The sequence below is a fragment of the Pseudomonas sp. SBB6 genome, assembly GCF_024213215.1.
In the GTDB taxonomy this organism is placed as follows: Bacteria; Pseudomonadota; Gammaproteobacteria; order Pseudomonadales; family Pseudomonadaceae; genus Aquipseudomonas; species Aquipseudomonas donghuensis.
Genome location: NZ_JANAVH010000003.1, coordinates 283,367 through 340,288, shown reverse-complemented (window position 1 = coordinate 340,288; position 56,922 = coordinate 283,367). Strand labels below are relative to the sequence as shown.

Here is a 56,922-nt window from a genome sequence, read left to right as displayed (position 1 = left end):
GCAGCATTGAATACGCCCCAGTAAGCGCCCACCGAGCCTTCGTCGCTGGCTTTCCACGGCTGGTCGTAGGCTTCGATGACAAAGTAGTTGTAGCCCTGGCGGTTGAGCTTGTTGACCAGGGTGCGCAGGTAGATGGCCTGGTCGGCCTGGGTCGCTTCGGCACCGCCACGCATGCGGCCGTTGCTTGGCCAGCCGACTTCAGACAGCAGCAGCGGTTTGCGTGGGAATTGTTGCTTGAGGTCGCGGGCACGGTCGAGGACGAACTGGCCGGCATCCTTCATCGGGATGAACTCCCAATACGGCAGTATGTGCGCGGCGACCAGGTCGGCATGCTTGGCCAGCTCCGGATGTTCCTTCCAGATGTGCCATTGTTCACTGGTGGTCACCGGTACCTTTACCGCCGCGCGCACCCGGTCCATGTACTGGATCAGCGCCTCCGGGGTGATCTCCTTGCGGAACAGCGCTTCGTTGCCGACCATGACCCGCACGACACTGCGCGAGCTGTTGGCCAGTTCGATGGCTTTCTCGATTTCCCGCTCGTTGCGCTCAAGGTCCGGGCTGATCCACACCCCCAGGGTCACGCGCAGGCCGAACTCTTCGGCCAGGCGCGGGATTTCCGCCTGGGTGCCTTCCACGGTATAGATCCGGATACTGTCGGTCAGCTTGCTGAGCTGCTCAAGGTCCTGGCGCAGCTCGTCCTCGCTCGGGTACTGGCCCTTTTGCGGGCTCTCGCCCTGGCGGAACGGCGAATAGGAAAAGCCGGAAATCTGCTCCGGCCAGTTGGGGGCGGAAACCGGGCGGTTGATCAGCGCCCAGAACCCGGTGAATAGCGCGGCGATTGCCATGACTATCACCAGGTTGATACCAAATTTACGCGATGACATAGATAGTTCGGGTTCCGAAAGGTGGAACGGGCGGGCGCCAGAGGGCGCGAATCCTGCGTACTTCCTGCCCAGGCAGTGTGGGAACAGGTCGGTGGCAGAAGATTGGATTAGCTTCAGGCGCTGAAGTTCTTAGCCCGTACTTTTGTCGTCCAAGTCTTTGGATTGCATAGGACATTAAAGCAGGATTACAACTACCTTTACCAATGCACGGCTCGGGCGGCAGGTACAGCAGGGTGCCATCGCGTCGCAAGAGGCCTATAATGCGCGCCGGTTTTTTCGGGGTTGGGCCATGAGTACAGAAGATCCACGCTTTGCCGGTGTCGCCCGGTTATACGGTGACAACGGCCTGCAGCGCCTGCGCGAGGCCCATGTGGCCGTCGTCGGTATCGGCGGGGTCGGCTCCTGGGCGGCCGAGGCCATGGCCCGTAGTGGCGTCGGCGAAATCTCCCTGTTCGACCTCGATGATGTCTGCGTCAGCAATACCAACCGCCAGTTGCATGCCCAGGAGGGCAATATCGGCCGCGCCAAGGCCGAGGTCATGGCTGAGCGCCTGCGAGCCATCAACCCGGCCTGCAAGGTGCATGCAGTGGTGGATTTCGTCACCAAGGAAACCCTGCCCGAGTACATCGGCGAGCACATCGATTGCGTGATCGACTGCATCGACAGCGTCATGGCCAAGGCCGCGCTGATTGGCTGGTGCAAGCGCCACAAGGTCACCATCATCAGCACCGGTGGTGCCGGCGGGCAAATCGACCCAACCCAGATCCGCGTTGCCGACCTGAACAAGACCTTCAATGACCCGCTGGCCTCGCGGGTGCGTTCGACGTTGCGCCGCGATTACGGTTTTTCCCGCACGGTGACCCGCAACTACAGCGTGCCCTGTGTGTTCTCCACCGAACAGCTGCGCTACCCCAAAGGCGACGGCAGCGTCTGCCTGCAGAAGAGTTTTGTTGGCGAGGGGGTGAAGCTGGACTGCTCCGGCGGTTTCGGCGCGGTGATGATGGTCACCGCGACCTTCGGCATGGTCGCCGCCAGCAAGGCGGTGGAAAAGCTTGTGGCCGGCGCTCGCCGCCCGTCCGAGCGCAGTAAGGCTCAGGCACCGGCGGCAAGCTGAGCCATGCGTTGCAGCACGGCGTTCAGGCCGTTGCTGCGTGAAGGCGAGAGCTGGCGGCCCAGGCCCAGTTGATTGAACCAGGCGGGCAGGTCCAGTTGCGTCAGCTCAGCGCTGGACAACCCTTCGACCCGCACCAGCAACAGTGCCAGCAAGCCGCGGATGATCCGCGCATCACTGGCCCCCTTGAAGCGCCACTGGCCGTCCTGCTGCTCGGCCACCAGCCAGACCTGGCTTTCGCAGCCGTGTACACGGTTGGTTTCGGACTGTTCCTCTGCGCTCAAGGGTGCCAGGCGCTCGCCCCATTGCATCAGCAAGCGTGCGCGCTGTTCCCAGCCGGTCGCTTGCTCGAAAACACTTAGCGCTTGCTGTGCAGCCAGGGGCAGGCTCATCGCAGCAACTCCAGGGCCTGATCCAGGGCTTCGAAGAAGCGTTGCAGGTCGTCGGAGTCGTTGTACAGGCCCAGGGACACGCGGATCGCGCCATCCAGGCCGAGGCTTTTCAGCAACGGCATGGCGCAGTGATGGCCGGCGCGCACGGCGATGCCTTGCTCGGTGAGCATATGGGCGAGATCGGCATTGTGCACCCCCTCGACCACGAAGCTGGCCAGGGCCAGTTGCGGCTGGCCGAGCAGGCGGATGCCTTCGCGGTCGTTGAGGCCGCGCAGCAGATGCCGGTGCAGGCCGGCTTCATGCTCGGCGACCGCATTGGCATCGAGACCTGCGAGGTAATCGAGGCTGGCACCGAGGCCGATCACACTGGCAATCGGCGGGGTACCGGCTTCGAAGCCCAGGGGCGCCGGGCGAAAGCTGGCGCTGTGGTAGTCGGCGATCTGCACCATCTCGCCGCCGAACTGCCAATGACGCAGGCGCGCCAATGCTTCGCTGCGGCCGTAGAGCACGCCGACGCCGTCAGGGCCGTAGAGCTTGTGGCTGGAGAATACATAAAAGTCGCAACCCAGCTGGCGTACGTCGTGACGGCCGTGGACCACGCCTTGGGCACCGTCGACCACGGTCACCGCACCCTGGGCCTGGGCGTGGGCCAGCAGGGGCTCCAGTGGCTGCCAGGCGCCGAGCACGTTGGACAGCTGGCTGACCGCCAGCACCCGGGTGCGTGGACCGATCAGTTGCAGGGCGATATTCAGATCGATCAGGCCGCGGCTGTCCAGTGGCAGGACCACCAGCTTCAGCCCGCGGCGCTGCGCCAGCTGTTGCCAGGGCAGCAGGTTGGCATGGTGTTCCAGGGCGCTGATGACGATTTCGTCGCCGGCCTCGAACAGCGGTTCAAGCCCATAGGCGAGCAGGTTCAAGGCCGAAGTGGCGCCATGGGTGAAGACGATCTGCTGGCTGTCGGCGACATTCAGCCAGCCGGCGACCTTTTCCCGGCTGCGTTCGAAGGCTTGGGTAGCCAGGGCGCCGGGCAGGTGTTGGGCACGGTGCACGTTGGCAGCACCATGACCGTAATAGTGGCTCAAGGCATCGAGCAGGATTTGCGGTTTTTGCGTGGTAGCGGCGCTGTCCAGGTAGGTCTGGTGTTGGCGTTGCAGGGCGTCGATGGCTGGAAAGTCAGCGCGCCAGGGGGAGGGCTGGAACATGATGATCGGACCTGAAAATCGGGCCTGGCGTTAGGCCAGACCCGATGGTACCACTTAGTTGTGGGCGTGCAGCGCTTCGTTCAGCTCGATGGCCGACTTGTGGGTCTTGCACTCCACGGCGCCGTTGAGCGAGTTGCGGCGGAACAGCAGGTCGGTCTGGCCGGCCAGGTCGCGGGCCTTGACCACCTTGACCAACTGGTTGTTCTCGTCCAGCAGGTTTACCTTGGTGCCGGCAGTGATGTACAGGCCGGCTTCGACGGTGTTGCGGTCGCCCAGCGGGATGCCGATACCGGCGTTGGCGCCGATCAGGCAGCCTTCGCCAACCTTGATGACGATGTTGCCGCCGCCGGACAGGGTGCCCATGGTCGAGCAGCCGCCGCCCAGGTCCGAACCCTTGCCGACGAAGACGCCCGCGGATACGCGGCCTTCGATCATGCCCGGGCCTTCGGTGCCGGCGTTAAAGTTGACGAAGCCCTCGTGCATGATGGTGGTGCCTTCGCCGATGTAGGCCCCCAGGCGCACACGGGCGCTGTCGGCGATGCGAACGCCGGCAGGGACCACGTAGTCGGTCATTTTCGGGAACTTGTCCACCGAGAACACTTCCAGCAGCTCGCCCTTCAGGCGCGCTTCCAGTTGCTGCTCGGCAAGTTCCGCCAGGTCGATGGCGCCCTGGCTGGTCCAGGCCACGTTCGGCAGCAGCGGGAAGATGCCGGCCAGGTTCAGGCCGTGCGGCTTGACCAGGCGGTGCGAGAGCAGGTGCAGCTTCAGGTAGGCTTCCGGGGTGGACGTCAGTGCGGCGTCTTCGGCCAGCAGGGTGGCGACCAGTGGCTTGTTGCTTTCGGCCAGGCGGGTCAGCAGTGCGGCCTGGGCGGTGTCGACGCTCTTGAGGGCTTCGGCAAGCTGCGCGGCCTGGCTGGTGCTGAAGGCGATCGCCTGGTTGCCGCCTTCATAGCCCAGGACCGGGGCGATGGCCGCAACCAGTTCGGCAGCCGGGTTGATCAACGGTTGTGCGTAGAAGACTTCCAGCCAGGCGCCTTGACGGTTCTGGGTGCCGACACCGAAGGCCAGGCTGAACAGGGTAGTGGACATGCAGTTACCTCTTGCGAATTGAATGAAAGCTCGGCGCCGGTTTACTGAAGGGCGGCCGCGTACAGATCAGGCTTGAAGCCGACCAGGGTGCGCTTACCGAGGTCGAGCACAGGGCGCTTGATCATCGACGGTTGGGCCAGCATCAGTTCGATGGCCTTGGCCTGGTCGAGATCGGCCTTCTGGGCGTCTTCGAGTTTGCGGAAGGTGGTGCCAGCACGGTTGAGTACTGTTTGCCAGCCATGTTCATCGCACCAGCGCTCAAGGCTCGCACGGTCGATGCCCTGGGTCTTGTAGTCGTGGAAATCGTAGCCCAGGCCTTGGTCTTCAAGCCAGGTACGGGCTTTCTTCATGGTGTCACAGGCCTTGATTCCATAAAGGTGCAATGGCGTGTCGCGTTTGGTCATGTCTTGCCCCTCCTGGGAAAAAATGGTGAAGGATTATGCCATGGTCGGCGGCTTTGGGTTGCCGTTGCCATGGCTCTTTGTAGCATTGTGTTACAGGTTCTGGGCGGTTCTGCGACTTTTGTGCAGCGGTGCGCCGGCAGCCTAAGCGGCTAATATGTCGTTTCAATGGCAATGCCGTGCCCAGGCCAGCATAAGTTGTTGAATGCGTTTGAATTGAACAGGACTCGCCGAATGCAATCAGCCTACACCGTTCTCATCCTGCTGATGCTGGTGAGTGTTTCCAAACTGGTCGGGCGGATGATCCCGCTGCCCTTGCCGCTGGTGCAGATTGCCGCCGGCGCCTTGCTGGCATGGCCTACCCTGGGCCTGCACGTGGCCCTGGACCCGGAATTGTTTCTGTTTTTGTTCCTGCCGCCGTTGCTGTTTTCCGATGGCTGGCGGATGCCTAAGCGTGACCTCTGGCGGTTGCGCGGCCCGATTCTGACCCTGGCGGTCGGCCTGGTGCTGTTTACCGTGGTCGGCGCCGGCTATTTCATTCACTGGATCCTGCCCGGCATCCCGCTGCCGGTGGCCTTTGCCCTGGCCGCGGTGCTGTCGCCGACCGACGCCGTAGCGGTCTCGGCCATCACCCAGGACCGCCTGCCGACGCCTTTGATGCACATGCTCCAGGGCGAGGCGCTGATGAATGATGCCTCGGGTCTGGTGACTTTCAAGTTCGCCCTGGCGGCGGCGATCACCGGGGTGTTCTCCCTCGCTGAGGCCAGCCTGACCTTTGTCCTGGTCGCCGTCGGTGGCCTGGCCATTGGTGTGGCCCTGAGCTGGCTGGTCGGGCGCCTGCGCGCCTGGATGATCGCCCGCGGCTGGGACGACCCGGCCACTCACGTGGTGTTCATGTTGCTGCTGCCGTTTGCCGCTTATGTGCTGGCCGAGCGCCTGGGTGCCTCCGGCATTCTTTCGGCGGTGGCGGCGGGGATGATGCAGAGCTGGCTCGACCTGTTGCCGCGCCAGACCAGCACGCGCCTGCTCAACCGCAGCGTCTGGTCGTTGCTGGAGTTCGCATTCAACGGTCTGATCTTTCTGCTGTTGGGCTTGCAGTTGCCCGACATCATCAAGGCGGTGACCAGCCACGAAGCCTCGCTGTGGCCGACCTTGCTGTGGCGCTGCCTGGATGTGGTGGCGATCTTCGCCGTGCTGCTGGCCTTGCGGTTTATCTGGGTGCAGAGCATCTGGCGCCTGATCGGGGTGATCCGCCGCTGGCGCGGCAAGGAAGACCTGGTGCTGGTGCCCAATGCCCGTTCCTGCTGGTTGTTGACGGTTGGTGGGGTGCGCGGGGCGGTGACCCTGGCCGGTGTCATGTCGGTGCCGCTGCTGATCAGCGCCGGCAAGGACTTCCCCGAGCGAGACTTGCTGATTTTCATCGCGGCCGGAGTCATTCTGCTGTCGCTGGTCGCGGCATGCATCGCCCTGCCGCTGTTGTTGCGCGGGGTCACCAAGAGCCCGGATGACACGCTGCGGCAGGAAGCCCAGGACGCCTGGCGACGCACCGCTGAAGCGGCGATTCACGCCCTTGAGGCAGAAGACCTGAGCGAGGCCGGCACCCCGCTGGATGCCTCCCAGGCGGCACTGGCGGCCGAGCTCAAGGCGCGGTTGATGGCCGAGTACCGGCATCAGCTCGATACCTTCAACGACAGCGCCGAAGCCCAGGCCCTGGCCGCACAGATGGACCACCTTGAGCGGCGCTTGCGCCTGCGCGCGCTGCGGGCCCAGCGCCTGGAGCTGTACAGCCTGCATCGTCAGCACCAGATCGGCGATGACGTGGTGCGTCAGGTGCTGGGGGAGCTGGACATGAGCGAGGCGAACCTGGGGCCGGTAAAATAAATGGCCGGGCCGGGCAAATGAAGAAGTGTGCAGTTTATGTAGTCATTGTCTGAAGACTGTATGGGGTGCATTGGTTGCCCGGCGTTGCCCCGATAGGCTTCTTTTCAACGCTGTTTCATTGAAAAGAAGGGGACTGTCTTTTGATATTTCGACTCCGCCACGGATTGGCACTTGCTCTGCTGTTGGTCGGCATTGGGCTGTTTTTCGCCAGCACCGATTTTCCCGTGTTCAAGGATGCCGAACGCATTGCGCGTTTCGGCGTGTACGACGCCTCCCCCGATTACCAGGCGGCAAGCGCGCTGTTCGGGCAAGCCGTGCGTGAAGAGCTCGGCGCAAAACTCAGGCTGGAGGGGGACGCTGCCTGCGCCGTGCTTCTGGCCTTGTGGCTGTGGCTGTTGCCTGTGACCCGTGCGGGCGGCACCTGGGTGCTGAAGGTGGCGAGTCGCAGGCGGATGTTTGCCTATGGGCTGGCCCTGGTGGCAGGTGCCCCGGTGCTGTGGGCGGATAGGGCCCTGCGTGATTTCAATCGAGGTTTGTATCCGCACTGGGCAGACAGCATGGGTATCGAGCTGTTTTATGCGCTGGTGCTTGGGCTGCTCCTGTTGCTTCTGCTGGCACCCTTTCTGGTCAGTGTCGAGCGCGGCTTTGGCGGCGGTCGGCAGTGCCGGTTGCTGGCGCCGTTTTCCCGCGGGCAGGTGTTGGCGCTACACACGCTTGCAGCCGTTATCTTGCTGCTGACGGTTCTGGTTTGGGCCGCGGTTTCCCTGCTTGCGGGCAACTATCTGGCGTTGGCCTTGGCCCTGACCCTGGTGTTGTTCTTCCTCAACTACCTTTATGGCAGCTGAGCAAATCGCGGGGCAAGCCCGCTCCTACAGGCGAATGCTCTGTAGGGGCGGGCTGGAGTTTACTGCTGCAAGAACGCGCGAATCCGCTCGGCCGCCTCGACACATTCGGCCAACGGCGCCACCAGCGCCATGCGCACGCGCCCGGCACCCGGGTTGACGCCATCCACTTCACGGGACAGGTAGGAGCCCGGCACCACGGTCACGTGCTGGGCCTGGTACAGGTCTCGGGTGAATTCGGCGTCATCGCCTGGCACCTTGGCCCACAGGTAGAAACCACCGTCCGGGCGCTGCACATCCAGTACCGGGGCGAGGATCTTCAGTACCGCATCGAACTTCTCGCGGTACAGGTCGCGGTTGGCGAGCACGTGTTCTTCGTCGTTCCAGGCGGCAATGCTCGCCAGCTGGGTTTGCACCGGCATGGCGCAGCCGTGGTAGGTGCGGTAGAGCAGGAACGGCTTGATGATCTCGGCGTCACCGGCCACGAAGCCCGAGCGCAGGCCCGGCAGGTTGGAGCGCTTGGACAGGCTGTGGAACACCACGCAACGCTTGAAGTCGCTGCGCCCAAGCTCGACGCAGGCGCTGAGCAGGCCGGGCGGCGGGCTTTGTTCGTCGAAGTACAGTTCGCTGTAGCACTCGTCGGCGGCGATCACGAAATCGTATTGGTCGGCCAGGGCGATCAGTTTTTTCAGGGTCTGCATCGGCACCAGGGCGCCGGTCGGGTTGCCTGGGGAGCAGAGGAAAAGGATCTGGCAGCGCTGCCAGGTCTCGGCCGACACGGCGTCGAAGTCCGGGTTGAAGCCGTTGCTGTCCAGGCAGGGCAGGTAGTGCGGGGTAGCGCCGGCCAGCAGCGCTGCGCCCTCGTAGATCTGGTAGAACGGGTTGGGGCTGACGACCAGGCCGTTATCGGCGCGATTGACCACCGCCTGGGTGAAGGCAAACAGCGCTTCACGGGTACCATTGACCGGCAGTACGTGTTTGTCGGCATCCAGCCAGCCGGCCGGGACGCTGAAACGGCGTTCGCACCAGCGGGTGATGGCTTGACGCAGCGCCGGCAGGCCGGCGGTGGTCGGGTACACGGCCATCTGCTGCAGGTTGTCGGCCAGGGCCTGGGCGACGAACGCCGGCGACTCATGCTTCGGTTCACCGATCGACAGGGCAATGGCGCGTTTGTCCGCCGCAGGCGTCACGCTGCCGAGCAGCGCGCGGAGTTTCTCGAACGGGTAGGGCTGAAGCTGGTTCAAAGCGTTGTTCATCGGCGCAAGGTCTCGTCAAACGGTCAAATGGTCAGGCGGGTCAAAGGCACCCCGGTCGCCTGGTCGACGCGCAGTTGCTCGACGATCGCATCCTGCAGGCGGCTGCACAACTGCGGGTCGGACAGGGGCTGGTTGTCGGCGTCGGTGATGAAGAACACGTCTTCGACCCGTTCGCCGAGGGTGGCAATCTTGGCATTTTGCAGCGACAGGTCGAACTCCAGGAAGATCTTGCCGATCCGCGCCAGCAGGCCGGGGCGGTCGGGGGCGCTGAGTTCGAGGATGGTCACCGGCCGCTGGGCATCGTTGTGGATGGTGACCTGTGGGGCAAAGGTGAAGTGCTTGAGCTGGCGCGGTACCCGGCGCTGGATGATGGTCGGGTAGTCGTCGGGGTTGCGCAGGGCGTCGGTCAGGCCGTCGCGAATCTGCTTGACTCGCACGGGATTGTCGCCGATCGAGCCGCCATCGTTGTCGAGCACGATATAGGTGTCGAGGGTGAACTGGCTGCTCGAGGTGATGATCCGCGCGTCATGGATGTTCAGGTTGAGCTGGTCCATGGCCGCCACCGTCACGGCGAAGAAGTCGTGCTGGTCGGGGGCGTAGATGAAGATCTGGGTGCCGCCCTCGAACTCGCGCTGGGTGGTTTCCTTGATCAACACCAGCGGCCCGCCGTCGGCCGGCTGCTGGAGGATGGCATCGCTGTGCCAGGCCACGTCGGCGGCGGTATGGCGCAGGAAGTAGTCATCGCCCAATTGCGACCACAGTTGCTCGACGTCGTCCGGGTCGGTGCCCTCGCGAATGAGGATGTCCAGTGCTGCGCTCTGGGTCTGGCGGATCTGCTCTTCGCGGTCCAGCGGGTTTTCCAGGCCGCGGCGCAAGGCGCGCTTGGTCTCGGTGTAGAGCTGGCGCAGCAGGCTGGCGCGCCAGGAGTTCCACAGGCTCGGGTTGGTGGCGTTGATGTCGGCCACCGTTAGTACATAAAGGTAATCCAGGCGGGTTTCATCGCCCACCCGTTGAGCGAAGTCGTAGATCACCTGCGGGTCGGACAGGTCCTTGCGCTGGGCGGTGGTCGACATCACCAGGTGATGTTGCACCAGCCAGACGATCAGCCGGCTGTCCCAGCTCGGTAGCTGATGACGCGCACAGAAGGCCTGGGCGTCCACCGCGCCCAACTCGGAGTGATCACCCTGGCGACCCTTGCCGATGTCGTGGTAGAGCCCGGCGAGATAAATCAGCTCTGGCTTGGGCAGGCGGCCCATGAGCTTGCTGGCCAGCGGGAATTTCTCCGAAACCGGGGTGTACTGCAGTTTGCGCAGATGCTTGATCAGGTTCAGGGTGTGCGCATCGACGGTATAGATGTGGAACAGGTCGTGCTGCATCTGCCCGACGATCAGGCCGAACTCCGGCAAATAACGGCCGAGAATGCCGTAGCGGTTCATCCGCCGCAGATTGCGGTGGATACCGATCTCGCACTTGAACAGCTCGATGAACAGGCTGGTGTTGCGGATATCATTACGAAAATCATCGTCGATCAGGTGCCGGTGCTCGCGCAGCAGACGAATGGTGTCGGCACGCACGCCCTTGATTTCCGGGTGCTGGGCCATCAGTACGAAAATTTCCAGCATGGCGAACGGCGTGCGCTTGAAGACGTTGGTGCGCACTGCCTCGATATAGCCGTCATGCAGTTGGAAGCGCGCATTCAGGGGCTGGGCACTGGCGCTGTCGTCGTCGAGAATGACTTCTTCGAAGTGCTGGATGATCAGGTCGCTGAGCTCGGCGATGCTCATCACCACCCGGTAGTACTGCTGCATGAACTGTTCGATGGCGCGCTTGGGGTTCTCGTCGCCAAATCCGAGCAGGGCGGCGATGCTGCGCTGGTGGTCGAACAGCAAGCGGTCCTCGGCGCGTCCGGCAAGCATGTGCAGGGCGTAGCGCACTTTCCAGAGAAATTCCTGGGACGAGGCCAGCAGGTTGTTCTCGCTTTCCAGCAAGAAGCCTTCGCCGGCCAGGGCGTGCAGGTTGAGGGTGCCGTACTGGCGCCGGGCGATCCACAGTACCGTCTGGATATCACGCAGGCCGCCTGGCGAGCCCTTGACGTTGGGCTCCAGGTTGTACTCGGTGTCGTTGTACTTGTGGTGCCGGGCTTTTTGCTCGGCACGCTTGGCCAGGAAGAATTCCTTGCTCGGCCACATGTGCGCGGTGCTGGTGACCTCGAGCATGCGCTGGCGCAGGTGCTCGGGGCCGGCAATAGTGCGGCTTTCCATCAGGTTGGTGACTACCGTCAGGTCAGCGCGGGCTTGTTCTGCGCATTCATCGACCGAGCGCACGCTCTGGCCGACTTCCAGGCCGATGTCCCAGAGCAGGGTCAGAAAGCGTTCGATCGAGTCGCGAAAAACCTCGTGGTCGGCACTGTCGAGCAGGATCAGCAGATCGATGTCGGAGTAGGGGTGCAGCTCGCCGCGCCCGTAGCCGCCGGTGGCGATCAGGGCGATATCGGCGTCTTCGCTCCAGGTGAACTGGTTCCAGGCCTGTTGCAGGATGTTGTCGACGAACCAGGCGCGGTCCTCGATCAGCCGGCGGATCTCGCGGCCGCTGCGAAAGCGGTTGTCGAGCACCTCGCCGGCCTGGCGGATGGCTTTCTTGAAGGCAGCGATAGGGCTTGCCTTGAGGGCCAGTTCCGCCTGGAACTGACCGCGATCGAACAGCTCGGGATCCACCTGGGGCATCGAGAGGCTTTCCTGTGACAATCAGGCCGACGTGCGGGGAATGGTGTCGTCTTTACGCAGGGTGAAGATTTCGTAACCGGTCGCGGTCACCACCAGGGTGTGTTCCCACTGGGCCGAGAGCTTGCGGTCCTTGGTGATGGCGGTCCAGCCGTCGCCCAGCACCTTAGTGTCGGCTTTGCCCTGGTTGATCATCGGCTCGATGGTGAAGGTCATGCCTTCCTTGAGCTCCATGCCGGTGCCGGCGCGGCCGTAGTGCAGGATCTGCGGCTCTTCGTGGAACACCTTGCCGATGCCGTGGCCGCAGAACTCGCGCACCACCGAGAAACCGTTCTTTTCCGCGTGCTTCTGGATCACTTCGCCGATGTCGCCCAGGCGGCAACCTGGCTTGACCAGTTCGATAGCCTTGTACATGCACTCCTGGGTGACCTGGGACAGGCGCTCGGCCCATACCGGTACGGTGCCGACGTGGAACATGCGGCTGGTGTCGCCGTGGTAGCCATCCTTGATCACGGTGACGTCGATGTTCAGGGTGTCACCGTCCTTGAGCGGCTTGTCGCCCGGGATGCCGTGGCAGACCACATGGTTGACCGAGGTGCAGATCGACTTGGGGAAACCCTTGTAGTTGAGCGGCGCCGGAATCGCTTGCTGGACGTTGACGATGTAGTCGTGGCACAGGCGGTCGAGCTCCTCGGTGGTGACACCGGGCTTGACGTGCTCTTCGATCATCTCCAGGACTTCGGCGGCCAGTCGGCCGGCGATGCGCATCTTTTCGATGTCTTCGGCGGTTTTGATGGTAACGGTCATTACAGGCTCTCTACGGCGCAGCAAGGCGCGAATAATCTGGGGAAAGGCCGGATTCTAACAGAGCCGGGCCCGGTTCAGGCGGCCATGGCGCTGATACAGCCTTTATATAAGGGTCATTCTGGCGCTAATGGGCGGTGTGTGCAAAAGCCTGTGACGTTCAATGGTAATTCTGGTTTCGCTTGGCGGGCTTGTGTGGTATAAAATGCGCCGCTTTCCGGGGATAGCTCCGGAAGCACTAAACCCACACACGTGTCGACACGATGACCTGGGTGCCTTCGATCCACGGATCGCGGGTTGGTCATTGGGATACGTGGAGGCCCAACCCGACTTATCAAGGAACTATCATGTCCCAAGTCAACATGCGCGATATGCTGAAGGCCGGTGTGCACTTCGGTCACCAAACCCGTTACTGGAACCCGAAAATGGGCAAGTACATTTTCGGTGCGCGCAACAAGATTCACATCATCAACCTTGAAAAAACCCTGCCAATGTTCAACGAGGCACTGACCTTCGTCGAGCGTCTGGCCCAGGGCAAAAACAAGATTCTGTTCGTCGGCACCAAGCGTTCCGCTGGCAAGATCGTTGCTGAAGAAGCAGCACGTTGCGGTTCGCCGTACGTCGATCACCGCTGGTTGGGCGGCATGCTGACCAACTACAAGACCATCCGCGCTTCGATCAAGCGTCTGCGCGACCTGGAAACCCAGGCCGAAGACGGCACTTTCGCCAAGCTGACCAAGAAAGAAGCCCTGATGCGCTCCCGTGATCTGGAAAAACTGGATCGCAGCCTGGGTGGTATCAAGGACATGGGCGGCCTGCCTGATGCCCTGTTCGTGATCGACGTTGACCACGAGCGCATCGCTATCACCGAAGCCAACAAGCTGGGTATCCCGGTCATCGGCGTTGTCGATACCAACTCCAGCCCAGAAGGCGTTGACTACATCATCCCAGGTAACGATGACGCCATCCGCGCTATCCAGCTGTACATGGGTTCGATGGCTGACGCCGTGATCCGTGGCCGCAACAACGTTGCTGGCGGTACCGAAGTGTACGCCGAAGAAGCAGCACCAGCTGCTGAGTAATTGACGCCTGGCGTCTACTCGGCACGCGAAAAGGGGGCTTTGCCCCCTTTTTGCCACCTTGAAATCCTCTTGTCAGCATCGCCGTTGCAACCTTGTTACTGCATGAGTGCTGGTGAGTGGATTTACAGAATTGAACGCCCGTCAAGTATCGGGTGGAATGGTTGAAAACCTATCCAAGAGGAATTTGAAATGGCAGCAATTACTGCAGCGCTGGTCAAAGAACTGCGTGAGCGTACCGGCGAAGGCATGATGGATTGCAAAAAGGCCCTGGAAAAGGCCGGCGGCGACATCGAGAAAGCCATTGACGACATGCGCGCTTCGGGCGCCATCAAGGCCGCTAAAAAGGCTGGCAACGTTGCCGCTGAAGGCGCAATCGCCATCAAGGCCGACGACAAATCTGCCGTCCTGCTGGAAGTCAACTCGCAGACCGACTTCCTGGCTCTGCAAGACGACTTCAAAACCTTCGTCGCTGAAAGCGTTGACCAAGCTTTCGCCGAGAAGCTGACCGACGCCGCTCCGCTGATCGCTTCCCGCGAATCTGCTCGTGAAGCGCTGGTTGCCAAGGTTGGTGAGAACGTCAACATCCGTCGCCTGGTGCGCGTTGAAGGTGACGTTGTCGGCACCTACCTGCACGGCAACAAGATCGGTGTTGCTGTTGTCCTGAAGGGCGGCGACGTCCAGCTGGCCAAAGAAATCGCCATGCACGTGGCGGCAAGCAACCCAGAGTTCCTGCTGCCGTCGGAAGTTTCGGCTGAAGCAATCGAGCGCGAGAAGAACGTCTTCCTGACCCTGAACGAAGAGAAGATCAAGGGCAAGCCTGAGAACATCGTCGAGAACATGGTCAAAGGCCGTATCTCGAAGTTCCTGGCCGAAGCCAGCCTGGTCGAGCAAGCCTTCGTCATGAACCCGGAAATCAAGGTCGGTGAGCTGGCCAAGAAAGCCGGTGCTGAAATCGTTTCCTTCACCTACTTCAAAGTAGGCGAAGGCATCGAGAAGCCAGTCGACAACTTCGCTGAAGAAGTTGCTGCTCAGCTGGCTGCTGCCAAGCAATAAGACAGATTCACCTCTGTCGCCCCGAAGAGGCTGCCCGCTCACGCGCGCAGCCTCTTTGTCAAAGCGGGAGCGGCTTACAAAGCCGCCTTTCGTTGGCGCAGTAGCTGCGCCACGCTAGAGTTACGCGCAGGCTGAAAACAGCCCGCCAGATTTTTTTTACAAACGCCGCAGGAGAGATTCGCAATGGCTCAGCAGGGCAGTGGTTATCAAGCTCGCTATAAACGCATTCTACTCAAGCTTAGCGGCGAGGCCCTGATGGGCTCGGAAGAGTTCGGGATCGACCCCAAGGTCCTGGATCGCATGGCATTGGAAGTCGGTCAACTGGTCGGCATTGGTGTTCAGGTCGGTTTGGTGATCGGTGGTGGCAACCTGTTCCGTGGCGCGGCGCTCAGTGCAGCCGGCATGGACCGTGTCACGGGCGACCACATGGGCATGCTGGCGACTGTAATGAATGGCCTGGCCATGCGCGACGCGCTGGAGCGCGCCAACATTACTGCGATCGTCATGTCGGCCATCTCCATGGTCGGCGTCACCGATCACTATGACCGTCGCAAAGCCATGCGTCACCTGAACTCCAAGGAAGTCGTAATCTTCGCTGCCGGTACCGGCAACCCGTTCTTCACCACCGACTCCGCCGCTTGCCTGCGCGCCATCGAAATCGATGCCGACGTGGTATTGAAGGCAACCAAGGTCGATGGTGTATACACTGCAGACCCATTCAAAGACCCGCATGCCGAGAAGTTCGATCATCTGACCTACGATGAAGTACTGGATCGCAAGCTGGGCGTGATGGACCTGACGGCAATCTGCCTGTGCCGCGATCACAAGATGCCGCTGCGCGTCTTCAATATGAACAAGCCTGGCGCCCTGCTGAATATCGTGCATGGTGGCGCTGAAGGAACTCTGATCGAGGAAGTTCAAAAATGATCAACGAAATCAAGAAAGACGCTCAAGAGCGCATGCAAAAGTCGCTGGAGTCCCTTGCGCACGCATTCAGCCGAATTCGTACTGGCCAGGCGCATCCTAGTGTTCTGGAAGGTGTGATGGTTCCTTACTACGGCGCCGATACGCCAATCAAGCAAGTGGCCAACATCACCGTGAAAGATGCCCGGACCCTGCAGGTCGTGGCCTTCGAGCGCAATATGCTGGGTGCTGTCGACAAGGCTATCGGCAGTGCCGGTCTGAACCTCAACCCGACCAACCTGGGCGAGTTGCTGCTGATCACCATGCCGGCTCTGACCGAAGAGACCCGCAAGGGTTTCACCAAGCAGGCTCGTGACGCCGCTGAAGATGGCCGTATTGCCGTGCGCAATATCCGTCGCGATGCGCTGAGCCAGCTCAAGGACCTGGTCAAGGAAAAGGAAATCAGCGAAGACGACGAGCGCCGTGCCGCCGACGAAATCCAGAAGCTGACCGACAAGTTCGTGGCTGAGATCGAAGTTGCCGTCAAGCAGAAAGAAAAGGACCTGATGGCCGTTTAAGGGTCGGGACTTTTTTCAATGGAAAAGACCAAGCAAGGTGTGTCCCCATCGGTGCCGCGCCATGTCGCGATCATCATGGATGGGAATAATCGCTGGGCGAAGAAGCGCCTGTTGCCCGGTGTTGCCGGGCACAAGGCCGGCGTGGACGCAGTGCGCGCGGTCATCGAGGTGTGCGCCGAGGCCAAGGTCGAGGTGCTGACCCTGTTCGCCTTTTCCAGTGAAAACTGGCAGCGCCCGGCCGAAGAGGTCGGGGCGTTGATGGAGCTGTTCTTCTCGGCCCTGCGCCGGGAAGCCAAGCGCCTCAACGACAACAACATCAGCCTGCGTATCATCGGTGACCGCTCGCGCTTTCACCCTGAGCTGCAGGCTGCCATGCGTGAGGCCGAAGCGCTGACCGCTGGCGCCAATCGCTTCATCCTGCAGATCGCCGCCAACTACGGTGGCCAGTGGGATATCGCTCAGGCCGCCCAGCGCCTGGCGCGGGAAGTCCAGGCCGGCCACCTGCGCCCGGACGACATCACCCCCGAGCTGCTGCAGACCTGCCTGGCCACAGGCGACCTGCCGCTGCCCGATCTGTGCATCCGTACCGGTGGCGAGCACCGCATCAGCAACTTCCTGTTATGGCAGCTGGCCTACGCCGAGTTGTACTTTTCCGACCTGTTCTGGCCGGACTTCAAACACGAGGCCATGCGCACTGCGCTGGCCGATTTCGCTTCGCGCCAGCGCCGCTTCGGGAAAACCAGCGAGCAGGTCCAAGCTGGAGCCCGTGCTTAATGCTTAAACAACGCATCATTACGGCGCTGATCCTGCTGCCGATCGCCCTGTGTGGCTTCTTCCTGTTGAACGGCGGCGACTTCGCCCTGTTCATCGGCGTAGTGGTGACCCTGGGCGCCTGGGAATGGGCGCGTCTGGCCGGCCTGGTCGGGCAAGCCCTGCGTGTGGCTTACGCTGCCGTGGTCGCCGGCCTGCTGATGCTGCTCTACCTGATGCCGGACCTGGCACCCTGGGTGCTGGGGGCTTCGGTGTTGTGGTGGGCGCTGGCAACCTGGCTGGTGCTGACGTACCCGCGCAGCAGCGAGCTGTGGGCCAGTGCTGCCTGCCGCCTGCTGATCGGTCTGCTGATCCTGTTGCCGGCCTGGCAAGGCCTGGTGCTGCTCAAGCAGTGGCCGCTGGGCAACTGGCTGATCATGGCGGTCATGGTGCTGGTCTGGGGGGCGGACATCGGTGCGTACTTCTCCGGCCGCGCCTTCGGCAAGCGCAAGCTGGCCCCGCAGGTGAGCCCGGGCAAGAGCTGGGAAGGCGTCTACGGTGGCCTGGCCCTGAGCCTGGTGATTACTGCAGTAGTGGCTATCTCTCGTGACTGGAGCGCGGGTGAGCTGGTGCTCGGCCTGTTCGGCGCTGCAGCCGTGGTATTCGTCTCGGTAGTTGGCGATCTGACCGAAAGCATGTTCAAGCGCCGCTCGGGGATCAAGGACAGCAGCAACCTGCTGCCGGGGCATGGCGGCGTGCTGGACCGTATCGACAGCCTCACCGCAGCCATTCCGGTGTTTGCCGTGCTGCTCTGGGCAGCCAATTGGGGCGTAATGTGAGCGGCGTACAACGTATTACCGTGCTGGGTGCGACCGGCTCGATCGGCCTCAGTACCCTGGATGTGATCGCTCGTCATCCGGATCGTTACCAGGTGTTCGCCCTGAGCGGCTATTCGCGCCTGCAAGAGCTGTTGGCCCTGTGCGTGCGCCATGCCCCGGTGTTTGCCGTGGTGCCTTCGACGGAGGCTGCGCAGCAGCTGCGTGAAGGGCTGGCAGCGGCGGGCTCGGCCACTGAGGTACTGGTCGGTGAAGAGGGGTTGTGTCAGGTGGCTGCGGCTGGCGAGGTCGACGCCGTAATGGCGGCGATCGTCGGTGCTGCCGGCCTGCGCCCGACCCTGGCGGCGGTCGAGGCGGGCAAGAAGGTGTTGCTGGCCAACAAGGAAGCGCTGGTGATGTCCGGCGCCTTGTTCATGCAGGCGGTACGGCGCAGTGGCGCGGTGCTGCTGCCGATCGACAGCGAGCACAATGCGATCTTCCAGTGCCTGCCGGGTGATTATTCCCGCGGCCTGGCCCAGGTTGGCGTGCGCCGTATCCTGTTGACTGCCTCCGGTGGGCCGTTTCGCGAAACGCCGATGGCCGAGCTCATGGATGTCAGCCCTGAACAGGCCTGCGCCCACCCGAACTGGTCCATGGGCCGCAAGATCTCGGTCGATTCGGCAAGCATGATGAACAAGGGCCTGGAGCTTATCGAGGCGTGCTGGCTGTTCGATGCGCGGCCCGGCCAGGTCGAGGTGGTGGTGCACCCGCAAAGTGTGATCCACTCGCTGGTCGATTATGTCGACGGTTCGGTACTGGCCCAGTTGGGCAATCCGGACATGCGCACGCCGATTGCCAATGCCCTGGCCTGGCCGGAGCGTATCGATTCGGGGGTGGCGCCGCTGGACCTGTTCGCGGTTGCCCGCCTGGACTTCAAGGCGCCGGATGAGCAGCGCTTCCCTTGCCTGCGCCTGGCCCGAGAGGCGGCCGAGGCGGGTAATAGCGCGCCGGCGGTGCTTAATGCGGCCAACGAAGTGGCGGTGGAAGCATTTCTCCAGCGGCGCATCCGCTTCCCCGAGATCGCGAGTATGATCGAACAAGTGCTCGATCAAGAGCCGGTGGTTGCCGTCGAATCGCTCGATGCGGTGTTTGCCGCCGATCAGCGCGCGCGGCAGCTGGCCGGACAATGGTTGGCTCATCACGGCCGCTGAGGTCTGGCGCAGCAGTGCGTCAGGCCCGGTGCCGCTGAACGTCATTCGGAGAAAGACATGAGTGCGCTCTACATGATTATCGGCACCCTGGTGGCATTGGGTGTGCTGGTCACCTTTCACGAATTCGGTCACTTCTGGGTGGCCCGGCGTTGCGGCGTCAAGGTTTTGCGATTTTCCGTCGGTTTTGGCATGCCGTTGCTGCGCTGGCATGACCGGCATGGCACCGAGTTCGTGGTAGCGGCGATTCCGCTGGGCGGCTACGTGAAAATGCTCGACGAGCGTGAAGGCGCGGTGCCCCCCGAGCAGATCGAGCAATCCTTCAACCGCAAGTCTGTGCGTCAACGCATCGCGATCGTCGCGGCGGGCCCGGTGGCCAACTTTCTCCTGGCGTTTTTCTTCTTCTGGATCCTGGCCATGGTCGGCACCCAGCAGGAGCGTCCGGTCATCGGTGCGGTCGAAGCGGGGAGTATCGCCGAAGTGGCCGGGCTCACAGCTGGCCAGGAAATTGTTTCTATTGATGGCAAACCAACCAGTGGCTGGGCGGCAGTCAACCTGCAACTGATCCGCCGTCTGGGTGAAAGCGGCCAGTTGCACATCAGTGTGCGCGAGGAGGGCGCGTCCGTCGACAGCCCGCACGTGCTGACCCTCAAGAACTGGCTCAAGGGCGCCGACGATCCGGACCCGATTCGCTCGCTGGGCTTGCGCCCGTGGCGCCCGGCATTGCCGCCGGTGCTGGCTGAACTCGACCCGAAGGGGCCGGCAAAGGCTGCCGGGCTGAAAACCGGTGATCGTTTGCTGGCGCTCGATGGCCAGGCGCTGAACAGCTGGCAGCAAGTGGTTGATACCGTACGTGGCCGGGCTGGCAGCAAGATCGTCCTGCGCATCGAGCGTGACGGTGCGCCGCTGGAGTTGCCGGTAACCCTGGCCAGCCGTGGCGAGGGCAAAACGGCCACGGGGTATCTGGGCGCCGGGGTCAAAGGAGTGAAGTGGCCGGATGCCATGCTTCGCGAGGTCAGCTACGGGCCGCTCGAGGCTGTAGGGGAGGGACTTTCACGCACCTGGAACATGAGCGTCCTGACCCTCGAATCGTTGAAGAAAATGCTGTTCGGCGAGCTCTCGGTAAAAAACTTGAGCGGACCGATAACCATTGCTAAAGTGGCGGGCGCTTCGGCCCAGTCCGGTGTTGGAGATTTCCTGAATTTCCTCGCCTACCTGAGCATTAGCCTGGGGGTTCTTAATTTGCTGCCCATTCCTGTACTGGATGGGGGGCATTTGCTGTTCTACCTGATCGAGTGGGCGCGTGGTCGTCCGTTATCGGATCGGGTGCAAGGTTGGGGGATCCAGATCGGTATCAGTTTGGTAGTCGGGGTGATGTTGCTTGCCCTGATCAACGATTTGGGTCGACTGTAAAGCTTCGCTCAATTGCGAACCTGCCGCGTCCCGCGGCGGGTCGTTTATTGCCAGTTGGAATAAGAAAGGACTTCATGAAACGTCTGCTGCTAACTGCGGTTCTCGCCGTACTGATGATCGCTGAAGTTCACGCCGAGTCCTTCACCATCTCCGATATTCGTGTCAATGGTCTGCAGCGGGTCTCCGCGGGCAGCGTTTTTGGTGCCTTGCCATTGAACGTCGGCGATGAGGCCGATGACCGGCGCCTGGTGGAATCCACCCGGTCCCTGTTCAAGACCGGTTTCTTCCAGGACATCCAACTGAGCCGGGACGGCAACGTCCTGATCATTACCGTGGTCGAGCGTCCTTCGGTGTCCAGCATCGAGATCGAAGGCAACAAGGCGATCAGCACTGAAGACCTGATGAAAGGTCTGAAGCAGTCCGGTCTGTCCGAAGGCGAGATCTTCCAGCGTGCCACCCTTGAGGGCGTGCGTAACGAACTGCAACGCCAGTACGTTGCCCAGGGCCGCTACTCGGCCGAGGTTGACACCGAAGTGGTGCCGCAACCGCGCAACCGCGTGGGCCTGAAGATCAAGATCAACGAAGGCACCGTTGCTGCAATCCAGCACATCAACGTGGTTGGCAACACCGTCTTCCCTGACGAAGACCTGATCGGCCTGTTCGAGCTCAAGACCAGCAACTGGCTGTCGTTCTTCAAAAACGACGACAAGTACGCCCGTGAGAAACTCTCCGGTGACTTGGAGCGCCTGCGTTCCTACTACCTGGACCGCGGCTACATCAACATGGACATCGCTTCCACCCAGGTGTCGATCACCCCGGACAAGAAGCACGTCTACATCACCGTCAACGTCAACGAGGGCGAGAAGTACACCGTTCGTGACGTCAAGCTCTCCGGTGACCTCAAGGTGCCGGAAGACCAGGTCAAGTCGCTGCTGCTGGTGCAGCCAGGCCAGGTGTTCTCGCGCAAGGTGATGACCACCACGTCCGAGCTGATCACCCGTCGTCTGGGTAACGAAGGCTACACCTTCGCCAACGTCAACGGCGTGCCACAACCTCATGATGACGATCACACAGTCGACATCACCTTCGTGGTCGATCCGGGCAAGCGCGCCTATGTCAACCGCATCAACTTCCGTGGCAACACCAAGTCCGAAGACGAAGTGCTGCGTCGTGAAATGCGCCAGATGGAAGGCGGCTGGGCTTCGACCTACCTGATTGACCAGTCCAAGACCCGTCTGGAGCGCCTGGGCTTCTTCAAGGAAGTCAACGTCGAGACCCCGGCCGTACCGGGCACCGACGACCAGGTCGACGTCAACTACAGCGTTGAAGAGCAAGCTTCCGGTTCGATTACCGCCAGCGTCGGTTTCGCCCAGAGCGCCGGTCTGATCCTCGGTGGTTCGATCAGCCAGACCAACTTCCTCGGTACTGGTAACAAGGTTTCCATCGGCCTGACCCGCAGCGAATACCAGAGCCGCTACAACTTCGGCTTCGTTGACCCCTACTGGACCGCCGATGGCGTCAGCCTGGGCTACAACGCTTTCTATCGCACCACCGACTACGATGACCTCGACGTCGACGTCGCCAGCTATGCGGTTGACAGCCTGGGTGCCGGTGTCAGTGTTGGCTACCCGATCAGCGAGACCTCGCGCCTGACCTTCGGCCTGACCGTACAGCAGGACGAGATCAAGACCGGCAAGTACACCGTTGACGAGATTTTTGACTTCGTCGACAAGGAAGGCGACAAGTACCTGAACTTCAAGGCCTCGGCCGGCTGGTCCGAGTCGACCCTGAACAAGGGCGTGCTGGCCACCCGTGGTCACTCGCAAAGCCTGGTGCTGGAAGCGACCACTCCGGGTAGCGACCTGTCGTTCTTCAAGCTGGACTACCGTGGCCAGCTGTTCAAGCCGATCACCAACGACTACACCCTGCGCCTGCACACCGAGCTGGGCTATGGTGATGGCTTCGGTTCGACCTCCGGTCTGCCGTTCTACGAGAACTACTATGCCGGCGGTTTCAACTCTGTACGTGGCTTCAAGGACAGCAGCCTGGGCCCACGCAGTACCCCGAGCAAGGGCAGAAAGCCCGGCACCATTGAAGACCCTGACCAGGATCCGCTGCCGTTCGGTGGTAACGTCCTCGTCCAGGGTGGTGTAGAGCTGTTGTTCCCGCTGCCGTTCGTCAAGGACCAACGCTCGCTGCGCACCTCGGTCTTCTGGGATGTGGGTAACGTTTTCGACACCAACTGCGGTTCCAAGCCGAACTGCGAGAAGGTCGGCCTTTCGGGCCTGGCCAGCTCCGTCGGCCTGGGCGTGACCTGGATTACCGCCCTCGGCCCGTTGAGCTTCAGCCTGGCAATGCCGGTGAAGAAACCGGACGAAGCCGATACCCAGGTGTTCCAATTCTCTCTGGGCCAGACCTTCTAAGGTCTGCCCCTTGCTAACGACAACGGATTCTGTAGGAGTGCATCGTGCGTAAGTTGACTCAACTGGCAGTACTGGCTGCGGCCCTGGTCGCAACCCCGGCTTTCGCCGAAATGAAAATTGCCGTCCTGAACTACCAAATGGCCTTGCTCGAGTCGGACGCGGCGAAGAAATACGCCGTCGACGCCGAGAAGAAGTTCGGCCCACAGCTGACCAAGCTGAAGAACCTGGAAAGCAGCGCCAAGGGCATTGCCGACCGCATCCGTGCCGGTGGTGACAAGATGGCCCAGCCTGAGCGCGAGCGCCTGGAGCTTGAATACAAGCAGAAAGCCCGTGACTTCCAGTTCCAGTCCAAGGAACTGAACGAGTCCAAGGCCGTGGCCGACCGCGAAATGCTCAAGCAACTGAAGCCGAAACTCGACGGCGCGGTTGAAGAAGTGATCAAGAAAGGCGGTTTCGACCTGGTGCTTGAGCGTGGCGCGGTCATTGATGTCAAACCTCAGTACGACATCACCCGCCAGGTTATCGAGCGCATGAATCAGTCCCGTTGATCATGACCGTGACCATGAAACTCGGTCAGTTGGCCGAGTTCCTCGGAGCCACCCTGAGTGGCCCCGAGGAGCTGGAAATCACTGGCCTGGCGACCCTTCAGGAAGCCGGGCCGGGGCAGTTGAGCTTCCTTGCCAACCCGCAGTACCGCAAGTACCTGGGTGAAACCCACGCGGCAGCGATCCTGCTCAAGCCGGCCGACGCCGAAGGCTTTGCCGGTAACGCGCTGATCGTTCCCGACCCGTACCTCGCCTACGCGCGCCTCTCCCACCTGTTCGATCCAAAGCCCAGGGCTGTAGCGGGAATTCATCCCAGCGCCGTGGTTGCCGCCGATGCCCAGGTCGATGCCAGCGCCAGCGTTGGTGCCTGCGCGGTGATCGAAAGCGGTGCGCAGATCGGCCCGGGCGTGACCATCGGTGCCCAGTGCTTTATCGGCGCGCGTTGTGTGATCGGCGAGGGCGGCTGGCTGGCCCCGCGGGTGACCCTGTACCACGACGTACGCATCGGCAAGCGTGTGGTGATTCAGTCTGGCGCGGTGATCGGTGGCGAAGGCTTCGGTTTTGCCAACGACAAGGGTGTCTGGCAGAAGATTGCCCAGATTGGCGGCGTGAGCATCGGTGACGATGTCGAGATCGGCGTCAATACTGCGGTTGACCGTGGTGCACTGGCTGACACCCGCATCGGCGATGGGGTCAAGCTCGACAACCAGATCCAGATCGCCCATAACGTGCAGATCGGCGATCATACGGCGATGGCGGCATGTGTCGGGATTTCCGGCAGCACCAAGATTGGCAAGCATTGCACCATTGCCGGCGGTGTCGGCATGGTTGGACACATCGATGTCTGCGACAACGTTTTCGTCTCCGGGATGACCATGGTGACGCGCTCGATCACCGAGCCAGGCGCCTATTCTTCCGGTACGGCAATGCAGCCGCTGGCCGAGTGGCGTAAAAGTGCCGCACGGATTCGCCAGCTGGACGAGATGTCAAAACGCCTTCAACAACTGGAAAAGCGTCTCGCCGCCGTGACCTCTGGCGATAAAGCTTCATCAGAAGGCTGATACCATTTCCTGATCAAGAGTGAACAGCCCTAGACTGACTCTTTGATTTGCTAAAGGAGCGCCGTGTGAAAACCGGCGCTCCCTATCTTTACTACAGGCTTCCCCCCGAAATGATGGACATCAACGAGATTCGCGAATACCTGCCTCACCGTTACCCGTTCCTGTTGGTGGACCGGGTGGTGGAACTGGACGTCGAGGCCCAGCGCATTCGTGCCTACAAGAATGTCAGCATCAACGAACCTTTCTTCAATGGTCACTTCCCCGCACATCCGATCATGCCGGGCGTGCTGATCATCGAGGCGATGGCCCAGGCGGCCGGCATCCTCGGTTTCAAGATGCTCGACGTCAAACCTGCGGACGGTACCCTGTACTACTTCGTCGGCTCCGACAAACTGCGCTTCCGCCAGCCAGTGCTGCCGGGTGACCAACTGATCCTCGAGGCCAAGTTCATCAGCTGCAAGCGCCAGATCTGGAAGTTCGAGTGCCAGGCGTCGGTCGACGGCAAGCCGGTATGCTCGGCCGAGATTATCTGCGCGGAACGCAAACTATGAGTTTGATTGACCCTCGGGCAATCATCGATCCGTCGGCCAAGCTCGCCGACGGTGTCGAGGTAGGCCCTTGGTCGATCGTCGGTGCCGGGGTCGAGATCGGCGAGGGGACCGTTATCGGTCCGCACGTGATTCTCAAGGGGCCGACCCGCATCGGTCGGCACAACCGCATCTACCAGTTTTCCTCGGTAGGCGAAGACACCCCTGACCTCAAGTACAAGGGTGAAGCCACGCGCCTGGTGATCGGCGATCACAATGTGATCCGCGAAGGCGTGACCATCCACCGTGGCACCGTACAGGACCGCTCGGAAACCACCCTGGGTGATCATAATCTGATCATGGCCTATGCCCACATCGGCCATGACAGTGTCATCGGCAACCATTGCATCCTGGTCAACAACACCGCACTGGCGGGCCATGTACATGTTGACGACTGGGCGATCCTTTCCGGTTTCACCCTGGTGCATCAGTTCTGTCGCATCGGTGCCCACAGCTTCTCCGGCATGGGGACCGCCATCGGCAAGGATGTTCCGGCTTACGTCACTGTATTCGGTAATCCGGCCGAGGCGCGCAGCATGAACTTCGAGGGCATGCGCCGTCGGGGTTTCAGCGAGGACGCCATTCACGCGCTGCGCCGGGCCTACAAGGTGGTCTACCGCCAGGGCCTGACCATCGAGCAGGCCATTGCCGAACTGGCGGAGCCTGCGACCCAGTACCCGGAAGTCGACGTGTTCCTCCAGTCGATCCAGAACTCCACCCGCGGCATCACCCGCTGATATGGCCGAGCTTTGTGTAGCGCTGGTGGCGGGTGAGGCCAGCGGCGATATTCTCGGCGCCGGGTTGATGCGCGCGCTCAAGGCACGCCACCCGCAGGTACGCTTCATTGGCGTCGGCGGGCCGTTGATGCAGGCCGAAGGCCTGACCTCGTACTTCCCCATGGAGCGCCTGGCGGTGATGGGCCTGGTCGAGGTGCTAGGGCGCCTGCGCGAGCTGCTCAAGCGCCGCAAGGAACTGATCCAGACCCTGATCGCCGAGCGCCCGGATGTGTTCATCGGCATCGATGCCCCGGACTTCACCCTCAATATCGAACTGAACCTGCGCAAGGCCGGGATCAAGACCGTGCATTACGTCAGCCCGTCGGTCTGGGCCTGGCGGCAGAAGCGCGTGCTGAAGATTCGCGAAGGCTGCGATTTGATGCTCACGCTGTTTCCGTTCGAAGCCAGGTTCTATGAAGAGAAAGGCGTGCCGGTACGCTTTGTCGGCCATCCGCTGGCGGACAGCATTCCACTGGACGCCGACCGTGACACTGCGCGCGAACAGCTCGGGCTGGGTGAAGGGCCGTTGGTTGCCTTGATGCCCGGCAGTCGGGGCGGCGAAGTTGGCCGCCTGGGCGCGCTGTTTCTCGATACCGCCCAGCGTCTGCGCGAGTTGGTGCCCGGGGTGCGTTTCGTCTCGCCGTGCGCCAATGCCGAGCGTCGGGCCCAGCTTGAGCAGATGCTTCAAGGCCGCGACTTGCCGGTGACCCTGCTTGACGGTCGTTCGCACCAGGCCCTGGCTGCTTGCGATGCAGTACTGATTGCCTCGGGTACCGCGACCCTTGAAGCCTTGCTGTTCAAGCGGCCAATGGTCGTGGCGTATCGATTGGCACCGCTGACCTACTGGATTCTCAAACGCCTGGTAAAAAGCCCATACGTGTCACTGCCCAACCTGCTGGCCCAGCGCATGCTGGTGCCCGAGTTGCTGCAGGAAGCGGCCACTGCCGATGCCCTGGCCCAGACCCTGGCGCCGCTGGTGCATGGCGGTGTGCAGCAGACCGAAGGCTTTGACCAGATTCACCGTACCTTGCGCCGCGATGCCTCGAACCAGGCAGCTGACGCGGTGTTGGCCTTGCTGGAAAACCGATAGATGCAAATGGGATTGGACTTCAACCTGGTCGAGGAGCTGGTCGCCGGTGTCGACGAAGTGGGCCGTGGCCCGCTGTGCGGCGCGGTGGTGACCGCTGCGGTTATTCTCGATCCAAAGCGGCCGATTCTGGGGCTCAACGACTCGAAGAAGCTCACCGAAGCCAAGCGTGAAAAGCTTTTTGACGAAATCTGTGAAAAAGCCCTGAGCTTTTGCATCGCCCGCGCCGAGGTCGAGGAAATCGACCAGCTCAATATCCTCCACGCCACCATGCTGGCCATGCAGCGTGCAGTCGAAGGCTTGAGCATCACCCCGAAACTGGCGCTGATCGACGGTAACCGCTGCCCGCAGTTGTCGGTACCGGCGGCGCCGGTGGTCAAGGGCGATAGCCAGGTGCCGGCCATTGCCGCAGCATCGATCCTGGCCAAGGTCACCCGTGACCGCGAGATGGCGGCGTTTGAGCTGATCTACCCCGGTTACGGCATCGGTGGGCACAAGGGCTACCCGACGCCGGTGCACCTCGAGGCCCTGGCGCGCCTGGGGCCGACGCCGATTCACCGGCGCTCGTTCGCACCGGTGCGCGCCGCCTTCGAAGCCCGCGATGCCATCAATGGCGGGTTTGCCGAGGTCTGACCAGGCGCGGCGGGCGTCAGTAGTCAGGATCACCCCGCACTGGCTGTTGTTTTGATCAAGGCCCGGTACAATCCGGGCCTTGTTGTTTTGTGCTGCTATAGGATCATCATGTCGGCTTCTTTCGTTCATCTTCGCCTGCACACCGAATACTCGCTGGTCGATGGCCTGGTGCGGATCAAGCCGCTGGCCAAGGCATTGGCGGCGATGAACATGCCGGCGGTCGCGGTTACCGACCAGAGCAACATGTGCTCGCTGGTCAAGTTCTACAAGAACGCCATGGGCTCTGGCATCAAGCCGATCTGCGGCGCCGACCTGTGGCTGGCCAACAGCGACCCGGATGCGCCGCTGTCGCGCATCTGCCTGCTGGCGATGGACGCCAAGGGCTACCGCAACCTTACCGAGTTGATCTCCCGCGGCTGGGTCGACGGCCAGCGCAATGGCCTGGTGATCATCGAACGGCCGTGGATCGCCGAGGCCAGCGAGGGGCTGATTGCCCTGTCTGCGGCAAAGGAAGGCGACATCGGCATGGCGTTGCTCAATGGCAACCCGGATGAAGCCGAAGCGTTGCTGCGCGACTGGCTGCAGATGTTCCCGGAGCGCTTCTACGTCGAGGTGCAGCGCACCAACCGTGCCGGTGACGAAGAGTACCTGCACGCCGCCGTGGCCCTGGCCGACAAGCTGGACGCGCCGCTGGTGGCGACCAACGATGTGCGCTTCATCAAGCAGTCCGACTACGATGCCCACGAAACCCGCGTGTGCATCGGCGAAGGCCGTGCCCTGGACGATCCGCGCCGCTCGCGCAACTACAGCGATCAGCAGTACCTGAAAAGCCCTGAGGAAATGGCCGAGCTGTTCAGCGACCTGCCCGAGGCAATTGCCAACACCGTCGAGATCGCCAAGCGCTGCAATATCCAGGTACAGCTGGGCAAGCACTTCCTGCCCGACTTTCCGACGCCCAACGGCATGGGTATCGACGACTACCTGCGTCATGTTTCCCACGAAGGCCTGGAAGAGCGCCTGGCGGTGCTGTGGCCCAAAGACACCACGCCGAATTACGAAGAGAAGCGCCAGGTCTACCTCGACCGCTTGAAGTTCGAGCTGGATATCATCATCCAGATGGGCTTCCCCGGCTACTTCCTGATCGTTATGGACTTCATCAAGTGGGCCAAGAACAACGGCGTGCCGGTCGGCCCGGGCCGGGGCTCGGGTGCCGGCTCGCTGGTCGCCTACGTGCTGAAGATTACCGACCTCGACCCGCTGGCCTATGACCTGCTGTTCGAACGTTTCCTCAACCCGGAACGGGTATCGATGCCCGACTTCGACGTCGACTTCTGCATGGATGGCCGCGACCGGGTCATCGAATACGTGGCCGACGCCTACGGGCGTAACGCCGTGAGCCAGATCATCACCTTCGGCACCATGGCCGCCAAGGCGGTGGTGCGTGACGTGGCGCGGGTGCAGGGCAAGTCCTACGGCCTGGCTGACCGTCTGTCGAAGATGATCCCCTTCGAAGTCGGCATGACCCTGGAAAAGGCCTACGAGCAGGAAGAGATTCTGCGCGATTTCCTCAAGAGCGACGAAGACGCCAAGGAAATCTGGGACATGGCCCTCAAGCTCGAGGGCGTCTGCCGCGGTACCGGTAAGCACGCCGGTGGTGTGGTTATCGCCCCGACCAAGCTCACCGACTTCTCGCCGATTGCCTGTGATGAAGAGGGCGGCGGCCTGGTCACCCAGTTCGACAAGGATGACGTTGAGGCCGCGGGCCTGGTGAAGTTCGACTTCCTCGGTCTGCGAACCCTGACGATCATCAAATGGGCGATGGAGACCATCAATCGCGAGCAGGCCAAGAAAGGCCTGGATGACCTGAACATCGACTTCATCCCGCTGGATGACAAGAAAACCTACGACCTGCTGCAAAAAGCCGAAACCACGGCGGTGTTCCAGCTTGAATCGCGGGGCATGAAGGAGCTGATCAAGAAGCTCAAGCCCGACTGCCTGGAAGACCTGATCGCACTGGTGGCGCTGTTCCGTCCCGGCCCGTTGCAATCGGGCATGGTGGATGACTTCATCAACCGCAAGCACGGTCGTGCGGAACTTGCCTACCCGCATTCGGATTATCAGTACGAAGGCCTCAAGCCCGTTCTGGCGCCGACCTACGGCATCATCCTGTACCAGGAACAGGTGATGCAGATTGCCCAGGTCATGGCGGGCTACACCCTCGGCGGCGCGGACATGCTGCGTCGAGCCATGGGTAAGAAAAAGCCCGAGGAAATGGCCAAGCAGCGGGGCGGTTTCATCGAAGGTTGTGCCACGAACAACATCGATCCGGACCTCGCCGGTAACATTTTCGACCTGGTAGAGAAGTTCGCCGGTTACGGCTTCAACAAATCCCACTCCGCCGCCTATGGCCTGGTCTCCTACCAGACCGCCTGGCTCAAGACCCACCACCCGGCGCCGTTCATGGCTGCGGTGCTGTCGGCGGATATGCACAACACCGACAAGGTCGTGACCCTGATCGAGGAAGTGCGCAGCATGAAGCTGCGCCTCGATGCGCCGGACGTGAACACCTCCGACTTCAAGTTCACGGTCAATGACGATGGCCGCATCGTCTACGGCCTGGGGGCGATCAAGGGCGTGGGTGAGGGGCCGGTCGAGGCCATCGTCGAAGCCCGCGCTGCTGGTCCGTTCAAGGACCTGTTCGACTTCTGCGAGCGGGTCGACCTCAAGCGCATCAACAAACGTACCCTCGACGCGCTGATCCGTAGCGGTGCGCTGGATCGCCTGGGCCCGTACTTCCATGACGAGCTCAAGGCCTACCAGGCCAATATCGACCGCAACCGGGCGGTACTGCTGGCGGCGATGGAGGAGGCGATCAAGTCTGCCGAGCAGACCGCGCGCACGGCCGATAGCGGCCACGCCGACCTGTTCGGCGGGTTGTTCGTCGAAGCGGATGCCGACGTTTATGCCAACCACCGCAAGGCTCGCGAGCTGACCCTCAAGGAGCGCCTGCGCGGTGAAAAAGACACCCTGGGCCTGTACCTGACCGGTCACCCGATCGATGAGTATGAAGGCGAGATCCGCCGCTTTGCCCGCCAGCGCATCATTGACCTGAAGCCTGCGCGCGACACCCAGACCGTCGCCGGGATGATCATTGCCCTGCGGGTGATGAAGAACAAGAAGGGCGACAAGATGGGCTTTGTCACCCTCGACGACCGCTCCGGGCGGATCGAGGCTTCGCTGTTTGCCGACGCCTTCATGGCCAACCAGGCGCTGCTGCAGACCGATGCTATGGTGGTGGTTGAAGGCGAGGTCAGCAACGATGACTTCTCCGGCGGCCTGCGCCTGCGGGTCAAGCGGGTGATGAGCATGGAAGATGCCCGCACCAACCTGGCCGAAAGCCTGCGCCTGAAGGTGCATGCCGATGCCCTCAAGGGGGACCGGCTGAGCTGGCTGGGCGAGCTGTTCAAGCGTCATCGCGGCGCCTGCCCGATCACCATGGAATACACCGGCAGCGATGCCAAGGCCATGCTGCAGTTCGGCGAAAGCTGGCGTATCGACCCGGCCGATGGCCTGATTCAGGCCCTGCGTGACCAGTTCGGACGTGAGAACGTCTTTTTGCAATATCGATGAATTTTTAATCTCGACCTGAATGCGCCCGATCCCTTAAGGTAGGGCGCCAAACGGATCAACCGGCCGGCCGCCTGGCCGTAGACCCAAGACGGATGCCTATGAACCCGAATTTTCTGGATTTCGAACAGCCGATTGCTGACCTGCAAGCCAAGATCGAAGAGCTGCGCCTGGTTGGCAATGACAACTCGCTGAACATCGGCGATGAGATCGCCCGTCTGCAAGACAAGAGCAGCACCCTGACCGAAAGCATTTTCGGCAACCTGACCAGTTGGCAGATTGCCCGCCTGGCCCGTCACCCGCGCCGTCCGTACACCCTGGACTACATCGAGCACATCTTCACCGAGTTCGACGAGCTGCACGGTGACCGTCACTTCTCCGATGACGCCGCGATCGTTGGTGGTATCGCCCGCCTGGACGACAAGCCGGTGATGGTCATCGGCCACCAGAAAGGCCGCGAAGTGCGCGAGAAGGTACGTCGCAACTTCGGCATGCCGCGCCCTGAAGGCTATCGCAAGGCGTGCCGCCTGATGGAAATGGCCGAGCGTTTCAAGATGCCGATCCTGACCTTCATCGACACCCCGGGTGCCTACCCAGGGATCGACGCCGAAGAGCGCAACCAGAGCGAAGCCATTGCCTGGAACCTGCGGGTCATGGCGCGCCTGAAAACCCCGATCATCGCCACCGTTATCGGTGAAGGTGGTTCCGGTGGTGCGCTGGCCATTGGCGTGTGCGACCAGTTGAACATGCTGCAGTACTCGACCTACTCGGTGATTTCGCCGGAAGGTTGCGCCTCGATCCTGTGGAAGACTGCCGAAAAGGCCTCGGACGCAGCCGAAGCCATGGGTATCACCGCCGAGCGCCTGAAAGGCCTGGGCATCGTCGACAAGGTCATCGCCGAGCCCCTGGGCGGTGCGCACCGTGATCCGGCGAAGATGTCCGCCAGCGTTCGCGGCGAGTTGATCGAGCAGTTGGACATGCTCAAGAAGTTCGACAACGACGCGCTGCTCAAGCGCCGTTATGACCGCCTGATGAGCTACGGGCTCTGATCTGAGGTCCATCGCTGGCAAGGCCGGCTCCCACAGGCATTGGGTTCACTACCGGGCCTGTGGGAGCTGGCCTTGCCAGCGAACGAGTGCGCAGCACTCGTAAAAGAGGTCTACCCGATGCTCGATCTCTACCCAAGGCTGTCCCCCTGGCTAACCGCCCCCTCCTGGTGCATCGCCCTGTCCGGCGGCCTGGACTCCAGCGTCCTCCTGCACCTGCTGGCAACCCTGTCCCGCCAGCAACGCTTGCCGCCACTGCGCGCCATCCACATCCATCACGGCCTGCAAGCTGCGGCTGATGCCTGGCCGGAGCATTGTCAGCGCCTGTGTGACGATCTGGGCGTCGATCTGCAGATCATTCGGGTCAAGGTCTCCCCTGGTGCCAGCATCGAGCAGGGCGCCCGTGACGCGCGCTATGCCGCGCTCGCCGATTCGTTGCGCCGTGATGAAGTCCTGTTGACCGGCCAGCACCGCGAGGACCAGGCCGAAACCCTGCTGTTTCGCCTGTTGCGCGGTGCCGGCCTGCGCGGCCTGAGCGCCATGCCCGAGTGGCGGCCGCTCGGGCAGGGCATGCTGGTGCGGCCGTTGCTCGGCGTTTCGCGCCACCAGCTGCGGTGCTATGCCCAGGAGCAGCACCTGGCCTGGATCGAGGACCCGTCCAACAGCGACACCCGGTTCTCCCGTAACTACCTGCGTCACCAGGTGTTCCCGGCGCTGCTGCAACGTTGGCCGCAGGCGGCGCAAAACCTGGCGCGCAGCGCCGAGCACCTGAGCGAAGCCCAGGGCCTGCTCGATGACCTGGCGCAGGCGGACCTGGCCCAGGCGGCGACCGCGGCACCGTTCGCCTGGCTTGGCCTCGACTCGCTGGACCTCGAGGTGCTGCGCCAGCTATCCCCGGCTCGCCAGCGCAATGCCCTGCAGTACTGGCTGGCGCCGCGCACACGCTTGCCCGATAGCCGCCACTGGGCCGGCTGGGAGGCACTGCGCGACGCGGCATCCGACGGACGGCCACTGTGGCGCCTGACCGACGGAGAACTGCAGCGCGCCAATGGACGAATCTGGTGGCTGGCCGGTGATTGGCTGAAGCCGCCGGCTGGCCAGCCGATCTGGCCTGATCCGGCCCGCCCGCTGGCGTTGAACCATAACGGCAGTGTCAGCCTCAGCGGCACGTTGCCGCAGGGGCCATTGCACATTGCCTACCGCCAGGGCGGCGAAACCCTGGCCGTCAGCGGCCGTGGCCAGCGAGACCTGAAGCGCCTGCTCAACGAGTCGCAGCTGCCGTCATTCGTCCGTTCGCGCCTGCCGTTGCTGTATTGCGCCGAGCAATTGCTGGCGGTGGCCAACCTGCCGGGGCTGAGCCAGGGCGACTGGCAATTGCATTGGCATGCGCCGACGAGCGAGCAAGGTTTGAGATGAAAGGCACATTCGGGTAGACTACGCTCCCTTCTTGATACAGCTTCTGTGGCTTCCCCGAAATCACAGCAGTTGCCGATTACCAAGCAGTTTTTTGCTGGGCGATTCTAAAAATGTTTAGCGAGCTCCTAACCGGGTATCCAACCCCCGGTGTGACCAGACGCGGCAGTTTTTTAAGATGCACTGTGATTGACGCAGGTGATCGGGGGCTTCGGCCTTCCTTCGCTTTCCCCGGCGGCACTGACCGCTTTAACGCAGACTTCTAGGGTTTTTCATGACGCGCTACATATTCGTCACGGGCGGTGTTGTTTCTTCATTGGGGAAAGGCATTGCCTCGGCTTCATTGGCGGCCATCCTGGAGGCGCGGGGGCTCAAGGTCACCATGCTCAAGCTGGACCCGTACATCAACGTCGACCCGGGCACCATGAGCCCGTTCCAGCACGGTGAAGTGTTCGTCACCCACGACGGCGCCGAGACCGACCTGGACCTGGGCCACTACGAGCGGTTCATCCGCACGACCATGACCCAGAACAACAACTTCACCACTGGCCGTATCTACGAGCACGTGCTGCGCAAGGAGCGCCGTGGTGATTACCTGGGCGCGACCATCCAGGTCATTCCGCACATCACCGACGAGATCAAGCGCCGCATCATCAAGGGTGCCGGCGATGCCGACGTGGCCCTGGTGGAAATCGGCGGTACCGTGGGTGACATCGAGTCGCAACCGTTCCTCGAGGCTATCCGTCAGCTGCGCGTCGAAGTGGGCTCCAAGCGCGCCATGCTGATGCACCTGACCCTGGTTCCGTACATCGCCACCGCTGGCGAGACCAAGACCAAGCCGACCCAGCACTCGGTCAAGGAGCTGCGTTCCATCGGCCTGCAGCCTGACGTGCTGATCTGCCGCTCCGACCATCCGGTGGATGTCTCCTCGCGCCGCAAGATCGCCCTGTTCACCAACGTCGAAGAGCGTGCGGTGATCTCCCTGGAAGACGTCGACACCATCTACAAGATCCCGGCCGTATTGCACGCCCAGGGCCTGGATGACTTCGTCGTCGAGCGTTTCGGCCTGCAATGCAACGGTGCCGACCTGTCCGAGTGGGAAAAGGTCGTCGACGCCAAGCTCAACCCCGAGCACGAAGTCACCATCGCCATGGTCGGCAAGTACATGGAGCTGCTGGACGCCTACAAGTCGCTGATCGAAGCGATGAGCCATGCCGGCATCCAGAACCGCACCAAGGTCAACCTGCGCTACATCGACTCTGAAGACATCGAGAACCAGGGCACCAGCCTGCTCGAAGGCGCCGACGCGATCCTGGTACCAGGCGGTTTCGGTCTGCGTGGCGTCGAAGGCAAGATCACTGCCGTGCAGTACGCTCGCGAGAACAAGGTTCCGTACCTGGGTATCTGCCTGGGCATGCAGGTGGCGGTCATCGAATTCGCTCGTAACGTCATGGGCTGGAAAGACGCCAACTCCACCGAGTTCGATCGCAACAGCGGTCACCCGGTCGTTGGCCTGATCACTGAGTGGGAAGACGCCACCGGCGCGGTCGAAACCCGTACCGAAGCCTCTGACCTGGGCGGCACCATGCGTCTGGGCGCCCAGGAGTGCCAGCTGGAAAGCGGCTCCAAGGTCCACGATTGCTACGCCAAGGACGTGATCGTCGAGCGTCACCGTCACCGTTATGAAGTGAACAACAACCTGCTGCCGCAACTGGTCGAAGCCGGCCTGAAAGTCTCCGGTCGTTCCGGCGACGGCGCGCTGGTCGAAGTGGTCGAGTCCCAGGATCATCCATGGTTCGTCGCTTGCCAGTTCCACCCAGAGTTCACCTCGACTCCGCGTGACGGCCATCCGCTGTTCAGCGGCTTCGTCAAGGCGGCACTGGCTCAAAAGAACAAGGCCTGATTCATGACCCAGAAGATCATTCGCGTCGGTAACATCGAGATCGCCAACGACAAGCCGTTCGTCCTGTTCGGCGGCATGAACGTGCTGGAATCCCGTGACCTGGCCATGAAGGTCTGCGAAGAGTACGTGCGGGTTACCGAGAAACTCGGTATCCCTTACGTGTTCAAGGCCAGCTTCGACAAGGCCAACCGTTCGTCGATCAACTCCTACCGTGGCCCGGGCCTGGAAGAGGGGATGAAGATCTTCGAAGAGATCAAGAAGACCTTCAACGTGCCGGTCATCACCGACGTGCACGAGCCAGAGCAGGCTGCCGCGGTGGCCAAGGTCTGCGACATCATCCAGTTGCCGGCCTTTCTCTCGCGCCAGACCGACCTGGTGGTGGCCATGGCCAAGACCGGCGCGGTGATCAACATCAAGAAAGCCCAGTTCCTCGCACCCCAGGAGATGAAACACATCCTGACCAAGTGCGAAGAGGCCGGTAACGATCAGTTGATCCTCTGCGAGCGCGGTTCGAGCTTTGGTTACAACAACCTGGTAGTGGACATGCTCGGCTTCGGCATCATGAAGCAGTTCCAGTACCCGGTGTTCTTCGACGTCACCCATTCCCTGCAGATGCCGGGTGGTCGTGCCGATTCTGCCGGTGGTCGCCGCGCCCAGGTCACCGACCTGGCCAAGGCGGGCCTGAGCCAGGGCCTGGCCGGCCTGTTCCTCGAGGCGCATCCGGATCCGGACAACGCCAAGTGTGACGGTCCATGCGCCCTGCGCCTGGACAAACTGGAGCCTTTCCTGGCCCAGCTCAAGCAACTGGATGACCTGGTGAAGAGTTTTCCGACGGTAGAAACCGCGTAATCCTCGATTCTCCGGTAAAGTACCCCCCGTTCAACCTCTGACCCTCGGGTCAGGGGTCTGCTTTCGCCGGGCCTGCCTGTTTTACATTGCCCGGCGAGCGGCAAGATTTTTCTCAGCTGCGTTGTTTTCGTCAATTCTGGAGTGCTTACAACAATGGCAAAAATCGTCGACATCAAAGGTCGTGAAGTTCTCGATTCGCGTGGTAACCCTACCGTAGAAGCGGACGTGCTGCTCGACAACGGCATCATCGGCAGCGCCTGCGCGCCGTCCGGTGCTTCCACTGGCTCGCGCGAAGCGCTGGAGCTGCGTGATGGCGACAAGAGCCGTTACATGGGCAAGGGCGTACTGAAGGCAGTTGCCAACATCAACGGCCCGATCCGCGACCTGCTGCTGGGCAAGGACCCGGTTGACCAGAAAGCCCTCGACCGCGCCATGATCGAACTGGACGGTACCGAGAACAAGGCCAAGCTGGGCGCCAACGCCATCCTCGCCGTGTCCCTGGCTGCCGCCAAGGCCGCTGCCCAGGACCAGGACCTGCCGCTGTACGCGCACATCGCCAACCTCAACGGCACCCCAGGCCAGTACTCGATGCCGGTTCCGATGATGAACATCATCAACGGCGGCGAGCACGCCGACAACAACGTCGACATCCAGGAGTTCATGGTTCAGCCGGTGGGCGCCAAGACCTTCTCCGACGCGCTGCGCATGGGCACCGAGATTTTCCATCACCTCAAGGCTGTGCTGAAGGCCCGTGGCCTGAACACCGCCGTCGGTGACGAAGGTGGTTTCGCGCCTAACCTGGCGTCCAACGAAGACGCGCTGTCGGCCATCGCCGAAGCCGTCGCCAACGCCGGTTACACGCTGGGCACCGACGTGACCCTGGCCCTGGACTGCGCGGCCAGCGAATTCTACGAAGACGGCAAGTACAACCTGTCCGGTGAAGGCAAGTCCTTCGACGCCGCCGGTTTTGCCGACTACCTCAAAGGCCTGACCGAGCGTTTCCCGATCATCTCGATCGAAGACGGCCTGGACGAGTCCGACTGGGCTGGCTGGAAGATTCTGACCGACAAGATCGGTGACAAGGTGCAACTGGTCGGCGACGACCTGTTCGTGACCAACACCAAGATCCTGAAAGAAGGCATCGACAAGAGCATCGCCAACTCGATCCTGATCAAGTTCAACCAGATCGGCTCGCTGACCGAAACCCTGGAAGCCATCCAGATGGCCAAGGCTGCCGGTTACACTGCGGTGATCTCGCACCGTTCGGGCGAAACCGAAGACTCGACCATTGCCGACCTGGCCGTGGGTACCGCTGCCGGCCAGATCAAGACCGGTTCGCTGTGCCGTTCCGACCGCGTCTCCAAGTACAACCAGCTGCTGCGTATCGAAGAGCAACTGGGCAGCAAGGCTGTGTACCGTGGCCGTGCCGAGTTTCGCGGCTAAGCAAGAGATGGTAAAAAGACCGCAGCAAAGCGGCGCCGAACGGTCATACTGATCGTTCAGAGGCCCTTGCTGCAGGTGTCTGAACACAAAGCCTGGCTTCGGCCAGGCTTCGTGCCATCAGCGACCTGCAGATGTGGCGGTCTTTTCCACTGGATACCCTGATGCGCAGTCCTTATTGGTTGTTCCTCGTCTTGCTCCTGCTGCTCGGTGGCCTGCAGTATCGTCTGTGGGTGGGCAATGGCAGCCTGGCCCAGGTCGCCGAACTCAAGCAACAGATCGCTGACCAGCACGCTGAAAACGAGCGTTTGCTGGAGCGTAACCGCGTGCTTGATGCCGAAGTGCTGGAGCTGAAGAAAGGTATGGAAACCGTCGAAGAACGGGCTCGCCACGAACTGGGTATGGTCAAGGAGGGTGAAACCCTCTACCAGCTTGCCCAATGAACCAGACCTTGCCGGCCTTTTGGACCGTGATTCCCGCCGCGGGTGTTGGCGCCCGCATGGCTGCCGACCGTCCCAAGCAATACCTGCAACTGGGCGGGCAGACCATTCTCGAGCATAGCCTCGACTGTTTTCTTGACCATCCCTGTGTCAAAGGGGTGGTGGTCAGCGTTGCCGCTGACGATCCTTACTGGCCCGGTTTGCGCTGCGCCAGCGATCCACGTATCCAGCGCGCCGAAGGCGGTCGGGAGCGTGCCGACTCGGTGCTCAATGCCTTGCTGCTGCTGCACGCCCAGGGCGCGGCGGACAGCGACTGGGTGCTGGTGCATGACGCCGCGCGGCCGAACCTGGCACGCAGTGACCTCGACCGTCTGCTGGCCGAGCTTGCCGATGATCCGGTCGGTGGGCTGCTGGCGGTGCCGGCGCGCGATACGCTCAAGCGCGCGGATGCCAATGGTCGGGTCAGCACCACGATCGACCGCAGTACCGTGTGGCAGGCCTATACGCCGCAGATGTTCCGCCTCGGTGCCTTGCACAGGGCCTTGGCCGACAGCCTGGTGGCTGACGTGGCGATCACCGATGAGTCTTCGGCCATTGAATGGGCCGGGCAGGCGCCGCGCCTGATCGAAGGGCGCAGCGACAACATCAAGGTCACCCGCCCGGAAGACCTGGAGTGGCTGCGCCAGCGCTGGGCCAAGCGCGGTTGAGCACTCTTCGCGGGGCAAGCCCGCTCCTACAGTAGGAGCGGGCTTGCCCCGCGATGCTTTTCAGGCACCTCGATACTCAGGCAGTAACGCCAATCCCTCGCGCAGATAATCCACCAGCTTGCGCACCTTCGGCGACAGATGCCGCTGCTGCGGGTACAGCGCCCACACTGCTGTATTGGGCGGCTGATGGGCTTCTAGCAGCGACACCAGCGCGCCACTTTTGAGGTGTTCGAGTACGTAATAGTCTGGCAACTGACACAAACCCATCCCCTGCAACGCTGCATCCAGCACCGCCTGGCCACTGTTGCAGCGCCAGTTACCCTGAACCCGCTGGCCGATTTCCCGCCCATCCAGTTGCAAAGCCCAACTGTCGGAGCTGCCAATCAGGCAGTTGTGCCGCGCCAGCTCCGAGAGGCTGTGCGGCCGGCCGTAGCGTTCCAGGTAGGCGGGCGATGCACACAGGTACATGCGCCGCGGCGCCAGGCGCGTCGCCACCAGTCGCGAGTCTTGCAAACGGCCTAGGCGAATGGCCAGGTCCATGCCTTCATGCACCAGGTCCAGGGTGCGGTTGCTCAGTTCGATATCCACCCGCAATTGCGGGTACTGCGCCATGAAACGGGTTACCAGTGGCACGATAAAACGCTCGCCGTAGGCCACGGCGCAAGTCATGCGCAGCAGGCCCTTGGGTTCGCTGGTCAGGTCGCCCATGGCGCGCAGGGCTTCTTCGCGGCCATCTTGCAGGCGTTGGCAATGTTGCAGGAACGTCTGCCCGGCTTCGCTCAAGGTCACCCGCCGGGTGCTGCGATACAGCAGGCGGGTTTGCAGGCGTTCTTCAAGGCGGGCGATCTGCCGGCTGACGTGGGACGACGACACCCCCAGGCGCTCGGCGGCCGCAGTGAACTGCCCGGACTCGGCGACGGCGACGAACTCGTCGATGCCTTCCCAGCGATTGCTCATTGATTATCCCTGTGTGGCAATAATGTTTTGTCTTTGTCTGGATTATTCATCAAATGTCGATGAATTACACTGCCAGCTTGAACTGACCCTTTGCTGGAGAAGATTGATGATCAAGTCCCGTGCCGCCGTTGCCTTCGAGGCCAAGAAACCGCTGGAGATCGTCGAAGTCGACGTGGCCATGCCCAAGGCCGGCGAGGTGCTGCTGCGCGTGGTTGCCAGCGGTGTCTGCCATACCGACGCCTACACCCTGTCGGGTGCCGACCCGGAAGGCATCTTCCCGTCGATCCTTGGCCATGAAGGCGGTGCCATTGTCGAAGCCATCGGTGAGGGCGTGACCTCGGTTGCCGTTGGCGATCATGTGATCCCGCTGTATACCCCCGAGTGCGGCCAGTGCAAATTCTGCCGCTCCGGCAAGACCAACCTGTGCCAGGCCATCCGCGCCACTCAGGGCAAGGGCCTGATGCCCGACGGCACTACGCGTTTCTCCTACAAGGGTCAGCAACTGTTCCACTACATGGGCACCTCGACCTTTTCCGAGTACACCGTGCTGCCGGAAATCTCCGTGGCCAAAATCCAGAAGGAAGCACCGCTGGAGAAGGTCTGCCTGCTCGGTTGCGGCGTGACCACCGGTATCGGCGCAGTGCTCAACACCGCCAAGGTCAAGCCGGGTGACACCGTAGCCATCTTCGGCCTGGGCGGCATCGGCCTGTCGGCGATCATCGGTGCGGTCAAGGCCAAGGCCGCGCGAATCATTGCCGTGGACATCAACCCGGGCAAATTCGAGATCGCCAAACAGCTCGGCGCTACCGACTGCGTCAACCCGAAAGACTACGACCGTCCGATCCAGGAGGTGATTGTCGACCTCACCGACGGCGGTGTGGACTTCTCCTTCGAGTGCGTGGGTAACGTGCAACTGATGCGCGCGGCGCTGGAATGCTGTCACAAAGGCTGGGGTGAATCGGTGATCATCGGCGTTGCCGGTGCTGGCCAGGAAATATCCACTCGTCCGTTCCAGCTGGTCACCGGCCGGGTCTGGCGCGGTTCTGCCTTCGGTGGCGTACGTGGCCGCAGCGAGCTGCCAAGCTACGTGGAAATGGCGGAAAAAGGCGAAATCCCGCTGGATACGTTCATCACCCACACCATGGGCCTGGAAGACATCAACAAGGCATTCGACCTGATGCACGAAGGCAAGAGCATTCGCAGCGTCATCCACTTCTGAGGTCTGCCATGAGCCTGGAAAACATCTCCTGTCAGAAGAGCTTTGGTGGCTGGCATAAACGCTACCGTCATCGCTCCCAGGTGCTCGGCTGCGACATGGTGTTTGCCGTCTACCTGCCGCCGCAGGCCGAGCAGGGCGGCAAGCTGCCGGTGCTGTACTGGCTGAGCGGCCTGACCTGCACCGATGAGAACTTCATGCAAAAGGCCGGCGCCCACAAGCTGGCGGCCGAACTGGGGCTGATCATCGTCGCCCCCGACACCAGCCCGCGTGGCCCGCAGGTGCCGGGCGATCCGGAGGGTGCCTGGGACTTTGGCCTGGGTGCTGGTTTCTACCTCAACGCTACCGAACAGCCGTGGGCGCAGCACTACCGCATGCACGACTATGTGGTTGAGGAGTTGCCGGCTTTGGTCGAGGCGCATTTCCCGGCGTCCGCGCAGCGCGGTATCAGTGGTCACTCCATGGGCGGCCATGGTGCGCTGGTGTGCGCCTTGCGTAACCCCGGCCGCTATCGTTCAGTGTCGGCATTCGCGCCGATCAGCAACCCGATGGATTGCCCCTGGGGGCAGAAGGCTTTTAGCCGCTACCTGGGTGAAGACCGCTCCCGCTGGCGCGAGTGGGATGCCAGCGTGTTGCTTGCCCAGGACAGCGAGCGCTTGCCGTTGCTGGTCGACCAGGGCGATCGCGATGATTTTCTCGACAACCAGCTCAAGCCGCAGGTGCTCGAGCAGGCGGCCAAGGCAGCGGGCCATCCGCTGACGTTGCGGCTGCAGCCGGGGTATGACCACAGCTACTACTTCATCGCCAGCTTCATCGATGAGCACTTGCGTCATCATGCCGCAGCGCTGATCGGTGCGGGTAACTGATCCTACAAATCAAGCCCAAGCACCGGCAAAGCAGGTAGAATCACGCCCTGACTCAATCAGGGCGTTTTTTTATGCGTATTGGCCACGGCTACGATGTGCACCGTTTCGCGGAAGGCGATTTCATCACCTTGGGTGGGGTGCGCATTGCGCACAAGTTCGGGCTGCTGGCCCATTCCGATGGCGACGTCCTGCTGCACGCCCTGAGCGATGCCCTGCTGGGCGCTGCGGCGCTGGGCGATATCGGCAAGCACTTCCCCGACACCGATCCGCAGTTCAAGGGTGTAGACAGCCGCGTGTTGTTGCGCCATATCGTCAAGATCGTCCAGGCCAAGGGCTGGAAGGTCGGCAATATCGACGCCACCATCGTTGCCCAGGCGCCGAAGATGGCCCCGCATATCGACACCATGCGCCAGTTGATCGCCCAGGACCTGCAGGTCGAGCTGGACCAGGTCAACGTCAAGGCCACCACCACCGAAAAGCTCGGCTTCACCGGGCGTGAGGAAGGCATTGCCGTTCACGCCGTCGCGCTGTTGCTGCCGGCATGACCGAACTCGAACTGCTGGGCCCGCGTGCCGCGGGCGAAGCGCTGGGCAGCGCGATTCTCAAGGCCACCGCCGAAGACTTCCAGGTCGATGAAGTGCTCGACATTCCCCTGAGCGGGGCCGGTGAGCACTTGTGGCTGTGGGTCGAAAAACGCGACCTCAACACCGAAGAGGCTGCCCGCCGTCTGGCCCGCGCCGCGGGTGTGCCGGTACGCAGCATCAGCTATGCCGGCCTCAAGGACCGTCAGGCCCTGACCCGCCAATGGTTCAGCCTGCATTTGCCGGGCAAGGCCGACCCGGACCTGAGCGCCGCTGAAAACGAAACCCTGAGCATCCTCAAGCAAACCCGCCACTCGCGCAAACTGCAGCGGGGCGCGCATTCGGCCAATGGTTTTACCTTGCGCCTGACGGGCCTTAAGGCCGAGCGCGCGGCGCTGGATGCGCGGCTTGAGCAGATCCGCAGCCAGGGCGTGCCGAACTATTTCGGCACCCAGCGTTTCGGTCACGGCGGCGGCAATGTTCACGATGCCCGCGACTGGGCCAGCCGCCAGGCGTTGCCGGAGCAGCGCAACGTCCGCTCGCGGCTGCTCTCCAGCGCCCGCAGTTACCTGTTCAACCAGGTGCTGGCCCAGCGCGTCGCCGACGGCAGCTGGCAGCAGGCGCAGGTCGGTGATCTGCTGGCGTTTACCGACAGCCGCAGCTTTTTTCCGGCAGGCGAGGCCGAATGTTCCGATCCGCGCCTGGCCATTCTCGATCTGCACCCCACTGGCCCGCTATGGGGCGAAGGGCAGTCGGGCACCACGGGTGCGGCCGGCGCGCTCGAGCAACGCATCGGTGAACAGCACGCTGCCTTGTGCCAATGGCTGGCTCGGGCGGGCATGAGTCACGAACGACGCATTCTGCGACTGCCCATTAGCGGGCTGACGTGGCATTATCCTGAGCCTGATATCCTGCAACTGGAATTCGTCCTTCCGGCCGGATGCTTCGCCACCGTGGTGGTGCGCGAGCTTGTTGATCTGGTGCCGGCAGGGCAGACGGACAGCCCATGCGTATTCTGATTTCGAACGACGACGGGGTTACCGCACCCGGTCTCGCCGCGCTGCATGCTGCGCTGGCGGATTATGCCGAATGTGTGGTGATCGCCCCGGACCAGGACAAAAGCGGCGCCAGCAGTTCGCTGACGCTCGACCGGCCGTTGTGCCCGCAAACCCTGGCCAATGGTTTTATCAGCCTCAACGGCACGCCGACCGATTGTGTCCACCTGGGGCTCAATGGCCTGCTGGAGAACACCCCGGACATGGTGGTTTCAGGTATCAACCTGGGCGCCAACCTGGGCGATGATGTGCTGTATTCCGGCACGGTGGCTGCGGCGCTGGAAGGGCGCTTTCTGGGTGGTACCTCGTTTGCCTTCTCGTTGCTCTCGCGCTTGCCCGACAACCTGCCGACAGCCGCCTATTTCGCGCGTAAACTGGTTGAGGCCCACGCCAGTCTCGAACTGCCGCCGCGTACGGTGCTCAACGTCAACATCCCCAACCTGCCGCTGGAGCACATCCGTGGTATCCAGTTGACCCGCCTGGGCCATCGTGCCCGCGCGGCGGCGCCGACCAAGGTGGTCAACCCGCGGGGCAAGGAAGGTTACTGGATCGCCGTGGCCGGTGATGCCGAAGACGGTGGCCCGGGTACGGATTTTCATGCGGTGATGCAGGGCTATGTCTCGATCACGCCGCTGCAGCTTGACCGGACCTTCAACGATGCCTTCGAGCGCCTCGATGGCTGGCTGGAGGGGCTACTCTGATGCGCGAACAGGATGATCTGATGCGCCATGGTATCGGTTTTACCTCTGAGCGAACCCGTGAACGGCTGATCAAGCGCCTGATCGAGGAGGGGGTATCCAACCCCAAGGTGATCGACGTGCTGCGCCGTACGCCGCGGCACTTGTTTGTCGATGAGGCCCTGGCCCACCGCGCCTACGAAGACACGGCCCTGCCGATCGGCAACAACCAGACCATTTCGCAGCCGTTCATGGTTGCGCACATGAGCGAGTTGCTGCTCGAAGCCGGGCCGCTCGACAAAGTGCTGGAGATCGGTACCGGCTCGGGATACCAGACCGCGATACTGGCACAACTGGTCGAGCGGGTGTTTTCCGTTGAGCGCATCAAGGTGTTGCAGGATCGCGCCAAGGAGCGCCTGATCGAGCTGAACCTGCGCAACGTGGTGTTTCGTTGGGGCGATGGCTGCGAAGGCTGGCCGGCACTGGCACCGTACAATGGCATCATCGTTACTGCCGTGGCGCCAGAAGTGCCTCAGGCCTTGCTCGACCAACTCGCCCCGGGCGGGCGCATGGTCATTCCGGTGGGGCCGGCCGGCGAAACCCAGCACTTGATGCTGATCGTGCGCGAAGAGCACGGCTTCTCGCGGCGGGTACTGGGAGCCGTGCGTTTTGTGCCGTTGCTCACCGGGCCACTGGCCTGACCGGGCTTTTTTTTCACCCGGGCGAATTTCGGCGGCATTGCCCTGTCTATCTGGCGGGCTACCATAGTCTGTTGCAGATCACCTTTGGCAATTGCCTGACGTCCGCATGGCGGCGCGCTCGGGTATAATTGCAACAATATTGCATTTTTTTCATCGGTCACCATTAGAGGGAGCGGCGGGTGGGTCACACAATCATTCGGCAGCGCAGGGATCCATCACGCTTCAAGCTTCTGCTGATTGCACTGGCCGTGGGTACGCTGGTGACGGGGTGCTCCAGCACGTCTTCCAACAGTGTCCGGGTGGTCGATCGCAACAACGCTGCCCCTAAGCGCCCTGTGGTCACTACCGGCCAATACGTGGTGCGTCCCGGCGACACCCTGTTCTCCATTGCCTTTCGCTATGGCTGGGACTACAAGGCCCTGGCTGCACGCAATGGCATCACCCCGCCCTATACCATTCGCCCGGGACAGGCGATCCGTTTCGACGGCCGCTCCAGTGGCCCGGCGCCGGTAGCGGGCACCACGGTGGTTGCCAGCACGCCGTCGTCCTCCATCAAGACCACTATCATCAAGCGACCGCTCGATAGCACTGGCAAGCCGATAGCGTCCCCTGCCACCACAGCGCCTGCAACCACGCCAACCACCCCGTCCGTTGCTCCGGTGGTGGCTACCACTGCACCCGCGCAAGTCCCTCCTGCAGGGCGCTCCACGGCCGGTTGGGCCTGGCCGGCCAACGGAGTATTGATTGGGAAATTTGCTTCAAACGGTAGTTTGAATAAAGGCGTTGATATCGCCGGTGATTTGGGACAGCCTGTTTTTGCTGCATCTGATGGTTCGGTTGTCTACGCCGGGAGTGGCTTGCGGGGCTACGGCGAGTTGGTAATCATCAAGCACAACGATACCTACGTCAGTGCCTACGGCCACAACCGCAGGCTTTTGGTTCGGGAGGGACAGCAGGTCAAGGTAGGGCAGACAATTGCCGAAATGGGGTCCACGGGTACAGACCGGGTGAAGCTTCATTTTGAAATTCGCCGCCAGGGCAAACCTGTCGATCCACTGCAATTCCTGCCACGTCGTTGATTGCTAGGCCCAGCCTGTTCCTCGCGTAGAGGGGACGGGCTCCAGCGCTGCCAAGGATTAAGGCGCCGCTTGAGTCTGAGTTCGAACTCAGCAAAGGACTATAACAATGGCTCTCAGTAAAGAAGTGCCGGAGTTTGACATCGACGATGAAGTTCTCCTGATGGAGACCGGCATCGTTTTGGAAACGGATGTGATGTCAGACGAACCTGCTGTACCTACGGTTCGGACCAAGGCTAAACAGAGCTCTACGCTCAAACAGCACAAGTACATCGACTACACTCGGGCACTTGATGCGACCCAGCTGTACCTCAACGAAATCGGTTTTTCACCACTGCTCTCGCCGGAAGAAGAAGTGCACTTTGCGCGCTTGTCGCAACGTGGCGATCCGGCCGGGCGCAAGCGCATGATCGAAAGCAACCTGCGCCTGGTGGTAAAAATCGCCCGGCGTTATGTCAACCGGGGGCTTTCGCTGCTCGACCTGATCGAGGAGGGCAACCTCGGCCTGATCCGTGCGGTCGAGAAGTTCGATCCGGAACGTGGTTTCCGCTTTTCTACCTACGCCACCTGGTGGATCCGGCAGACCATTGAACGGGCGATCATGAACCAGACCCGTACCATTCGCTTGCCCATTCATGTGGTCAAGGAGCTCAACGTCTACCTGCGCGCCGCCCGCGAACTAACCCAGAAGCTCGATCACGAACCGTCCCCGGAAGAGATTGCCAGCCTGCTGGAAAAACCGGTCGGTGAGGTCAAGCGCATGCTTGGGCTCAACGAACGGGTCTCGTCGGTGGACGTATCCCTGGGGCCTGATTCGGACAAGACCCTGCTCGATACCCTGACCGACGACCGTCCAACCGATCCGTGCGAACTGCTTCAGGATGACGATCTGTCCCAGAGCATCGACCAGTGGCTGAGCGAGCTGACCGACAAGCAGCGTGAGGTGGTCATTCGCCGCTTTGGCCTGCGCGGTCACGAAAGCAGCACGCTGGAGGATGTTGGCCTGGAGATTGGTCTGACGCGGGAGCGTGTACGGCAGATTCAGGTAGAAGGGCTCAAGCGCCTGCGTGAGATCCTCGAGAAGAATGGGTTGTCCAGCGAGTCGCTTTTCCAGTAAAAAGCCGCGATATCGCAGTGAAGAACGCCCCGACCTTTCGGGGCGTTTTTGCATCTGGCTCAAGCGGAATACCTGAGAATGGTTTCCCGATGACGTTCTTGAAACATCAGGGTTTGGACGAGGTCCGACGGCGATGTTGGTACTGTTCTAGTTCATGTAAGTCATCGCTTACCCGTGATGTAAGCCATAGCTGTACGCTGTAGTAAATCGTTGTCGTTTTCAGTGTGCGCTTTTGTTTAACTTATTGATATATAACGATTATTTTGTTTGTGACAGTATGGTTACCGCAGCTTTTTGAGAGCTTTATGCGGTTGTCGTAAATCTTGGACGCGTTAGTATTTGTCCTGTGTCTACGGACTGACACAGGCTTTCAAGGATGAGGGCCAAGGACATCGCAGGATGCGATTCATCAGGATGATGAAAGGGAACAAAGGGACTACGGAAAAAATGTGGGCGGGTTAAACCGCCCCTTTTTTTTGCCCGCAACAAACATGAAAAAAGGCCCTTGAAGGGCCTTTTTTGTTGATCCTTGCGCTTAGCGCTCCAGATCGGCGATCTTGCCTGGCTTGCCATCCCACTCTGCGGCATCTGGCAACGAATCTTTCTTTTCAGTGATGTTCGGCCAGATTTCCGCCAGTTCAGCATTGAGCTCGATGAAGTTTTCCATGCCCGCAGGCACTTCGTCTTCCGAGAAAATGGCGACGGCGGGGCATTCAGGCTCGCACAGTGCACAGTCGATGCACTCGTCCGGGTGAATGACCAGGAAGTTCGGGCCTTCGTAGAAGCAGTCCACCGGACAGACTTCTACGCAGTCGGTGTACTTGCACTTGATGCAGTTGTCGGTGACGACGAAGGTCATTTCTAATTCTCTCCTCAGGCGACGGCAGCGGTGCCCTTCCAGACAGGGCCGCTCGGTTTGGTTGTTCGGCTGCAGGCCAGGCTAGTAACCTGCAGCGCCACCAAACCGCGCGGGATTCTATCAGCTTGTGCGGGCGCGCGTTATAACAGAGTCTTCAGTGTATAGAGCATTTCGATAGCATGACGCGGCGTCATGTTGTCCAGGTCCAGCTTTCCGAGCTTCTCGATGGCCGGATGCGGGAGGCTGGCAAACAGGTCGCTCTGGTGCGGGACGGCTGGCGCACCTTGCTGCAAGGCGGGTGTTTCGTGAGGCAGGCTGGCGGTTTCCAGCCGGCCGAGATGTTCGCGAGCACGCTGGATCACCGGCGACGGTACACCGGCAAGCTGCGCCACGGCCAGGCCGTAGCTCTGGCTGGCAGGGCCTGGCAGCACGTGGTGCAGGAACACGATGCGCTCGTTGTGCTCGGTGGCATTCAGGTGCACGTTGGCCACCAGCGGTTCGCTCTCCGGCAGTACCGTCAGCTCGAAGTAGTGAGTGGCGAACAGGGTGTAGGCACGCAACTGCGCCAGGCGCTCGGCGGCGGCCCAGGCCAGCGACAGGCCATCGAAGGTACTGGTGCCGCGGCCGACTTCGTCCATCAGCACCAGGCTGCGCTCGGTGGCGTTGTGCAGGATGTTGGCGGTTTCGCTCATCTCGACCATGAAGGTCGAACGGCCACCGGCCAGGTCATCGCTGGAGCCGATGCGGGTGAAGATGCGGTCGACCAGCGACAGTTCGCAGGCCGCGGCCGGGACGAAGCTGCCGATATGCGCCATCAGCACGATCAGCGCGGTCTGGCGCATGTAGGTGGATTTACCGCCCATGTTCGGGCCGGTGATCACCAGCATCCGGGTGTTGTCATCCAGCGCCAGGTCGTTGGCCACGAACGGCGTGGTCAGCACCTGCTCGACCACCGGGTGACGACCCTGGCTGATGCGCATGCACGGCTCGTCGACGAAGCTTGGGCAGTTCAGGTCCAGGTTCAGCGCGCGCTCGGCAAGGTTGCTCAGTACGTCGAGCTCGGCCAGGGCCGCAGCGGTGTCCTGCAAGGGTGCCAGGTGGCCGATCAGGTTTTCCAGCAGCGCGTCGTAGAGCATCTTCTCGCGGGCAAGCGCGCGACTTTTGGCCGACAACGCCTTGTCTTCGAAGGTTTTCAGCTCCGGAGTGATAAAGCGCTCGGCGCCCTTGAGGGTCTGGCGGCGGATATAGTCGGCCGGCGCCTGCTCGGCCTGTTTGCTCGGCAGCTCGATGAAATAGCCGTGCACGCGGTTGTAGCCGACCTTGAGGTTGGCCAGGCCCGTGCGGGCTTTCTCGCGCGCTTCCAGGTCGATCAGGAACTGCCCGGCGTTCTCGCTCATGGCCAGCAGTTCGTCCAGCTCGCTGTCGTAGCCGGTCTTGAGCACGCCGCCGTCGCGGATGACCGCCGGCGGGTTGTCGATGATGGCTTTTGCCAGCAGGTCGGCCAGCTCCGGGTAGGTGCCGGCGATGGCTGCCAGGCGCGCCAAGTGCGGCGCCTCAAGCTCGGCCATGGCGCTCTGCAGCTCGGGCAGGGCGCCGAGGGCATCGCGCAGGCGCGCCAGGTCCCGTGGACGGGCGTTGCGCAGGCCGATGCGGGCGAGGATACGCTCGATGTCGCCGATTTCCTTGAGCTGCGGTTGCAGCTTCTCGAAGCGATAGCCGTCGAGCAGGCAACGAATCGAGCCTTGACGCGCCTGCAGCACTTTCAGGTCGCGCAACGGGCGGTTCAGCCAGCGGGTCAGCAAACGGCTGCCCATGGCGGTCTGGCAGCGGTCGATCACCGACTGCAGGGTGTTGTCGCGGCCACCGGCCAGGTTCACATCCAGCTCGAGGTTGCGCCGGCTGGCGCCGTCGAGCACCACGGTATCGTCCAGGCGTTCATGCTTGAGGCTGCGCAGGTGCGGCAGGGCGGTACGCTGGGTTTCCTTGGCGTAGCCGAGCAGGCAGCCGGCGGCGCCGATGGCCAGGGTCAGTTTCTCGCAGCCAAAACCCTTGAGGTCCTGGGTGGCGAACTGTTGGCAAAGGCTTTTGCGTGCCGAATCGCGATCGAAATCCCAGGGCGCACGACGGCGCGCGCCGCGACGTTTTTCCGCTGGCAGGCCCTGGGGCCAATCATCGGGGATCAGCAACTCGACCGGGTTGATGCGTTCGAGCTCAGCCAGCAGGTTTTCCCAGCCCTTGATCTCGAGCACGCTGAAGTTGCCGCTGGTAATGTCCAGCACGGCCAGGCCGAACAGGCGCTCGTCACCCAGCACGGCGGCGATCAGGTTGTCGCGACGCTCGTCGAGCAGGGCTTCGTCACTGACCGTGCCGGGGGTGATGATGCGCACCACCTGGCGCTCCACCGGGCCCTTGCTGGTGGCCGGGTCGCCGATCTGCTCGCAGATCACCACCGACTCGCCCAGCTTCACCAGCTTGGCCAGGTAGCCCTCGGCCGCATGGAAGGGGATACCGCACATGGGGATCGACTGGCCCGCCGACTGGCCGCGGGCGGTCAGGGTGATGTCCAGGAGTTTGGCGGCCTTCTTCGCGTCTTCGTAGAAGATCTCGTAGAAATCGCCCATGCGGTAGAACATCAGCTGGTCCGGGTGCTGGTTTTTCAGCTTCCAGTACTGCTGCATCATCGGGGTGTGTGCGGAAAGATCGCTCATTGCAAAAACTTGGCTCGCAGTGTCGTTGTAGACCAAAGGCAAGCGGGCAATGGTACAGGGATTTTGCCTGGGCTGCCGAGGGCAAACGGGCGGGCGCGACCATTTGTCCGTGCATATCCATGCATAACGGTGTTTGCATTCTATTTAAGTCCCCGGCATTATGCATTTTATGCAAAAACGCAACGTAGCATCCGTCCTCAGAGCACTGCTCGATCGCCACGGTCTCTCCCCCACGGAGCTGCACCGGCGTACTGGCGTGCCGCAATCCACCCTGTCGCGCATTCTCAGCGAGAAGATCGTCGATCCGTCCGATAAGCATGTGTCGAAGATTGCCGAATATTTCGGCGTCAGCACTGACCAGCTACGCGGTCGCGTCGAGCTCGGTGAAAGCCGCGAAGCCGCGCCCGCACGCAGCCACGCCGAGTTGCGCGACATCAGCCTGTGGGATGACGACACCCCCGTCGAGGACGACGAGGTGTCCATTCCGTTTCTTCGCGAGGTCGAGTTGGCTGCAGGATCAGGAAGATTCGTCATCGAAGAAAGCGAGAAGGCCAGCCTGCGTTTTGGCAAGCGCAGCCTGCGCCACAACGGCGTGCAGTTCGACCAGGCCAAGTGCGTGACGGTACGCGGTAACAGCATGTTGCCGGTACTGCGCGATGGCGCCACGGTCGGTGTCAACGCCGGCAAGAGCGGCATCGGCGACATCGTCGACGGTGACCTGTACGCCATCAACCATAATGGTCAGCTGCGGGTTAAGCAGCTTTATCGCCTGCCTACCGGCATTCGCCTGCGCAGCTTCAACCGCGACGAACACCCGGATGAAGACTACAGCTTCCAGCAGATGCAGGAAGAACAGATCAGCATCCTCGGCCATGTGTTCTGGTGGGGTATGTACGCGCGCTGAGTAGTCCGTGCCTTCTGAAAACCCGCTTCGGCGGGTTTTTTTTCGCCTTCAGAAAACCCCACCAACCCAGGTAGATCAAGGCTTACATGCGTAGGTGCATTTCCCTATGCATAAATATTTCCACAAATGCATTGACTGCATATGCATCAGTGCATAATCTTTGTCTCAAGCCGGTCGACACCGGTAGTGACAAAGGCAGCGATGAACAGGCCTGAACTGTTCAGAGGGTTGGCAACTGGCCCGGGTGTGCAGCGTAAAGCACCAGAAGCAGTTATCCGGCGGGCAGGTGGCCGCGGCCGGAGGAACAATTTGAAGCGGAGTCGCCCAGCGCACCAGTCGTGGCGGGCGGTTCGACAACGCATTACTGAAAAGCCTGGGGAGGCCGGGCTTTTTGGAATGCCGAGTGATCGGCGCTTGAACATCAGAACAACCCTGCGGGTCCTCAGGGCTATGTGGGATAACAAAAAGGAGACAGGACAGTGACAAACGAACAACAGACGTTGCTGGAAATGCCGATCTGGTTGGTGGTCGTCCTGGCGTTGCTGGGCGGAGTGTCCGGTGAGATGTGGCGTGCCGACAAGGCCGGTGCGCATGGCTGGGCATTGTTTCGGCGGTTGGTATTGCGCTCGGGAGCCTGCATGGTCTGTGGCGTTTCGACTGTGATGCTGCTGTATGCCAGCGGGTTGTCGATCTGGACGGCCAGTGCTTTTGGCTGCCTGACGGCGATGGCCGGTGCTGATGTCGCCATAGGCCTGTATGAGCGATGGGCGGCCAAGCGCTTGGGCCTGGAGCAACCGGCAGTGGGGCAGGCGGGCGATTGTGAGCGGGAGGACCGACAGTGAGCGAGTTACAGACGTTACACGAGGCCATCACCGCGACCATCACGGCCGCCATGCCTCAGCTTGAAACCGTTGCCGCCTATACCGCAACGGATCAGAACACAGCGCTGCCGGCGCTGTACCACGCCATGACCAATCTCAAGCCCGGAACTGATCCGGGCGATGGCCGCTGTTGCCTCCTGGCAACCTTCGAAGCGCGCATCCTGGTCGATGCCAGTGTTGCGCAGGCGCCATTGCAGGTGGCGACTTTGGCAACGCAACTGACGGTTTTGTTGCGCCAGCAGTACTGGCAAATGAACTTTGTCGAAGCCGCGAAAAATGTCCTGGCTTCGGTGGTTCAACCCCCAGCAGGCTCGCCTTCACCAATCAGTTGGCTGGTGCAGTGGGAGCAGGTCCTGTACCTGGGGGCCGAGCAGTGGCCATGGCCCAATGAACCAGGCCCGCTGGCCTTTGCCTTCAGCCCCGACACCGGCCCGGGCTTTGAGGCGGATTACCAATCGCCGGAGGACATGCCATGAGCTACGCCAGCGCCATGCACGACCGTATGCTCGCCGGTCTGGTGATTCCCTGTCGAGTGGTGGCCGTTGACCTTGCCGCCGCCCGAGTGCGGGTGTCCGACGGCGCCGGTTGGACCAGCGCCTGGTTGCGCTGGCACAGCCAGGCCGCCGGCAAGGCCCGCCACTGGCGTGCGCCCAGCCTCAACGAACAGGGGGTGCTGATCAGCCCGAGTGGCGAGCCGGCGCAAGGTACTTTTGTGCCGGGCCTGTACGGCAATGCCGGCGATCAGCCGGACAACCGCGAGCATGTCGAGGTCTGGCGTTTCGACGATGGTGGCTCGCTGGTCTACGACTGGCAGGCCCGCAGTTACAGCATCGAGTTGCCCAGCGGTACCGTCAGCATCAAGGTTGGCAGCAGTTCGGCAGTGGTGACTGACCAGGCCATCACTGCGAATGCCGCGAGCATCAGCCTGACCGGTGAGGTGCAGATCAGCGGGCCCCTACGGGTGACCGGTGACATCCTCGGCGGTGGCAAGATCATCGACACCGGCGGCAACACCGCCAATCACAAACACTGAAAACCAGCCCGCCCACTGCGGGCTTTTTTACGCCTGGAGAACATCAATGATCGGCATGGATCGCCGGAGCGGCCAGCCGTTATCCGGCATTGCACATTTGCGCCAATCCATCGAGGACATCCTCAGCACACCGCTCGGCAGCCGGCGCATGCGCCCGGAATACGGCAGCAAGCTGCGCCGCTTCGTCGATTTGCCGGTCAATGAAGGCTGGAAAAGTGCGGTGCAGGCAGAGGTGGCGCGCGCATTGGGCCGGTGGGAGCCGCGTCTGAAGCTGGAGCGGGTCAGGGTGACGGCGGTGGTGGGTGGGCAGATCACGCTGCAGTTGACTGGGGTCTACCTTGCGCAACCGACCAGCCTGGAGGTCATCGCATGATTGACCTGTCCTTGTTACCTGCGCCGGATGTGCTGGAAACCCTTGAGTTCGAAACGCTGTATCAGCAAGTGCTGGAGGATTTTCGTCTGCAGATGGGCGATCAATGGAGCGCGCTGCTGGAGTCCGACCCGGTGGTCAAACTGCTGGAAGTGGCAGCCTATCAGAAGCTGCTCGGCCGGGCCCGGGTCAACGATGCGGCCAAGGCCAGCCTGCTGGCTTATGCCAAGGGCGCGGACCTGGACAATCGCGCGGCCGACTATGGCGTGCGGCGCCTGGTGATTACGCCTGCCGATCCCGATGCCGTGCCCCCAGTGGCGGCGGTGCTGGAAGGCGATAGCGAGTTGCGCTACCGCACCCGCTTGTCGCTGGAAGCTTTATCGGTAGCCGGCAGTCGCGGCGCCTACGAATTCCATGGGCTTAGCGCGTCGGCCAATGTCGCCAGCGTGTCGGTGGATTCGCCAACCTTCAAGGGTGTGGCGATCAGTGCCGCGCTGCAGGCGCAACTGCCGGCCGGCGCCATTGTCCTGGTGTGTGACTATGACGCCGGGTTGGACAAGCCCTTGCCGGGCGATGTGGCGCTGGCTGTTCTGCCTCGAATTGACAGCCCGGTGCCGGGCAACGAGCTGGTTGGCGCCGTGGAGGCTGCGCTTTCGGCTGAGGACGTGCGCCCGCTGACCGACCGGCCGCGCGTGCAGCTTGGCCAGCCGACCGAGTTCAGCGTGGTGGCGGCCCTGGAGCTGGAAGCCGGGCCGGATCCACTGGTGGTCGAAGCCGAGGTGCGGGCCGCGTTGGATGGCGCTATCGCCCAGGCCAGGCAACTGCAGGGGCTGTTGCCGATTTCGGCCATTTACGCCGCGCTGCATACCGCGGGTGTTCGGCGGGTGCGAATTACCCAGCCGACTGCGGATGTCATCAGCGACAAACGTCACTATCCAAGTTGTCGCCGCATCACCTTGAGCACCGAGGTGGTCACATGAGCCTGCTTCCGCACAACTCGACAGCGTTTGAGCAAGCCTTATTGGCAGCCTGCGACCTGAACATCGATGCGCAGATCATCCACGGTGTGGCCGACTCGGCACGTTGCCCGCCCAACTTTCTACCCTGGCTTGCCTGGGCGCTAAAGGTCGATGGTTGGGAAGCGGCCGAATCCGAAGCGCAGCAACGTGAGCTGATTCACGAGGCGATTCCGGTGCACAAGACCAAGGGCACGGTAGGCGCGGTGCGCCGGGTGCTCAAGGCGGTGCGGGTCAATTCGCAATTCAGGGAGTGGCAACAGATTCCCGGTGCCGCACCCTACACCTTCGAGCTGACCGCCTGGGCCAACGACAACCGCCCAGGCGAGGGCTCGATTCTTTCGCCACAGCTCTATGCCCGGCTGCGCGCCCTGGTCGATGCGGCGAAAAACGAGCGCAGCCATTATCAGTTTCGCCTGGGCGCCGGCTTTGACGGCGGCCTGCGCCTGGCCAACGCCGCCAACTTCTGTGCCCTGGTTCGGCGATCGGCCGAGGCTATGGGCGTTCCAATCAATGCGCAACAGGGTCTGCAGCTCGCCAACGCGGCGCGGGCCCGTATCGTCGTGCGCGGCACGATGGAGGCAGTGCTATGAGTACCCCCTTGCAACCTGTCATTACCAAGGCCGGCCTGGCCGCGATCTGGCGGGCGGACAACACCGGCCTGGCGGCTGAAATCAGCCATGTGGTGCTGGGCACGTCGGGCTACACACCGAATGCCGAGCAGAAAAGCCTGAAAGCGCAGACCGCTAAATACCCCATTTCCGGTGGTGAGCGCATGGGCAATAACCAGCTTCACCTCACTGCGGTAGCGGATGGCGATCGTGCTTTCTGGGTGCGTGAAGTCGGCTTCCTGCTCAGCGACGGCACCTTGCTGGCGGTGTGGTCACACCCGACCGAAGCCTTGGCCTACAAGCCTTCAGGAACCGACCTACTGCTCGCCTACGACCTGTCACTGGCGGCCTTGCCGGCCAACAGCGTGACCATCGTCAGCGGTGCGACCGGGCTCAACCTGACCTTGGCGGCGCCGCTGGCGGCCCAGGCATCGGCGTTGATCGCTGAGCAACTGCGCGGTTTGCAGCAGCAGGACCGGCTGGATGATCAAGCCACTCGCCAGCGGATCGCAGGTGAGCAGATTGCCAACCTGATCGAACGTATGAAAGCGGTGGAACAACGCCAAAGCACAGACCGCGACGGCCTGTTGAGCGCTACGGTGAGCAATGCAGCGGCGGTCATCGCACTGCAGAAGCTCGTTATTGAAAACATGCACGGAGCATAAGACCGATGAGTCTTGAGACTGATGTTGCCAATTTGGTGACGAAAACGACTGATTTGATCAGTTACTTCAATGGCAAGAAGGCGGGGATTGATGCGGCGGTTGCGTCGGCTGTTGCCGCTGTGCCGAATATGGAACGATCGTGGTTCGTCGACTTTCTAGCAGGCAATGATAAGGGCGTCGGAAGTGCACAAGAGCCTTTCAAAACTATCAACCAAGCAGTAGCCAGTACTCCGGTGGGCGGTGTCTGTAACGTCCGCCTGATGAGCGACTACACGCATAGCGGCGCTCTGCTTGTGTCGCTGAATAAACTCAATATTTGCAGCGATACCCCTGGTGTTAAACGTAAGTTCAATATCAGTTATTACCTCGCCGGAGATGGAAACAACGGCCTGTCGGGCTTCGTATTGGCGTCAGGGGAAGGCCTGGGTTTTCTGGATATTACGCTGACCCTGCCAAGTCCGTCCGGAGTTACGCCGCCGCCGGTAGGGACGGCCAATATCATGCTCAAGTCCTACAGTGTCCAGATCGTTGCTTGCCAAGCACTCAAGCTTGCAGCGTGCGATGTACAGATGGCTGCGGATTTTTCCGGATATTTGATGCTTTATCACAACAATGCAGTGATTTTTCAAGCGGTTACAACTAGCTTTCCTGCCGCTTTCCCTGGTCGCTACATTTTCGGCGTGGCTGGTGGTACACCGTCCAAGGATT

54 protein-coding genes (2 of these 54 only partly in view) are annotated in these 56,922 nt (G+C 61.9%); 43 read left to right on the top strand and 11 right to left on the bottom strand.

Annotated elements, in window-relative coordinates; all coding sequences use genetic code 11:
• Positions 1-884: the 5' end (the start) of a glycosyltransferase gene (locus NLX68_RS07695; RefSeq protein ID WP_254283516.1), read on the bottom strand. The gene continues 1,708 nt to the left of window position 1, outside the view; only the first 884 of its 2,592 coding nucleotides appear in the window; its start codon is at positions 882-884; the stop codon falls past the left edge of the window.
• A 289-nt stretch (positions 885-1,173) separates the two neighbouring features.
• On the opposite strand from NLX68_RS07695, the gene tcdA reads away from it, so the two are divergent.
• Positions 1,174-1,998, top strand: coding sequence for a tRNA cyclic N6-threonylcarbamoyladenosine(37) synthase TcdA (tcdA, locus tag NLX68_RS07690; RefSeq protein ID WP_254283515.1), 825 nt, complete (start codon positions 1,174-1,176; stop codon positions 1,996-1,998).
• Here the strand turns inward: tcdA and NLX68_RS07685 are convergent.
• From NLX68_RS07685 to NLX68_RS07670, 4 genes are read right to left on the bottom strand one after another with little or no spacing between them, the layout of a single operon-like run.
• The gene (locus tag NLX68_RS07685) at positions 1,977-2,387 is read right to left on the bottom strand and encodes a SufE family protein (protein ID WP_254283514.1); all 411 of its coding nucleotides are present in this window, start codon (positions 2,385-2,387) and stop codon (positions 1,977-1,979) included. The two genes, tcdA and NLX68_RS07685, sit on opposite strands and share 22 nt — an antisense overlap.
• Positions 2,384-3,589 (bottom strand): aminotransferase class V-fold PLP-dependent enzyme, encoded by a 1,206-nt coding sequence (locus tag NLX68_RS07680; RefSeq protein WP_254283513.1) that lies wholly within the window; start codon positions 3,587-3,589, stop codon positions 2,384-2,386. Before NLX68_RS07680 ends, NLX68_RS07685 begins: the two co-directional genes overlap by 4 nt.
• 54 nt (positions 3,590-3,643) lie before the next feature.
• Positions 3,644-4,678 (bottom strand): 2,3,4,5-tetrahydropyridine-2,6-dicarboxylate N-succinyltransferase, encoded by a 1,035-nt coding sequence (gene dapD / locus NLX68_RS07675; protein WP_010224860.1) that lies wholly within the window; start codon positions 4,676-4,678, stop codon positions 3,644-3,646.
• Between the two features lie 41 nt (positions 4,679-4,719).
• Entirely contained in the window at positions 4,720-5,082 is a 363-nt protein-coding gene (locus NLX68_RS07670) for an ArsC family reductase (protein WP_010224858.1), read from the bottom strand.
• A gap of 231 nt (positions 5,083-5,313) precedes the next feature.
• Here NLX68_RS07670 and NLX68_RS07665 point away from each other — a divergent pair, with 231 nt between their 5' ends.
• On the top strand, positions 5,314-6,960 hold the full coding sequence (locus NLX68_RS07665) for a Na+/H+ antiporter (protein WP_254283512.1): 1,647 nt from the start codon (positions 5,314-5,316) through the stop codon (positions 6,958-6,960).
• Between the two features lie 224 nt (positions 6,961-7,184).
• Entirely contained in the window at positions 7,185-7,805 is a 621-nt protein-coding gene (locus NLX68_RS07660; RefSeq protein WP_254283511.1) for a hypothetical protein, read from the top strand.
• Between the two features lie 59 nt (positions 7,806-7,864).
• Here the strand turns inward: NLX68_RS07660 and dapC are convergent, their stop codons facing one another.
• Genes dapC through map form a run of 3 tightly spaced genes read right to left on the bottom strand, consistent with a single transcriptional unit; the run spans position 7,865 to position 12,585 of the window.
• Complete coding sequence (dapC, locus tag NLX68_RS07655) at positions 7,865-9,058, bottom strand: succinyldiaminopimelate transaminase (RefSeq protein ID WP_254283510.1); 1,194 nt, start codon at positions 9,056-9,058, stop codon at positions 7,865-7,867.
• A gap of 23 nt (positions 9,059-9,081) precedes the next feature.
• Positions 9,082-11,781, bottom strand: a complete 2,700-nt coding sequence (locus tag NLX68_RS07650; protein ID WP_254283509.1) for a [protein-PII] uridylyltransferase — start codon at positions 11,779-11,781, stop codon at positions 9,082-9,084.
• A gap of 21 nt (positions 11,782-11,802) precedes the next feature.
• Complete coding sequence (map, locus tag NLX68_RS07645) at positions 11,803-12,585, bottom strand: type I methionyl aminopeptidase (protein ID WP_254283508.1); 783 nt, start codon at positions 12,583-12,585, stop codon at positions 11,803-11,805.
• Between the two features lie 344 nt (positions 12,586-12,929).
• Here map and rpsB point away from each other — a divergent pair, with 344 nt between their 5' ends.
• From rpsB to ispD, 23 genes are all read left to right on the top strand, one after another.
• Positions 12,930-13,664: a 30S ribosomal protein S2 gene (gene rpsB / locus NLX68_RS07640; RefSeq protein ID WP_010224850.1), complete on the top strand. Its 735-nt coding sequence runs from the start codon at positions 12,930-12,932 to the stop codon at positions 13,662-13,664.
• A 189-nt stretch (positions 13,665-13,853) separates the two neighbouring features.
• Complete coding sequence (gene tsf, locus NLX68_RS07635; RefSeq protein ID WP_010224849.1) at positions 13,854-14,717, top strand: translation elongation factor Ts; 864 nt, start codon at positions 13,854-13,856, stop codon at positions 14,715-14,717.
• Positions 14,718-14,900: 183 nt separating this feature from the next.
• The gene (gene pyrH, locus NLX68_RS07630; protein WP_010224848.1) at positions 14,901-15,644 is read left to right on the top strand and encodes a UMP kinase; all 744 of its coding nucleotides are present in this window, start codon (positions 14,901-14,903) and stop codon (positions 15,642-15,644) included.
• Positions 15,641-16,198 (top strand): ribosome recycling factor, encoded by a 558-nt coding sequence (gene frr, locus NLX68_RS07625; protein ID WP_038996742.1) that lies wholly within the window; start codon positions 15,641-15,643, stop codon positions 16,196-16,198. Before pyrH ends, frr begins: the two co-directional genes overlap by 4 nt.
• An 18-nt stretch (positions 16,199-16,216) precedes the next feature.
• A complete protein-coding gene (gene uppS / locus NLX68_RS07620; RefSeq protein WP_254283507.1) occupies positions 16,217-16,972 on the top strand; it encodes a polyprenyl diphosphate synthase in 756 nt (251 codons plus the stop codon).
• The gene (locus NLX68_RS07615; RefSeq protein WP_100782988.1) at positions 16,972-17,787 is read left to right on the top strand and encodes a phosphatidate cytidylyltransferase; all 816 of its coding nucleotides are present in this window, start codon (positions 16,972-16,974) and stop codon (positions 17,785-17,787) included. Before uppS ends, NLX68_RS07615 begins: the two co-directional genes overlap by 1 nt.
• Positions 17,784-18,974, top strand: a complete 1,191-nt coding sequence (ispC, locus tag NLX68_RS07610; protein ID WP_254283506.1) for a 1-deoxy-D-xylulose-5-phosphate reductoisomerase — start codon at positions 17,784-17,786, stop codon at positions 18,972-18,974. The genes NLX68_RS07615 and ispC overlap by 4 nt, the downstream gene beginning before the upstream one ends.
• A gap of 57 nt (positions 18,975-19,031) precedes the next feature.
• Complete coding sequence (gene rseP, locus NLX68_RS07605) at positions 19,032-20,384, top strand: sigma E protease regulator RseP (RefSeq protein WP_254283505.1); 1,353 nt, start codon at positions 19,032-19,034, stop codon at positions 20,382-20,384.
• A 74-nt stretch (positions 20,385-20,458) separates the two neighbouring features.
• Complete coding sequence (bamA, locus tag NLX68_RS07600; protein WP_254283504.1) at positions 20,459-22,807, top strand: outer membrane protein assembly factor BamA; 2,349 nt, start codon at positions 20,459-20,461, stop codon at positions 22,805-22,807.
• 44 nt (positions 22,808-22,851) lie between these two features.
• Positions 22,852-23,355 carry an OmpH family outer membrane protein gene (locus tag NLX68_RS07595; RefSeq protein ID WP_010224837.1) on the top strand — a complete coding sequence of 168 codons (504 nt, stop codon included), beginning with the start codon at positions 22,852-22,854 and terminating at the stop codon, positions 23,353-23,355.
• Positions 23,352-24,413: a UDP-3-O-(3-hydroxymyristoyl)glucosamine N-acyltransferase gene (gene lpxD, locus NLX68_RS07590; RefSeq protein WP_254283503.1), complete on the top strand. Its 1,062-nt coding sequence runs from the start codon at positions 23,352-23,354 to the stop codon at positions 24,411-24,413. The genes NLX68_RS07595 and lpxD overlap by 4 nt, the downstream gene beginning before the upstream one ends.
• 110 nt (positions 24,414-24,523) lie before the next feature.
• Positions 24,524-24,964, top strand: a complete 441-nt coding sequence (fabZ, locus tag NLX68_RS07585) for a 3-hydroxyacyl-ACP dehydratase FabZ (protein WP_010224833.1) — start codon at positions 24,524-24,526, stop codon at positions 24,962-24,964.
• The gene (gene lpxA / locus NLX68_RS07580) at positions 24,961-25,737 is read left to right on the top strand and encodes an acyl-ACP--UDP-N-acetylglucosamine O-acyltransferase (RefSeq protein WP_010224832.1); all 777 of its coding nucleotides are present in this window, start codon (positions 24,961-24,963) and stop codon (positions 25,735-25,737) included. The genes fabZ and lpxA overlap by 4 nt, the downstream gene beginning before the upstream one ends.
• 1 nt (position 25,738) lies before the next feature.
• Positions 25,739-26,866, top strand: a complete 1,128-nt coding sequence (gene lpxB / locus NLX68_RS07575) for a lipid-A-disaccharide synthase (RefSeq protein ID WP_254283502.1) — start codon at positions 25,739-25,741, stop codon at positions 26,864-26,866.
• Complete coding sequence (rnhB, locus tag NLX68_RS07570) at positions 26,867-27,496, top strand: ribonuclease HII (RefSeq protein ID WP_010224830.1); 630 nt, start codon at positions 26,867-26,869, stop codon at positions 27,494-27,496.
• A 108-nt stretch (positions 27,497-27,604) separates the two neighbouring features.
• Entirely contained in the window at positions 27,605-31,126 is a 3,522-nt protein-coding gene (gene dnaE, locus NLX68_RS07565) for a DNA polymerase III subunit alpha (protein WP_254283501.1), read from the top strand.
• Positions 31,127-31,224: 98 nt separating this feature from the next.
• Entirely contained in the window at positions 31,225-32,172 is a 948-nt protein-coding gene (locus NLX68_RS07560; RefSeq protein ID WP_134064008.1) for an acetyl-CoA carboxylase carboxyltransferase subunit alpha, read from the top strand.
• A 117-nt stretch (positions 32,173-32,289) separates the two neighbouring features.
• Positions 32,290-33,585: a tRNA lysidine(34) synthetase TilS gene (gene tilS / locus NLX68_RS07555; RefSeq protein WP_254283500.1), complete on the top strand. Its 1,296-nt coding sequence runs from the start codon at positions 32,290-32,292 to the stop codon at positions 33,583-33,585.
• Between the two features lie 271 nt (positions 33,586-33,856).
• Positions 33,857-35,485, top strand: coding sequence for a CTP synthase (locus NLX68_RS07550; RefSeq protein ID WP_010224826.1), 1,629 nt, complete (start codon positions 33,857-33,859; stop codon positions 35,483-35,485).
• A gap of 3 nt (positions 35,486-35,488) precedes the next feature.
• Positions 35,489-36,334, top strand: a complete 846-nt coding sequence (gene kdsA, locus NLX68_RS07545) for a 3-deoxy-8-phosphooctulonate synthase (protein WP_010224824.1) — start codon at positions 35,489-35,491, stop codon at positions 36,332-36,334.
• A 153-nt stretch (positions 36,335-36,487) separates the two neighbouring features.
• Entirely contained in the window at positions 36,488-37,777 is a 1,290-nt protein-coding gene (eno, locus tag NLX68_RS07540) for a phosphopyruvate hydratase (RefSeq protein ID WP_254283499.1), read from the top strand.
• Positions 37,778-37,938: 161 nt separating this feature from the next.
• A complete protein-coding gene (gene ftsB, locus NLX68_RS07535) occupies positions 37,939-38,217 on the top strand; it encodes a cell division protein FtsB (protein WP_010224820.1) in 279 nt (92 codons plus the stop codon).
• A complete protein-coding gene (ispD, locus tag NLX68_RS07530) occupies positions 38,214-38,921 on the top strand; it encodes a 2-C-methyl-D-erythritol 4-phosphate cytidylyltransferase (protein WP_254283498.1) in 708 nt (235 codons plus the stop codon). The genes ftsB and ispD overlap by 4 nt, the downstream gene beginning before the upstream one ends.
• A gap of 60 nt (positions 38,922-38,981) precedes the next feature.
• Here the strand turns inward: ispD and NLX68_RS07525 are convergent, their stop codons facing one another.
• A complete protein-coding gene (locus tag NLX68_RS07525) occupies positions 38,982-39,878 on the bottom strand; it encodes a LysR substrate-binding domain-containing protein (protein ID WP_213570523.1) in 897 nt (298 codons plus the stop codon).
• A 106-nt stretch (positions 39,879-39,984) separates the two neighbouring features.
• On the opposite strand from NLX68_RS07525, the gene NLX68_RS07520 reads away from it, so the two are divergent.
• The 8 genes from NLX68_RS07520 to rpoS all read left to right on the top strand — a co-directional run bounded on the left by NLX68_RS07520 (position 39,985) and on the right by rpoS (position 47,167).
• Complete coding sequence (locus NLX68_RS07520; RefSeq protein WP_010224814.1) at positions 39,985-41,097, top strand: S-(hydroxymethyl)glutathione dehydrogenase/class III alcohol dehydrogenase; 1,113 nt, start codon at positions 39,985-39,987, stop codon at positions 41,095-41,097.
• Between the two features lie 8 nt (positions 41,098-41,105).
• Positions 41,106-41,960, top strand: coding sequence for an S-formylglutathione hydrolase (gene fghA, locus NLX68_RS07515; protein ID WP_254283497.1), 855 nt, complete (start codon positions 41,106-41,108; stop codon positions 41,958-41,960).
• Between the two features lie 71 nt (positions 41,961-42,031).
• Complete coding sequence (ispF, locus tag NLX68_RS07510; RefSeq protein WP_254283496.1) at positions 42,032-42,505, top strand: 2-C-methyl-D-erythritol 2,4-cyclodiphosphate synthase; 474 nt, start codon at positions 42,032-42,034, stop codon at positions 42,503-42,505.
• Positions 42,502-43,560, top strand: a complete 1,059-nt coding sequence (gene truD / locus NLX68_RS07505; RefSeq protein ID WP_254283495.1) for a tRNA pseudouridine(13) synthase TruD — start codon at positions 42,502-42,504, stop codon at positions 43,558-43,560. Before ispF ends, truD begins: the two co-directional genes overlap by 4 nt.
• Positions 43,548-44,297, top strand: coding sequence for a 5'/3'-nucleotidase SurE (gene surE, locus NLX68_RS07500; RefSeq protein WP_254283494.1), 750 nt, complete (start codon positions 43,548-43,550; stop codon positions 44,295-44,297). Before truD ends, surE begins: the two co-directional genes overlap by 13 nt.
• Complete coding sequence (locus NLX68_RS07495) at positions 44,297-44,974, top strand: protein-L-isoaspartate(D-aspartate) O-methyltransferase (RefSeq protein ID WP_010224809.1); 678 nt, start codon at positions 44,297-44,299, stop codon at positions 44,972-44,974. The genes surE and NLX68_RS07495 overlap by 1 nt, the downstream gene beginning before the upstream one ends.
• A gap of 179 nt (positions 44,975-45,153) precedes the next feature.
• Positions 45,154-46,053 (top strand): peptidoglycan DD-metalloendopeptidase family protein, encoded by a 900-nt coding sequence (locus NLX68_RS07490; protein ID WP_254283493.1) that lies wholly within the window; start codon positions 45,154-45,156, stop codon positions 46,051-46,053.
• A gap of 106 nt (positions 46,054-46,159) precedes the next feature.
• Positions 46,160-47,167 carry an RNA polymerase sigma factor RpoS gene (gene rpoS, locus NLX68_RS07485; protein WP_010224806.1) on the top strand — a complete coding sequence of 336 codons (1,008 nt, stop codon included), beginning with the start codon at positions 46,160-46,162 and terminating at the stop codon, positions 47,165-47,167.
• A 535-nt stretch (positions 47,168-47,702) separates the two neighbouring features.
• Here the strand turns inward: rpoS and fdxA are convergent.
• Together fdxA and mutS are read right to left on the bottom strand one after the other, a co-directional pair.
• Entirely contained in the window at positions 47,703-48,026 is a 324-nt protein-coding gene (fdxA, locus tag NLX68_RS07480; protein WP_010224804.1) for a ferredoxin FdxA, read from the bottom strand.
• Between the two features lie 140 nt (positions 48,027-48,166).
• A complete protein-coding gene (gene mutS / locus NLX68_RS07475; RefSeq protein ID WP_010224803.1) occupies positions 48,167-50,734 on the bottom strand; it encodes a DNA mismatch repair protein MutS in 2,568 nt (855 codons plus the stop codon).
• A gap of 160 nt (positions 50,735-50,894) precedes the next feature.
• On the opposite strand from mutS, the gene NLX68_RS07470 reads away from it, so the two are divergent.
• From NLX68_RS07470 to NLX68_RS07430, 9 genes are all read left to right on the top strand, one after another.
• The gene (locus NLX68_RS07470; protein WP_026001408.1) at positions 50,895-51,638 is read left to right on the top strand and encodes an XRE family transcriptional regulator; all 744 of its coding nucleotides are present in this window, start codon (positions 50,895-50,897) and stop codon (positions 51,636-51,638) included.
• 479 nt (positions 51,639-52,117) lie between these two features.
• Complete coding sequence (locus NLX68_RS07465) at positions 52,118-52,480, top strand: phage holin family protein (protein WP_010224801.1); 363 nt, start codon at positions 52,118-52,120, stop codon at positions 52,478-52,480.
• The gene (locus tag NLX68_RS07460) at positions 52,477-52,995 is read left to right on the top strand and encodes a hypothetical protein (protein WP_254283492.1); all 519 of its coding nucleotides are present in this window, start codon (positions 52,477-52,479) and stop codon (positions 52,993-52,995) included. Before NLX68_RS07465 ends, NLX68_RS07460 begins: the two co-directional genes overlap by 4 nt.
• Entirely contained in the window at positions 52,992-53,552 is a 561-nt protein-coding gene (locus NLX68_RS07455) for a phage baseplate assembly protein V (protein WP_036994087.1), read from the top strand. Before NLX68_RS07460 ends, NLX68_RS07455 begins: the two co-directional genes overlap by 4 nt.
• A gap of 46 nt (positions 53,553-53,598) precedes the next feature.
• Positions 53,599-53,925, top strand: coding sequence for a GPW/gp25 family protein (locus tag NLX68_RS07450; RefSeq protein WP_100782997.1), 327 nt, complete (start codon positions 53,599-53,601; stop codon positions 53,923-53,925).
• On the top strand, positions 53,922-54,902 hold the full coding sequence (locus tag NLX68_RS07445) for a baseplate J/gp47 family protein (RefSeq protein WP_254283491.1): 981 nt from the start codon (positions 53,922-53,924) through the stop codon (positions 54,900-54,902). The genes NLX68_RS07450 and NLX68_RS07445 overlap by 4 nt, the downstream gene beginning before the upstream one ends.
• Complete coding sequence (locus NLX68_RS07440; RefSeq protein ID WP_254283490.1) at positions 54,899-55,531, top strand: phage tail protein I; 633 nt, start codon at positions 54,899-54,901, stop codon at positions 55,529-55,531. Before NLX68_RS07445 ends, NLX68_RS07440 begins: the two co-directional genes overlap by 4 nt.
• Entirely contained in the window at positions 55,528-56,214 is a 687-nt protein-coding gene (locus NLX68_RS07435; protein ID WP_100783000.1) for a phage tail protein, read from the top strand. Before NLX68_RS07440 ends, NLX68_RS07435 begins: the two co-directional genes overlap by 4 nt.
• A gap of 5 nt (positions 56,215-56,219) precedes the next feature.
• Positions 56,220-56,922, top strand: partial view of a hypothetical protein gene (locus NLX68_RS07430; protein WP_254283489.1) — the 5' portion only. Its footprint extends 35 nt past the window's final position; the window shows 703 of its 738 coding nt (coding positions 1-703); its start codon is at positions 56,220-56,222; its stop codon lies beyond the right edge, outside the window.

Excerpts from the sequence above, each read along its gene's own strand:
- tcdA (WP_254283515.1), top strand. The coding sequence starts at position 1,174 with ATGAGTACAGAAGATCCACGCTTTGCCGGTGTCGCCCGGTTATACGGT.
- NLX68_RS07685 (WP_254283514.1), bottom strand. The coding sequence starts at position 2,387 with ATGAGCCTGCCCCTGGCTGCACAGCAAGCGCTAAGTGTTTTCGAGCAA.
- NLX68_RS07680 (WP_254283513.1), bottom strand. The coding sequence starts at position 3,589 with ATGTTCCAGCCCTCCCCCTGGCGCGCTGACTTTCCAGCCATCGACGCC.
- dapD (WP_010224860.1), bottom strand. The coding sequence starts at position 4,678 with ATGTCCACTACCCTGTTCAGCCTGGCCTTCGGTGTCGGCACCCAGAAC.
- NLX68_RS07670 (WP_010224858.1), bottom strand. The coding sequence starts at position 5,082 with ATGACCAAACGCGACACGCCATTGCACCTTTATGGAATCAAGGCCTGT.
- NLX68_RS07665 (WP_254283512.1), top strand. The coding sequence starts at position 5,314 with ATGCAATCAGCCTACACCGTTCTCATCCTGCTGATGCTGGTGAGTGTT.
- dapC (WP_254283510.1), bottom strand. The coding sequence starts at position 9,058 with ATGAACAACGCTTTGAACCAGCTTCAGCCCTACCCGTTCGAGAAACTC.
- NLX68_RS07650 (WP_254283509.1), bottom strand. The coding sequence starts at position 11,781 with ATGCCCCAGGTGGATCCCGAGCTGTTCGATCGCGGTCAGTTCCAGGCG.
- map (WP_254283508.1), bottom strand. The coding sequence starts at position 12,585 with ATGACCGTTACCATCAAAACCGCCGAAGACATCGAAAAGATGCGCATC.
- rpsB (WP_010224850.1), top strand. The coding sequence starts at position 12,930 with ATGTCCCAAGTCAACATGCGCGATATGCTGAAGGCCGGTGTGCACTTC.
- tsf (WP_010224849.1), top strand. The coding sequence starts at position 13,854 with ATGGCAGCAATTACTGCAGCGCTGGTCAAAGAACTGCGTGAGCGTACC.
- pyrH (WP_010224848.1), top strand. The coding sequence starts at position 14,901 with ATGGCTCAGCAGGGCAGTGGTTATCAAGCTCGCTATAAACGCATTCTA.
- frr (WP_038996742.1), top strand. The coding sequence starts at position 15,641 with ATGATCAACGAAATCAAGAAAGACGCTCAAGAGCGCATGCAAAAGTCG.
- uppS (WP_254283507.1), top strand. The coding sequence starts at position 16,217 with ATGGAAAAGACCAAGCAAGGTGTGTCCCCATCGGTGCCGCGCCATGTC.
- NLX68_RS07615 (WP_100782988.1), top strand. The coding sequence starts at position 16,972 with ATGCTTAAACAACGCATCATTACGGCGCTGATCCTGCTGCCGATCGCC.
- rseP (WP_254283505.1), top strand. The coding sequence starts at position 19,032 with ATGAGTGCGCTCTACATGATTATCGGCACCCTGGTGGCATTGGGTGTG.
- bamA (WP_254283504.1), top strand. The coding sequence starts at position 20,459 with ATGAAACGTCTGCTGCTAACTGCGGTTCTCGCCGTACTGATGATCGCT.
- fabZ (WP_010224833.1), top strand. The coding sequence starts at position 24,524 with ATGATGGACATCAACGAGATTCGCGAATACCTGCCTCACCGTTACCCG.
- lpxA (WP_010224832.1), top strand. The coding sequence starts at position 24,961 with ATGAGTTTGATTGACCCTCGGGCAATCATCGATCCGTCGGCCAAGCTC.
- lpxB (WP_254283502.1), top strand. The coding sequence starts at position 25,739 with ATGGCCGAGCTTTGTGTAGCGCTGGTGGCGGGTGAGGCCAGCGGCGAT.
- rnhB (WP_010224830.1), top strand. The coding sequence starts at position 26,867 with ATGCAAATGGGATTGGACTTCAACCTGGTCGAGGAGCTGGTCGCCGGT.
- dnaE (WP_254283501.1), top strand. The coding sequence starts at position 27,605 with ATGTCGGCTTCTTTCGTTCATCTTCGCCTGCACACCGAATACTCGCTG.
- NLX68_RS07560 (WP_134064008.1), top strand. The coding sequence starts at position 31,225 with ATGAACCCGAATTTTCTGGATTTCGAACAGCCGATTGCTGACCTGCAA.
- tilS (WP_254283500.1), top strand. The coding sequence starts at position 32,290 with ATGCTCGATCTCTACCCAAGGCTGTCCCCCTGGCTAACCGCCCCCTCC.
- NLX68_RS07550 (WP_010224826.1), top strand. The coding sequence starts at position 33,857 with ATGACGCGCTACATATTCGTCACGGGCGGTGTTGTTTCTTCATTGGGG.
- kdsA (WP_010224824.1), top strand. The coding sequence starts at position 35,489 with ATGACCCAGAAGATCATTCGCGTCGGTAACATCGAGATCGCCAACGAC.
- eno (WP_254283499.1), top strand. The coding sequence starts at position 36,488 with ATGGCAAAAATCGTCGACATCAAAGGTCGTGAAGTTCTCGATTCGCGT.
- ftsB (WP_010224820.1), top strand. The coding sequence starts at position 37,939 with ATGCGCAGTCCTTATTGGTTGTTCCTCGTCTTGCTCCTGCTGCTCGGT.
- ispD (WP_254283498.1), top strand. The coding sequence starts at position 38,214 with ATGAACCAGACCTTGCCGGCCTTTTGGACCGTGATTCCCGCCGCGGGT.
- NLX68_RS07525 (WP_213570523.1), bottom strand. The coding sequence starts at position 39,878 with ATGAGCAATCGCTGGGAAGGCATCGACGAGTTCGTCGCCGTCGCCGAG.
- NLX68_RS07520 (WP_010224814.1), top strand. The coding sequence starts at position 39,985 with ATGATCAAGTCCCGTGCCGCCGTTGCCTTCGAGGCCAAGAAACCGCTG.
- fghA (WP_254283497.1), top strand. The coding sequence starts at position 41,106 with ATGAGCCTGGAAAACATCTCCTGTCAGAAGAGCTTTGGTGGCTGGCAT.
- ispF (WP_254283496.1), top strand. The coding sequence starts at position 42,032 with ATGCGTATTGGCCACGGCTACGATGTGCACCGTTTCGCGGAAGGCGAT.
- truD (WP_254283495.1), top strand. The coding sequence starts at position 42,502 with ATGACCGAACTCGAACTGCTGGGCCCGCGTGCCGCGGGCGAAGCGCTG.
- surE (WP_254283494.1), top strand. The coding sequence starts at position 43,548 with ATGCGTATTCTGATTTCGAACGACGACGGGGTTACCGCACCCGGTCTC.
- NLX68_RS07495 (WP_010224809.1), top strand. The coding sequence starts at position 44,297 with ATGCGCGAACAGGATGATCTGATGCGCCATGGTATCGGTTTTACCTCT.
- rpoS (WP_010224806.1), top strand. The coding sequence starts at position 46,160 with ATGGCTCTCAGTAAAGAAGTGCCGGAGTTTGACATCGACGATGAAGTT.
- fdxA (WP_010224804.1), bottom strand. The coding sequence starts at position 48,026 with ATGACCTTCGTCGTCACCGACAACTGCATCAAGTGCAAGTACACCGAC.
- mutS (WP_010224803.1), bottom strand. The coding sequence starts at position 50,734 with ATGAGCGATCTTTCCGCACACACCCCGATGATGCAGCAGTACTGGAAG.
- NLX68_RS07470 (WP_026001408.1), top strand. The coding sequence starts at position 50,895 with ATGCATTTTATGCAAAAACGCAACGTAGCATCCGTCCTCAGAGCACTG.
- NLX68_RS07455 (WP_036994087.1), top strand. The coding sequence starts at position 52,992 with ATGAGCTACGCCAGCGCCATGCACGACCGTATGCTCGCCGGTCTGGTG.
- NLX68_RS07450 (WP_100782997.1), top strand. The coding sequence starts at position 53,599 with ATGATCGGCATGGATCGCCGGAGCGGCCAGCCGTTATCCGGCATTGCA.
- NLX68_RS07445 (WP_254283491.1), top strand. The coding sequence starts at position 53,922 with ATGATTGACCTGTCCTTGTTACCTGCGCCGGATGTGCTGGAAACCCTT.
- NLX68_RS07440 (WP_254283490.1), top strand. The coding sequence starts at position 54,899 with ATGAGCCTGCTTCCGCACAACTCGACAGCGTTTGAGCAAGCCTTATTG.
- NLX68_RS07435 (WP_100783000.1), top strand. The coding sequence starts at position 55,528 with ATGAGTACCCCCTTGCAACCTGTCATTACCAAGGCCGGCCTGGCCGCG.